Annotated in this window: 46 protein-coding genes, 1 tRNA gene and 1 pseudogene (1 of these 48 only partly in view); 23 read left to right on the top strand and 25 right to left on the bottom strand. The window is 66.7% G+C overall.

Translation table 11 applies throughout. From position 1 onward, the window contains the following. The 7 genes from secA to mtrA form a co-directional block, all read right to left on the bottom strand. Positions 1–359 carry the 5' end (the start) of a preprotein translocase subunit SecA gene (gene secA / locus NGB94_RS14910; RefSeq protein WP_325791473.1) on the bottom strand. Its footprint begins 2,380 nt before the window's first position, so only the first 359 of its 2,739 coding nucleotides appear in the window; its start codon is at positions 357–359; the stop codon falls past the left edge of the window. Positions 360–450: 91 nt separating this feature from the next. Then, entirely contained in the window at positions 451–1,659 is a 1,209-nt protein-coding gene (locus NGB94_RS14905; protein ID WP_325791472.1) for a winged helix-turn-helix domain-containing protein, read from the bottom strand. A 31-nt stretch (positions 1,660–1,690) separates the two neighbouring features. Next, positions 1,691–2,416, bottom strand: coding sequence for a ribosome hibernation-promoting factor, HPF/YfiA family (gene hpf, locus NGB94_RS14900; protein WP_325791471.1), 726 nt, complete (start codon positions 2,414–2,416; stop codon positions 1,691–1,693). A gap of 113 nt (positions 2,417–2,529) precedes the next feature. Then, positions 2,530–3,465, bottom strand: coding sequence for a ComF family protein (locus NGB94_RS14895; RefSeq protein ID WP_325791470.1), 936 nt, complete (start codon positions 3,463–3,465; stop codon positions 2,530–2,532). 111 nt (positions 3,466–3,576) lie between these two features. Next, positions 3,577–5,298 (bottom strand): LpqB family beta-propeller domain-containing protein, encoded by a 1,722-nt coding sequence (locus tag NGB94_RS14890; protein ID WP_325791469.1) that lies wholly within the window; start codon positions 5,296–5,298, stop codon positions 3,577–3,579. Beyond that, complete coding sequence (gene mtrB, locus NGB94_RS14885) at positions 5,282–7,012, bottom strand: MtrAB system histidine kinase MtrB (RefSeq protein WP_325791468.1); 1,731 nt, start codon at positions 7,010–7,012, stop codon at positions 5,282–5,284. The genes NGB94_RS14890 and mtrB overlap by 17 nt, the downstream gene beginning before the upstream one ends. Positions 7,013–7,016: 4 nt before the next feature. Continuing rightward, on the bottom strand, positions 7,017–7,694 hold the full coding sequence (mtrA, locus tag NGB94_RS14880; protein WP_055239539.1) for an MtrAB system response regulator MtrA: 678 nt from the start codon (positions 7,692–7,694) through the stop codon (positions 7,017–7,019). Positions 7,695–7,954: 260 nt separating this feature from the next. Between mtrA and NGB94_RS14875 the strand changes: the two genes are divergently transcribed. Genes NGB94_RS14875 through NGB94_RS14850 form a run of 6 tightly spaced genes read left to right on the top strand, consistent with a single transcriptional unit; the run spans position 7,955 to position 14,205 of the window. Next, positions 7,955–9,265: a glycerophosphoryl diester phosphodiesterase membrane domain-containing protein gene (locus NGB94_RS14875; RefSeq protein ID WP_325791467.1), complete on the top strand. Its 1,311-nt coding sequence runs from the start codon at positions 7,955–7,957 to the stop codon at positions 9,263–9,265. Between the two features lie 6 nt (positions 9,266–9,271). After that, on the top strand, positions 9,272–9,952 hold the full coding sequence (locus tag NGB94_RS14870) for a DUF4129 domain-containing protein (protein WP_325791466.1): 681 nt from the start codon (positions 9,272–9,274) through the stop codon (positions 9,950–9,952). Continuing rightward, a complete protein-coding gene (locus tag NGB94_RS14865) occupies positions 9,949–11,169 on the top strand; it encodes a DUF4350 domain-containing protein (RefSeq protein ID WP_325791465.1) in 1,221 nt (406 codons plus the stop codon). Before NGB94_RS14870 ends, NGB94_RS14865 begins: the two co-directional genes overlap by 4 nt. After that, on the top strand, positions 11,166–12,182 hold the full coding sequence (locus NGB94_RS14860) for a MoxR family ATPase (RefSeq protein WP_325791464.1): 1,017 nt from the start codon (positions 11,166–11,168) through the stop codon (positions 12,180–12,182). Before NGB94_RS14865 ends, NGB94_RS14860 begins: the two co-directional genes overlap by 4 nt. A gap of 3 nt (positions 12,183–12,185) precedes the next feature. Continuing rightward, positions 12,186–13,478, top strand: a complete 1,293-nt coding sequence (locus NGB94_RS14855; RefSeq protein WP_325791463.1) for a DUF58 domain-containing protein — start codon at positions 12,186–12,188, stop codon at positions 13,476–13,478. A 46-nt stretch (positions 13,479–13,524) separates the two neighbouring features. Then, on the top strand, positions 13,525–14,205 hold the full coding sequence (locus NGB94_RS14850; RefSeq protein ID WP_325791462.1) for a DUF4166 domain-containing protein: 681 nt from the start codon (positions 13,525–13,527) through the stop codon (positions 14,203–14,205). Positions 14,206–14,220: 15 nt separating this feature from the next. On the opposite strand, the gene NGB94_RS14845 is transcribed toward NGB94_RS14850, so the two are convergent. Genes NGB94_RS14845 through NGB94_RS14830 form a run of 4 tightly spaced genes read right to left on the bottom strand, consistent with a single transcriptional unit; the run spans position 14,221 to position 18,070 of the window. Continuing rightward, on the bottom strand, positions 14,221–15,249 hold the full coding sequence (locus NGB94_RS14845) for a hypothetical protein (protein WP_325791461.1): 1,029 nt from the start codon (positions 15,247–15,249) through the stop codon (positions 14,221–14,223). A 28-nt stretch (positions 15,250–15,277) separates the two neighbouring features. Continuing rightward, on the bottom strand, positions 15,278–15,655 hold the full coding sequence (locus NGB94_RS14840; protein ID WP_325791460.1) for a chorismate mutase: 378 nt from the start codon (positions 15,653–15,655) through the stop codon (positions 15,278–15,280). A gap of 55 nt (positions 15,656–15,710) precedes the next feature. Continuing rightward, entirely contained in the window at positions 15,711–16,847 is a 1,137-nt protein-coding gene (gene mnmA / locus NGB94_RS14835) for a tRNA 2-thiouridine(34) synthase MnmA (RefSeq protein ID WP_325791459.1), read from the bottom strand. Next, positions 16,847–18,070 (bottom strand): cysteine desulfurase family protein, encoded by a 1,224-nt coding sequence (locus NGB94_RS14830; RefSeq protein WP_325791458.1) that lies wholly within the window; start codon positions 18,068–18,070, stop codon positions 16,847–16,849. The genes mnmA and NGB94_RS14830 overlap by 1 nt, the downstream gene beginning before the upstream one ends. Positions 18,071–18,348: 278 nt before the next feature. Between NGB94_RS14830 and NGB94_RS14825 the strand changes: the two genes are divergently transcribed. From NGB94_RS14825 to NGB94_RS14815, 3 genes are read left to right on the top strand one after another with little or no spacing between them, the layout of a single operon-like run. Then, positions 18,349–19,323: a J domain-containing protein gene (locus NGB94_RS14825; protein WP_325791457.1), complete on the top strand. Its 975-nt coding sequence runs from the start codon at positions 18,349–18,351 to the stop codon at positions 19,321–19,323. 35 nt (positions 19,324–19,358) lie between these two features. Next, complete coding sequence (locus NGB94_RS14820; RefSeq protein ID WP_325791456.1) at positions 19,359–19,826, top strand: tRNA (cytidine(34)-2'-O)-methyltransferase; 468 nt, start codon at positions 19,359–19,361, stop codon at positions 19,824–19,826. Between the two features lie 15 nt (positions 19,827–19,841). Beyond that, complete coding sequence (locus NGB94_RS14815) at positions 19,842–20,645, top strand: class I SAM-dependent methyltransferase (protein WP_325791455.1); 804 nt, start codon at positions 19,842–19,844, stop codon at positions 20,643–20,645. Here NGB94_RS14815 and NGB94_RS14810 read toward each other — a convergent pair. The 4 genes from NGB94_RS14810 to NGB94_RS14795 form a co-directional block, all read right to left on the bottom strand. Beyond that, positions 20,642–21,391 (bottom strand): PIG-L deacetylase family protein, encoded by a 750-nt coding sequence (locus tag NGB94_RS14810; protein ID WP_325791454.1) that lies wholly within the window; start codon positions 21,389–21,391, stop codon positions 20,642–20,644. The genes NGB94_RS14815 and NGB94_RS14810 overlap by 4 nt on opposite strands. Further along, positions 21,388–22,332 (bottom strand): electron transfer flavoprotein subunit alpha/FixB family protein, encoded by a 945-nt coding sequence (locus NGB94_RS14805; protein ID WP_325791453.1) that lies wholly within the window; start codon positions 22,330–22,332, stop codon positions 21,388–21,390. The genes NGB94_RS14810 and NGB94_RS14805 overlap by 4 nt, the downstream gene beginning before the upstream one ends. 48 nt (positions 22,333–22,380) lie before the next feature. Then, a complete protein-coding gene (locus tag NGB94_RS14800) occupies positions 22,381–23,220 on the bottom strand; it encodes an electron transfer flavoprotein subunit beta/FixA family protein (protein ID WP_325791452.1) in 840 nt (279 codons plus the stop codon). Positions 23,221–23,428: 208 nt separating this feature from the next. Further along, entirely contained in the window at positions 23,429–25,042 is a 1,614-nt protein-coding gene (locus tag NGB94_RS14795; RefSeq protein WP_325791451.1) for a S1C family serine protease, read from the bottom strand. 318 nt (positions 25,043–25,360) lie between these two features. Between NGB94_RS14795 and NGB94_RS14790 the strand changes: the two genes are divergently transcribed. Next, entirely contained in the window at positions 25,361–27,394 is a 2,034-nt protein-coding gene (locus NGB94_RS14790; protein WP_325791450.1) for a TPM domain-containing protein, read from the top strand. Positions 27,395–27,504: 110 nt separating this feature from the next. Next, positions 27,505–28,245 carry a PspA/IM30 family protein gene (locus NGB94_RS14785; RefSeq protein WP_325791449.1) on the top strand — a complete coding sequence of 247 codons (741 nt, stop codon included), beginning with the start codon at positions 27,505–27,507 and terminating at the stop codon, positions 28,243–28,245. A 142-nt stretch (positions 28,246–28,387) separates the two neighbouring features. Here NGB94_RS14785 and NGB94_RS14780 read toward each other — a convergent pair. The 3 genes from NGB94_RS14780 to NGB94_RS14770 all read right to left on the bottom strand — a co-directional run bounded on the left by NGB94_RS14780 (position 28,388) and on the right by NGB94_RS14770 (position 32,889). Further along, positions 28,388–28,464 (bottom strand) — tRNA-Met (locus NGB94_RS14780). 49 nt (positions 28,465–28,513) lie between these two features. Next, entirely contained in the window at positions 28,514–31,504 is a 2,991-nt protein-coding gene (locus NGB94_RS14775) for a UPF0182 family protein (protein ID WP_418910660.1), read from the bottom strand. A 242-nt stretch (positions 31,505–31,746) separates the two neighbouring features. After that, complete coding sequence (locus tag NGB94_RS14770; RefSeq protein ID WP_325791447.1) at positions 31,747–32,889, bottom strand: PDZ domain-containing protein; 1,143 nt, start codon at positions 32,887–32,889, stop codon at positions 31,747–31,749. 266 nt (positions 32,890–33,155) lie between these two features. Between NGB94_RS14770 and NGB94_RS14765 the strand changes: the two genes are divergently transcribed. Further along, positions 33,156–34,637 carry a zinc-dependent metalloprotease gene (locus tag NGB94_RS14765; RefSeq protein WP_325791446.1) on the top strand — a complete coding sequence of 494 codons (1,482 nt, stop codon included), beginning with the start codon at positions 33,156–33,158 and terminating at the stop codon, positions 34,635–34,637. Here NGB94_RS14765 and NGB94_RS14760 read toward each other — a convergent pair. Beyond that, a complete protein-coding gene (locus NGB94_RS14760) occupies positions 34,634–35,206 on the bottom strand; it encodes a M48 family metallopeptidase (protein ID WP_325791445.1) in 573 nt (190 codons plus the stop codon). The two genes, NGB94_RS14765 and NGB94_RS14760, sit on opposite strands and share 4 nt — an antisense overlap. A 121-nt stretch (positions 35,207–35,327) precedes the next feature. On the opposite strand from NGB94_RS14760, the gene NGB94_RS14755 reads away from it, so the two are divergent. After that, positions 35,328–36,386 carry a ThiF family adenylyltransferase gene (locus tag NGB94_RS14755; protein WP_325791444.1) on the top strand — a complete coding sequence of 353 codons (1,059 nt, stop codon included), beginning with the start codon at positions 35,328–35,330 and terminating at the stop codon, positions 36,384–36,386. A gap of 66 nt (positions 36,387–36,452) precedes the next feature. Here NGB94_RS14755 and NGB94_RS14750 read toward each other — a convergent pair whose 3' ends face one another. Continuing rightward, complete coding sequence (locus tag NGB94_RS14750; protein WP_325791443.1) at positions 36,453–38,576, bottom strand: ATP-dependent DNA helicase UvrD2; 2,124 nt, start codon at positions 38,574–38,576, stop codon at positions 36,453–36,455. Then, entirely contained in the window at positions 38,573–39,529 is a 957-nt protein-coding gene (gene nudC / locus NGB94_RS14745; RefSeq protein ID WP_325791442.1) for an NAD(+) diphosphatase, read from the bottom strand. Before nudC ends, NGB94_RS14750 begins: the two co-directional genes overlap by 4 nt. Before the next feature lie 153 nt (positions 39,530–39,682). Between nudC and NGB94_RS14740 the strand changes: the two genes are divergently transcribed. The 4 genes from NGB94_RS14740 (at position 39,683) to NGB94_RS14725 (ending at position 43,161) form a co-directional block, all read left to right on the top strand. Beyond that, on the top strand, positions 39,683–41,002 hold the full coding sequence (locus NGB94_RS14740) for a macrolide 2'-phosphotransferase (protein WP_325791441.1): 1,320 nt from the start codon (positions 39,683–39,685) through the stop codon (positions 41,000–41,002). A gap of 166 nt (positions 41,003–41,168) precedes the next feature. Beyond that, positions 41,169–41,549 (top strand): GntR family transcriptional regulator, encoded by a 381-nt coding sequence (locus tag NGB94_RS14735; RefSeq protein WP_325791440.1) that lies wholly within the window; start codon positions 41,169–41,171, stop codon positions 41,547–41,549. After that, the gene (locus NGB94_RS14730) at positions 41,546–42,469 is read left to right on the top strand and encodes an ABC transporter ATP-binding protein (protein ID WP_325791439.1); all 924 of its coding nucleotides are present in this window, start codon (positions 41,546–41,548) and stop codon (positions 42,467–42,469) included. Before NGB94_RS14735 ends, NGB94_RS14730 begins: the two co-directional genes overlap by 4 nt. Further along, positions 42,469–43,161 (top strand): hypothetical protein, encoded by a 693-nt coding sequence (locus NGB94_RS14725; RefSeq protein ID WP_325791438.1) that lies wholly within the window; start codon positions 42,469–42,471, stop codon positions 43,159–43,161. Before NGB94_RS14730 ends, NGB94_RS14725 begins: the two co-directional genes overlap by 1 nt. A gap of 58 nt (positions 43,162–43,219) precedes the next feature. Here the strand turns inward: NGB94_RS14725 and NGB94_RS14720 are convergent, their stop codons facing one another. The 3 genes from NGB94_RS14720 to NGB94_RS14710 are packed head-to-tail and all read right to left on the bottom strand — an operon-like array spanning position 43,220 to position 50,336. Next, positions 43,220–46,684, bottom strand: coding sequence for an ATP-dependent DNA helicase (locus tag NGB94_RS14720; protein ID WP_325791437.1), 3,465 nt, complete (start codon positions 46,682–46,684; stop codon positions 43,220–43,222). Continuing rightward, the gene (locus NGB94_RS14715) at positions 46,681–49,923 is read right to left on the bottom strand and encodes an ATP-dependent DNA helicase (RefSeq protein ID WP_325791436.1); all 3,243 of its coding nucleotides are present in this window, start codon (positions 49,921–49,923) and stop codon (positions 46,681–46,683) included. Before NGB94_RS14715 ends, NGB94_RS14720 begins: the two co-directional genes overlap by 4 nt. Beyond that, entirely contained in the window at positions 49,920–50,336 is a 417-nt protein-coding gene (locus NGB94_RS14710; protein ID WP_325791435.1) for an MGMT family protein, read from the bottom strand. Before NGB94_RS14710 ends, NGB94_RS14715 begins: the two co-directional genes overlap by 4 nt. Before the next feature lie 71 nt (positions 50,337–50,407). On the opposite strand from NGB94_RS14710, the gene NGB94_RS14705 reads away from it, so the two are divergent. The 4 genes and pseudogenes from NGB94_RS14705 to NGB94_RS14690 all read left to right on the top strand — a co-directional run bounded on the left by NGB94_RS14705 (position 50,408) and on the right by NGB94_RS14690 (position 54,186). Then, positions 50,408–51,217, top strand: coding sequence for a 3'-5' exonuclease (locus NGB94_RS14705; protein ID WP_325791434.1), 810 nt, complete (start codon positions 50,408–50,410; stop codon positions 51,215–51,217). A 222-nt stretch (positions 51,218–51,439) separates the two neighbouring features. Continuing rightward, positions 51,440–52,420 (top strand): methionine ABC transporter ATP-binding protein, encoded by a 981-nt coding sequence (locus NGB94_RS14700; RefSeq protein WP_325791433.1) that lies wholly within the window; start codon positions 51,440–51,442, stop codon positions 52,418–52,420. Then, positions 52,417–53,094: pseudogene (locus NGB94_RS14695) on the top strand (methionine ABC transporter permease); the annotation flags it as partial. The gene NGB94_RS14700 and the pseudogene NGB94_RS14695, both read left to right, overlap by 4 nt. A gap of 252 nt (positions 53,095–53,346) precedes the next feature. After that, entirely contained in the window at positions 53,347–54,186 is an 840-nt protein-coding gene (locus NGB94_RS14690; RefSeq protein WP_325791432.1) for a MetQ/NlpA family ABC transporter substrate-binding protein, read from the top strand. A 49-nt stretch (positions 54,187–54,235) separates the two neighbouring features. On the opposite strand, the gene NGB94_RS14685 is transcribed toward NGB94_RS14690, so the two are convergent. Next, on the bottom strand, positions 54,236–55,198 hold the full coding sequence (locus NGB94_RS14685; RefSeq protein ID WP_325791430.1) for an FUSC family protein: 963 nt from the start codon (positions 55,196–55,198) through the stop codon (positions 54,236–54,238). Positions 55,199–55,421: 223 nt separating this feature from the next. Between NGB94_RS14685 and NGB94_RS14680 the strand changes: the two genes are divergently transcribed. Beyond that, positions 55,422–56,360 (top strand): ABC transporter ATP-binding protein, encoded by a 939-nt coding sequence (locus NGB94_RS14680; RefSeq protein ID WP_325791429.1) that lies wholly within the window; start codon positions 55,422–55,424, stop codon positions 56,358–56,360. After that, positions 56,357–57,175, top strand: coding sequence for an ABC transporter permease subunit (locus NGB94_RS14675; protein ID WP_325791428.1), 819 nt, complete (start codon positions 56,357–56,359; stop codon positions 57,173–57,175). Before NGB94_RS14680 ends, NGB94_RS14675 begins: the two co-directional genes overlap by 4 nt. Positions 57,176–57,336: the final 161 nt, after the last annotated feature.

Raw genomic sequence — 57,336 nt, 5'->3', positions numbered from 1 at the left:
AGCGCGTTAAGGAAGGCCGGGGCCGTGGCCACCAGGGTCTTTCCTTCACCGGTCTTCATTTCGGCGATGTTGCCCAGGTGCAGGGCGGCGCCGCCCATCATCTGTACGTCGAAGTGCCGCATGCCCAGGGTGCGGCTGGCCGCTTCCCGGACGAGCGCGAAGGCCTCCGGCAGCAGGTCATCCAGGCTCTCGCCGTCGGCGTGGCGTTCCTTGAGGTTGTCTGTCTCGGCGCGCAGTTCGGCATCGCTCATGCCCTTGAACTCGTCCTCGAGCACGTTGATCGCGTCGGCGTAGTTACGCAGTGTTTTCAGCGTCTTCTTATCGCCTGTGCGAAGAACTCGTTCGAGAAGTGATGCCACTGATTTGCTCCCAATCTAGTGTTGCCGAAATCTGGCGTCCCCAGTCTACGTGAGAGACGTCCGGCAGGCCGCCAAGGTTCCCGCTTGGGCGTCATCCACGGTCTACTGCCAGTTTCAGGGCGGGCGCAAGGTTGCCCACAGGACTTACCATAACCTCTGCGAGGCCCAGCCACTGCGCCATGAGCCGTAATTCTGCGGCGAGCTCAACGGCAGTATCCGGCGGTGAACCGGGTTCGGCGTGGGCAGCCTGAACGAGCAGTGCCCCGCCCGCCCGGTCCGCTTTCAGGTCCACCCGCGCCACTATTGCCTCCCGCAGCAAGAACGGCAGGACGTAGTACCCGTACTGGCGTTTGTGCGCGGGCGTGTAGATCTCGATCCGGTAATGGATCCCGAAGACTGCCTGCAGCCTGCGCCGGTCAAAGACCAGTGAGTCGAAAGGGCTCAGCAGGCCGCGTCCGTGGCACCGGCGCGGTGCCGTCACCTCCGGATGGAGGAAGACCGGACCTTTCCAGCCCTCGACGGTGATTTCCTCGAGTCTGCCCCGGTCGGCAAGGGTTTTGGCGGCACCGAGGGTGTCGCGCAGCGGCAGGCGGAAGTAGTCGGCCAGCATGGGGGCCGTCCCCAGCCCAAGCGCGCGGGCTGCAGCCTCCGTAAGCCGGAGCAGCGCTTCCCGGCGGTCAGCCGGCTGGAGTGCAGCCTCCCCGTCAGGATGCACCGAGGCAGCGGGCGCGTAGAGCCGTTCGAAGGCCGTTCCCCGTCCGGCGGATGAGATGAGTCCCTGTTCAAAAAGGTCTTCCAGCACCCGTTTGGATGCGGTCCAGTTCCACCCCCATGACTTCGTTCCGGGAACGGCGGCCTGGCCGAGGGCTGCTTCCACTTCACGGGCCGTGAGGGGGTGCTTCCGGTCCAGCAGCCCGAGAATGGCCTGGCTCAGTTCGCTGCGCTGTCCGTCCGGCATGGACGTGGCACGCATCCAGCTCCTGCGCTGCCACTGGCGCAGGTCAGCGAAGAGATCCGGACGGACAAAGCTGGCTTCGTGCGCCCAGTACTCCACCATCCGCCGGGGATGCCGGGTAGCCATGCGGTCCAGGACGTCCCGGTCGTAGGAGCCCAGCCGGGTGAACAGCGGCAGATAGTGGCTGCGGGCCGGGACGTTCACCGAATCGATCTGCAGCAGTCCCAGGGCATCAAAAACGCGGCCCGCCTGCCCGGGAGTCGGGCGGACGGGCCGCGGTTTGGCTAGCTGCTGGGCGCCGAGGATGGTGCGGCGTGCCCGGTCAAGGGAGAAGGCTGCTGGCATGCACCCATCCTAGGACCGGGCTGCCGGCAATCTACGACGCGGCGTCCACGTCCTGCGCCGGTGCGGCGTCTCGGTAGCCGCGCATTTCCTCTCGGATTTCCTCAGATCCCTCTGCGCACTTGGAATCCAGGGTAATGACGCCGTAGGTCCAGCCCTTGCGGCGGTAGACCACGGACGGCGCTCCGGTGGCGGCATCGACAAAGAGGTAGAAATCGTGGCCAACCAGTTCCATGTTGTCGACAGCGTCGTCAAGGCTCATGGGGGCACCCGGGAAGACCTTGCGGCGGATCAGGACCGGGCTGTCGCCGGTCTGCATGTCCTGGTTGTCGGCTTCGTTGCTCTCTGCCGGGACAGCCTCTGCCGCTGCGAACTGGGAAGACAAAGGTTCGGAAGTGCTGACCGGCTCCAGCCCGGCGGTGGCCACCCGTACAGGGACGGGGGTATGACGCCCACGGTGTACCTTGCGCCGGTCGCTTGCGCGGCGCAGGCGCTCCATGAGCTTTCCGTAGGCGAGGTCGAAGGCCGCGAACTTATCTGCGGAAGATGCCTCGGCGCGGACCACGGGGCCCCTGCCCAGGACGGTCAATTCCACGGTGAGGGAGCTGTCGGCTTCACGGACGTTCTCGTGCTTGGTGACCCGGGCATCGACCCGCTGCACCTTGTCTCCGAGGTTCTCCACCTTGCCGATCTTTTCGGCGGCGTACTGACGGAACCGATCGGATACTGCAACGTTGCGTCCGCTGATCATGAATTCCATGGTGCCCTCCAATATTCTTCGGTGACACAACAACGGCCGCTGCCAGTTTCCTTCGCGACCGTTGCCGCAGGATCACTCCTTTTCTTGAAGTGATCCATACTCAACACGTTAGATCACCCGGGAGCTTTATTCACCTTCTGACCTTGGCCGCTGTTCGCGTGCCACTCCCCGGCCGGTGGAATTCCAGGACTGTTCCGGAGCTCCCCGGCCGGCGTTTCCCGCACCGGCGCGGGCGCCCGGACCGCAGCTATCACCGCTGCTCCGGCAACCTGTGCCCCGGCAGCGCGCAGGGCACGGACCGCCTCGGCCAGCGTCGCACCCGTGGTCAGGACATCATCTGCGAGGACGACGGTCATGCCCCGCAGTTTTCCCGGCGGCCCGGCGGTCATGGTTCCCTGGACATTACGCCGCCGCGCTCCTGCTCCGAGGCTCTTCTGCGCTCCGGATCCAGCGGACTTGAGGGCAGTGCCCGGCCGGTATTTCAGTACGGGGCGAATACACGTGCCAGCGGGCAGCAGGCCCCTCCGGCGCACTTTCGCGAGGATCAGCTCCAGCGGATCGTAGCCGCGGCGCAGCCTGCCGCGGAAGCTGCCCGGAACCGGAACCACTGCCAGCTTTCCAGGGCAGCCGCAAGACGCGACTGCCTGGTGCAGCGCCCGCGCCATGGCTTCGGCAAGGACGCCCAGCACGTCGGTATGCCCGTGGTTCTTGCAGGCAAGGATTACCCTTGCCAGCCCCGCTCCGTACCGTCCTGCCGCGGTTACAGACAATGGTGGCTGCCCCGCCGGATCGGGGATACCGGCATCCGGGCGCTCCGCCGCCCGGCCTGCGGCTGCCGGAAGCATGCCCGCGCCCTCCGATGCGTAGAAGGGACGCAGCGTAGCCTGCCGCACGGCGGTCAGGCATGCCGGACAGAGTGAATCGTCCGGAACACCGCAGACCACGCATTCTGCAGGCAGGAGAACCGAACGCAGTTCCAGGCAGGCAGCCAGGACAGCTGCCGGCCCTGGAGCTGCCAGCCAGTCCTCCAGGGCACTGAGTCGGGTCATGGACTCCATGCTGCGCCCGTTCAAGCCTCAGCGCTGCCCGGACATATCCGGGCTGGGGATACACCGCGGGTGCTCGGGGCAGGAACCGGTTCTGTGGAGGCCGGGAAGGCGCTATCCGGGGAACGCCGGGTCGCGGATGCCGTCGATTTCACGGATCCAGCCATTGCCCAGCTTCTTGTAGACAGCATCGGAGGTCTGCAGGAACAGGTCTTCGGGTCCGTCTCCTCCGCTGATGCTGAAGCTTCCCTCCCAGCCGGCCAGTTCCTGGTTGTCTTCCGCCGGGTCGAGGATCACCGGGGTCAAGGTCTCGTCCTGGCCCCTCAGCAGCGCTGCCACTTGCGTTTCACCTACCCACACCGCCGTGGTGACGGGCGCGTTCGTCCACAGTTCCAGCGGCGTGGTCAGGGTCTGCGGCGCACCGTTGGAAGAGCGCACGACGCCGGCGATCAGGACACGGGAGGCACCGTCCTGTTCCACCACCAGCAGCGCCCGGGCCCCGTCACGGGAGAGCCGCAGATCGCGCACTTTCATGTCTCCAAGCCAGGACGGCGTGAGGCCGGTTTGCGTGGAGGCGGAAAGGTCCGGTCCCACCGCAATGAGCCGGCTGCCCTGGCCCTGGGCGGAGGCAGACCAGATCCAGCCCTCCGGATCGATGCTTGGGCCGGAAAGCGAGTTGCCGGTCGCCACCGTGGCGACGTCCTTGTCCGGCCCGGTGACCAGAAGGGTGCTGCGGTCTCCGGAGAGGAACGCAATGGTGTCCAGTTCCCCAACGGATACGGCCGGGTCCCGGGGGTCGTATTCGGAGACATCGGGAAGGTTGCCGATCTCCTGCGCCTGCCGGTCGCGGAAGAAGACTATGTCCTGGCCCTGGATTCCTACCTGCGTGTCCCCCACCCGGGGATCATGCTCGGCAGGAATCAGCTCACTGCTGGGCGGGCCCAGGTCCACCTGGCGCTGGTTGACGGTCATCTCCACGGAGTTGACGTTGTTCAGCTGGCGCAGGTTCTGTTCCAGCTGCAGCTTCATCTGCTGGCGGTTGAGGTCCGTTGAGTCCTCCAGGACTTCGGCGGAGAAATCCACCGAAGCCACCCCGGAGACAACCGGAACAGCGTCCCGTGCAAGCTTCGTTTCAACCGGGAAGGCGCTGGTCACGGCTCCTTCGAGATAGGGCGCCGGACCGGCCAGCATGGCATTCACCACGGAGGCCGCCATACCGGAACGCTGGACGAACCAGCGGGTATCCGGGACCCAGTACCGGTAAGTGCTGGAGTAGAAGTACAGGTTGTGTGCGCGGAAGACGATGGGGAACGTTACATCCGAGATCATGACGCCGTTGGGGATGCCGCTGATCCGCCACTGGCCGTCCTGCTCCACCAGCCGGACCTGGATGGTTTCCGTGGTGCCGGGAGCCGATTCAGTGCGGATGCCTTGGGCATTCACCGAGGCAACAACTTCGAGCTGGATCTGGAAGGTATCCGGCTCCGGCAGCGGCACCACGTTTGGATCTGCGCCGTAGATGACCACGCGCTCGTTCGGCACCCAGGAAGCAGCCAGGTCGGCCGTCAGGAATTCCCGCGCGGCGGTGTAGTCCTCTCCTGCTCCCACCCCCGCGCTGATGAAACCGTCGATGATCTCCTGGGGTCCGGCGTCCTCCGCAGGGCCGGGCGGGCTATAGCTGAGCTGTTTGGTCAGTGAGGAGCTTCCGGCGCTGGCCGTGGCCGTCCCCACTGGCCCCACGGTGGGAATGGAGGAACATCCGGCAAGGAAAAGCAGGGCGGACAGGAAGGCAACCGCCTGCGCCGTCCGTTTGAAGGCCCTAGGCATTGAAGTCATCCCCTTCTGCATCGGCAGCTGTCAGCGCCTTGGGCGGTGACGGCAGCGGGGTGTCCTGCGGCGAGAGTGGAACCGGCGAAGCAGCAAAGCCTTCGCCGTGCCTGCGCGGCAGGGTGAGCCGGAAGCAGGCGCCGTTGCCGGGGCTGCCCCACGCTTCGAGCCAGCCGCCGTGCAGCCTGGCGTCTTCCGCGGCAATGGCCAGGCCCAGCCCGCTTCCGCCGGTGGTACGCGCACGTGCAGGGTCTGCCCGCCAGAACCGGTCGAAAACCCGGGCCGCGTCGTCCTCGCTCATACCGATTCCGTAGTCGCGGACCGCCACGCCAACGGCGCCGGCGTTTGTCGCCACGGCGATTTCCACCGGTTTGCCTTCTCCGTGTTCAAGCGCATTCACCACGAGGTTCCGCACGATCCGCTCGATTCGGCGCGGATCAGCATCGACTACCACCCGCTCCTCCCGGCAGACAATGCGGACCTCCGACCCGTTGTTCAGGGCCAGCGGTTCGGTGGCTTCAACGACGTCCCTGACGATGCCCAGGATGTCCGCTGCTTCAAGGTCCGGTTCGGCTGCGCCTGCGTCGAACCGGCTGATTTCCAGGAGGTCCGCCAGCAGCGCCTGGAAGCGCTCAACCTGGTGATAAAGGAGCTCTGTGGACCGCTTGGAAATGGGATCGAATCCTTCCCTCGCGTCGTAAAGCACCTCGGCGGCCATCCGCACGGTCGTGAGCGGAGTACGCAGCTCGTGCGATACATCCGAGACGAACCCCTGCTGCATCCTCGAGAGCTGTGCCAGCTGCGTGATCTGGTCCTGGAGGGTCGCAGCCATGTGGTTGAAGGAGGCTGCCAGACGGGCGACTTCGTCCTCGCCCTTGACCTCCATGCGCTCCTGGAGTTCGCCGGCAGCGAGTTTTTCCGAGACGGATGCCGCGGCACTCACGGCACCCACACCGGCCTTGGTCACCACCCAGGCAATAGTTCCGATGATGGCCAGGAGCAGGCCGCCGGCAATCCACAGGATGCGGTGGATGTCATCGAGGGTCTGCTGCATGGTGTCCAGGTCATAGACCAGGTACAGCGCATATTCGGACCGGTCCGGAGGCAGGGTCACCTTGGTGCCGAAAGCAAGCCCGGGTTCACCGTGTTCCAGTGCCAGGGCGGACCAGTGCACAACGTCTTCTCCGTCAGGGTCCAGCCCCTCCACGGCATCACTGAGCGGTGCGGGAATGCTGCCGGCAGTGATCCGGTCCCCCAGCGTCGAGACGAAGAGGTTCTCCTGGTCTGGAAGAGGGGAGAGCAGGTAGCGGCGCGGCGTCTCCGCCCCCCGTCCCTCGAGCAGGGAAAGGGTGTTGGAGACCAGGCGCTCGGTTCCCTCGCGGTCCGCAGCGGCCGTCGTCCGGAAATTCTCCTTGACGCTGCTCAGGCCGGCTGTGGCTTCCGCCTTGAACTGGGTCAGCCGCTCTTCATACAGGGCTCCGGCGATCTGGTGGGACAGGAACGCCCCGATGCCGCCCGCGGCCACGATCACCAGGAGCAGGGTCGCCAGGACCGTCTTGAACTGGAGCGACCGGCGCCAGCGGACGGCGATCTTGGCGACGGTGGCGCGGTGGACCCGCTCGGCTGTGCGGCGCAGTACCGCGCCGGCGCGGAGCATCCGCGCCCTGGCCCGGGCCGTCGGGCTCTCCGGCGCACCGTGCTCCTCCGCGCCGGCGGAGGGCACGGAACTAGTTTTGGCCGGCTTTGTAACCGACACCGCGGACCGTCAGGACAATTTCGGGTGCTTCAGGGTCCCGCTCGATCTTGGAGCGCAGCCGCTGGACGTGCACGTTCACCAGGCGCGTGTCCGCTGCGTGACGGTAGCCCCAAACCTGTTCGAGCAGCATTTCCCGGGTGAAGACCTGCCAGGGCTTTCGGGCAAGTGCTACCAGGAGATCGAATTCAAGGGGGGTGAGGGCAATTCGTTCAGCCCCGCGGGATACGGAGTGCCCGGCGACGTCAATGGAGATCTCCCCGATGGAAAGGGTCTCCGGCGCCTTCGAGTCGACGGGACGCAGGCGGGCACGGACGCGCGCCACCAGTTCGGCCGGCTTGAACGGTTTGGGAACGTAGTCATCGGCACCGGATTCGAGACCGCGGACGACGTCGGCGGTGTCGGATTTGGCGGTCAGCATCACGATGGGCAGGTCGGACTCAGCACGGATCTGCCGGCACACTTCGATGCCGTCCATTCCGGGAAGCATCAGGTCCAGCAGGACGAGGTCCGGCTTGGAGCTTCGGAAGACTTCCAGCGCCTGTGCGCCGTCGGCACAGAAAACGGGGTCGAACCCGTCGTTGCGGAGCACAATGCCGATCATTTCGGCCAGCGCTTCGTCGTCGTCTACGACCAGTATCCGTGCCTTCATGCTTTCCTGTTCCCCGTTACTTCCCGCCCGCCAGGGCATTCGACGTCCTGGGCTGTTCGGCACCCACGCCATGGATGTGCGCTCTCACCGGACATGCGGCAGTCGCATCTGGAACGAGGCATGCCGGAGTAGCCCATGTTATCCCTATCATCCCTAACGTCATATTTTTGCTCCGGCCCGCCGGGTCCCGGTCACGGCGTCCAGAAACTATAGTCGGACTAGGACAAATGAGACTGAGGACCTAGGGGCGGGGCGCAACGATGAGTCAGGACAATCACAACGAACCAGAATCCGGCGGCGCAGGCCGCCCCGGATCGGGTTCAGAGCCCTCACCGCCGCCGCAGGCACCCTGGGCCCAGCAGCCTCAGTGGGGCCAGCAGCCTCAGTGGGGACAGCAGCAGCAATGGGGCCAGCAGCCTCAGTGGGGACAGCAGCCCGACCCGTCCCAGGCGCCCTATGGACAGCCCGGGTGGAACAGCAGCCCATACGGTGCACCCGGCTATGCGCAGGGGCCCTATCCCCCCGGCCAGTACACCGCCCCGCCTAAGCCGGGAGTGATCCCGCTGCGTCCGCTTGGCCTGGGCGAAATCATGGACGGCGCTTTCCAGGCCTGCCGGCGCAACCCTGCCGCAACGTTCGGCATCGCGGTACTCATCCAGGCCGTGATCTCTGTCCTTACAGTCATCTTTGGGCAGTCCCTGCTGGCCCCGATCAGCGACATTGGCCTGGAGTCGGAGCTGACCGATGAACAGGCAATCTCCCTGGGCACCACTGCGATCACCGGTGGAACCGCACTGACGATCGTCTCTGCCATCGGAATCCTGATGATGCAGGGCCTGCTGGTCATCCCCGTTGCCCGCGCCATCCTTAACCTCAAGACCGGTTTCGGCCAGACCTGGCGCCTGGCCAAGGGATCGGCCCTTCGCCTCGCCGGACTGGGCCTGCTGCTCTTCGCCGCAGCCGCCGTCGGAATCGTGGCCTTTATCTTCTTCCTTGTACTTGTCATTGAGTTCCTGGGTCCGTTCGGAGTGTTCCTGACCGTGGTTGGGGTACTGGCCGTCGTTGCTGTCTTCGCATGGCTCTCCGTGAAGCTTGCCCTTGCTCCGGCTGCCCTGGTTGCCGAACCCCGCGGAGTCTTTGCCGCGATTGCACGTTCCTGGAACCTCACCAGGGGGAACTGGTGGCGCACTTTCGGGATCCTGCTGCTCACCAGCGTGATTGTCTCGATCATCGTTTCGGTGATCAGCACTCCCATCACAATGCTGATCACGCTCTTCGCCTCCTTCGGCACACAGGAAGCCGCCGCGGACGACCTCTCCGCCGTGCTCCCGGTCCTGATCCTGACGACGGCGGTGTCCGCCTTCTTCGGTGCCATCGGCTATGCCTTCCAGGCCGCCGTCACCTCACTGCTCTATATAGACCTGCGGATGCGCCGTGAAGGCTTCGACGTGGCCCTCATGAAGGACCAGGAAATCGCGGCGGCTTCCGGACCGGAGTTCGTTCCGGGCCGGAACATGCCTCCTGCCGGCTCGGGCCAGTGGCCGCAGGGCCCTTACCCCGGCTCTGCCTAGGGCTGCATGAGGACAGCAGGATTTTACCGGCAGGCCCCGGCGGTGCCGGTCGAGCCCGACGCCGACCAGGCCCGCAACTGGCTGGAGGATGAGCTTTCAAAAGCCGAGTACCAGGACGCGCAGCCCGGCCTGCTCGAACGCGCGGTTGCGAAGATTCTCGAATTCCTGGACGAACTGCTTTCCGGGATCCAGGGCGTGGGCGCCCCCACGGGGATCCTGCTCCTGGCGCTCGGTGCCCTGGTGCTTCTGGCGCTTGCCGTTCTGGTAGTCCGGCCGCGCCTGAACGCCCGGAAAAAACCCGCCGGGCTGTTCGACGAGACGGGCGCGGACCAGGACGCTGCCTCGCACCGGGCACTCGCGGAGGAAGCGGCACGGTCCGGGGACTGGGACACAGCCCTGACCGAACGGCTCCGGGCGATCCTGCGCTCGGCTGAAGAACGGGTCATCCTCGACCCGCGCCCGGGCCGCACCGCCCGCGAGGCGGGGTCCTCCCTGTCCGCTGTGTTCCCCGGCGCTGCCGCAGAAATTCTCTGGCTCAGCCGGTGCTTTGACGAAATCCGTTACGGCGGCAGCCGCGCCGCGGAACCGGATGCGCGGCGTGCCGCGGAGCTGGATGCGCAGCTGCTGCGTTCCCAGCCGGCCGCGGCAGGGATGCCCGTACCGGAGACCCTGGCGGTGCCGAAATGAGCGCCCAGGCTCCCCCGGGGGAAAGCCAGGTCCGGGACCACCGGCCCGAGGCATCCTCCGCCGCCCCGGGATCGGCGATTCCGGGCAGGCTTCGTGCCTGGCGGCTGTGGATCATTCTCTCCCTCGTCCTCATTGGCGGGGTGGTGCTGAGCCTGCTCACTTCGTCCGGTGCCGACCGCACTGCACTGTCCGCGTCCAACGCCGCTCCGGAAGGAGCCCAGGCCGTGGTCCGGGTCCTTCAGGAACAGGGTGTGGACGTAGTCCAGGCAGAAGACTACGGAAGCGCCTTGGACCTGCTTGGAGCGGGTGATGCTTCCCTGCTGTTCTTCGACCCCAACGAATACCTTTCGGGTTCTCAGCTCAGCGAACTGGATCAAGCGGCCGGACAGCGGATCCTCGTTGAACCAACCTTCGCGCAGCTGCGGGCCCTGGCCCCCGATGTTTCCCAGGCCGGGCTTGTTCCGCAGGAATCCATCGAAGCCGGGACCGTCAGCGGTGCCGGCTGCTCCAGCCCCGCGGCGGAGGCCGCTGAGTCGGTGACCGCAGGCGGCCTGGCGTACCGCGGGCCCCTGACCTGTTTCACGGTGACCGGGAGCAGCGAACCGCCGGCAGGGTTGTTCGCGGCGTCCGAAGACGGTTCGGCCGCGGTGCTGGGATTCACCGGCCTGCTCGCGAACGACAGCATTGCCGAGAACGGAAATGCTGCCCTGGCGCTGTGGGCTCTTGGCAGCACGGACACCCTGGTCTGGTATCTGCCGGTTCCGGCGGACATTCCGGCCGGCGACGCGCCGGTGAACCCGTTCAGCCTGCTGCCGGACTGGGTCAACCCCCTGCTCGTCTGGACCCTGGTGGTTGCAGCCCTCGCAGCGTTTTGGCGCGGCCGCCGGCTCGGCCCGCTGGCCCTGGAACCAATGCCGGTTGTGGTGCGGGCCGCCGAGACCGCAGACGGCCGCGCCCGGCTCTATCAGGACAGCAAGGCACTGGACCGCGCAGCCGCCAGCCTCCGGGCCGGCACGATGGTCCGTTTGGCCTCCCGGCTGCGGCTTGGTCCCGGAAGCACCGCCGCCGACGTAGTCCAGGCAGCAGCACGCAGCACCGGGCGCTCCGCCGCTGATGTGGACACACTGCTCAACCGGCACGTACCTGCAAACGACAGCGATCTGGTGGCCTGGTCACACGAGCTGCTGTACCTAGAGGAAGAGATAACCGAATCATGACCCAGCACTACCCGTCGGTGTCCGGCCAGGCCGGCAGCGTCCAGACCAATGCCGCCGATGCCGGGGAGAGCGCGCGGCGCGCGCTGCACAGCGTCCGCCAGGAAGTAGCCAAGGCAGTGGTAGGGCAGGATGCGGCCGTCACGGGCCTGATCATCGCACTGCTGGCACGCGGGCACGTTCTCCTCGAAGGAGTTCCCGGCGTGGCCAAAACGCTGCTGGTCCGCACCCTTGCCGCAGCCCTGTCCCTGGACACCAAGCGCGTCCAGTTCACGCCGGACCTTATGCCCGGCGACGTGACCGGTTCCCTGATCTACGACGGGCGAACCTCCGAGTTCAGTTTCCGGGAGGGACCGGTCTTCACGAACATCATGCTGGCGGATGAAATCAACCGGACTCCCCCGAAGACGCAGGCATCGCTGCTGGAAGCCATGGAAGAACGCCAGGTCACCGTGGACGGCGTCTCCCGGCAGCTGCCGGACCCGTTCCTGGTGGCCGCCACACAGAACCCGGTGGAATACGAAGGCACGTATCCCCTGCCAGAGGCACAGCTGGACCGCTTCCTCCTGAAGATGACGCTCGACCTGCCCTCCCGGGAGGACGAGATTGAGGTGATCCGCAGGCATGGCAGCGGGTTTGATCCGCGTGACCTTACCGCTGCCGGGGTACGTCCCGTAGCCGGCGAAGCGGACCTCCTGGCAGCCCGCGAGGCAGTCGCCCGGGTGGATGCCTCGCCGGAGGTGCTGGGCTACATCGTGGACCTGGTGCGGGCTACCCGCTCCGCGCCGTCGTTCCAGCTTGGCGTATCTCCGCGCGGTGCCACGGCCCTGCTCAACACTGCACGGGCCTGGGCATGGCTGTCCGGCCGGAGGTTCATCACTCCCGACGACGTGAAGGCACTGACGCTGCCCGCTTTGCGCCACCGGGTAGCCCTGCGCCCCGAAGCCCAAATGGACGGTGTCAGCGTGGACGATGTGCTCGGCAGCATCCTCGCCACCGTTCCGGTCCCCCGCTAGCTGATGGCAATTTCCCGCCGACTGGTCACCCTGGCAGCATTGGGCGCTGCCGCCGTGGTGCTCTTTCCGGGCACGGGCACCATCCTGGCCTGGCTGGGCGTGGTGGCTGCCGCCGCTGCCCTGGACCTTGCACTGGCTGTGCCGCCGCAGAAGATCCGGGTGGAACGCGAGCTGCCCGAGAGCGCCCGGCTGGATGAAGACGTACCGGCAGCACTGGTGGTCCGCAACGATTCCGGGCGGACCCTGCACGCCGTCCTCCGGGACGCCTGGCAGCCATCGGCCGGGCAGATCCGATCCGAGCGGCACGTCACGGTCCCGCCCGCCGAGGCACGCCGGGCCGCGGGTGTACTGCGGCCCGAGCGCCGCGGCGACCTGCACACCGCTTCGGTGACCATCCGTTCCTTCGGTCCCCTGGGCCTGGCAGCCAGGCAGCGCACCATCACCTATCCGGGCACCCTGCGGGTACTGCCCCCGTTCAGGTCCAAGCGCCACCTTCCGGCGAAGCTGCGCCGCCTGCGCGAACTCGACGGCAACGCCTCGGTTCAGCTGCGCGGTGCAGGCACCGAGTTCGATTCCCTCCGCGACTACGTCCGCGGTGACGACGTCCGTTCCATCGACTGGCGGGCGACGGCGCGGCGCCGCGACACCGTGGTGCGGACCTGGCGGCCGGAACGCGACCGGCGGGTCATCCTGCTGCTGGACACATCACGGACCGCCGCGGCGCGGATCCTCGATGAACCGCGGCTGGACACCGGAATCGAGGCAGCACTGCTGCTGGGAATGCTCGCCCAGGGCGGCGGAGACCGGGTGGATTTTGCGGCGTTTGACCGCCGCATCCGTGCCCGGGTGGATTCAGCAGCGAAAGCGAACCTGCTCAGCAGGCTTGCCGGAGCCATGGCGCCGCTGGACGCGGAACTCATCGAGGCGGACTTTTCCCTGCTTCCCGGCGTCGTCGCCTCCGTGTCCTCGCGGCGGTCGCTGGTGGTGCTGATAACTTCGCTGGACGCAGGGGCGGTGGAAGAGGGCCTGCTTCCGGTTCTTCCGGCGCTGCTGGCCAAGCACGTGGTGGTCGTGGCTTCGGTGCGTGATCCTGCCCTGGATGAGCTGCGGGCAGACCGCTCATCCGCGTCGGCTGTCTTCCGCGCCGCAGCAGCCGAACGCGCCCTGCTGGACCGGGCAGCGGTGACTGCCCAGCTCAAGTCGATGGGCGCCGAAGTAGTCGATGAGCTGCCGTATGAACTGCCGCCGAAACTGGCGGACATGTACATCCGGCTCAAGGCTTCAGGCCGGCTCTAGCGGCTCCGGCCGCTGCTCCCGTCCGCAGGCGGCGTAGGCTGAATGAATGAGTGATGGGTCCGTCTACGAGCGGGCGCTGGGCGCCGCGTTCGGCCGCCTGCAGCCGCAGCTCCAGGAGTATTTCTCGATGCAGCCCGGTGAGGGCCGGTACGGTCACGGCACCGGAGTTTTCGACGTCGCCGGTTGTCCCCGTCCGGCGCTGCGTCCGCTGCTCCCGGTGCTGCCGGTTTCCAATGCCTTCTTCCCCGACTTCGGGCGCGGGGTCCCGTTCACAATCAGCAACTACGCCCACCTTGATCCGTTTGGCCGGTCGTCGCTGACCGCGGTGCGCATGTTCAAGTTCGACCGGGGCGAGCGGATCTTCGAGGACACCACCTCGCTCACCTCCCCCACCGGGCTCACCGATTATGTGGGACGGAGGCGCAACCTGGCCACGGATCTGGACCTTTCCGTCTCCACGGACGGAAGGCTGCACATGCACTCCCCGCACACCCGGCTGTTCCTGGGCCGGCTGCGCATCCCGGTTCCGGTGCTGGCCGGAGCCGATGCCCACGCCGAGCAGTGGTGGGATGAAGAATCCGGGCGCTACCGGATCCGGACCATCGTCCGCCAGCGGCAGCTGGGAACCGTTTTCGTCTACGACGGCAGCTTCACCTACGAATACCGGACGTTCGACGGCGTGCTGCCGCCGGATGCCGAACCGGAGAAATGGGAGCGCCGGCTCTAGGCGCCGGGGTGCCTTTCAGCTCTCGGCAGCCAGCTGGTCCAGCGCAGAAGCTGTCTGGGTCAGGCGTTCGAGCACCCGCCGTGCACTGGAGGGAGTGAGGTCAGCGAGATCACCGGCGGGCAGAATCCCCAGCGCCGGCAGCTCCCGCAGGGGAAGCCCAATCCGCATCCACGGCGCAGTGATGTCCTGCACCAGCGCCGTGACCTGCCGTGGAGACTCCCCTGCCGCGGGCAGCGGCAGTGCGCCGAGCCATACCTGTTTTCCGGCTTCAACTGCCTCAGCGATGCCTTCCCAGTCGCCGTTGCCCAGCACGCCCAGGGGCAGCGCCACGCCGTCGGCTCCTGCGCCCAGCGCAAGGTCCAGACCGGACCCGGACTGGCGGTGGCGGGCTGAGGGCAGGTTCAGGACGACGGCGGCAGCCCCTGCGGCAAGCATCGATTCCCGCAGCAGGTTCCAGGCGAGGGATGCTTCCTGCGGCGGGACCGAGCGAAGGGTCCGGTACCCGCTGGCAGTGGGGATACGGCCGTCCAGGATCCGGTCCAGGAGAGGTTCATCGACCTGCACGGTGAGCGCGGCCCCGCGGGCAACGGCCTTCACCCGGGAAACATATTCTGCCGCGCCGGCGGCCAGTGACTCGGTCAGTTCCCGGCGGGCGCCGGCGTCGGCCAGGGCACGTTCACCGTTGTGCAGGTACAGCCCGGCGGCAAGGGACAGCGGTCCCTGAAGGGAAATCTTGAGTCCGGAACCCGGAGCTTCCTCTTCTCCGATGACGTCAGCGAGCGTATTGATGTCCCGGGAAAGCAGGGAGACCGCCCGCCGCTGGTCGATGCCGGGTCGGTCCACGAGGCGCCAGCCGTGCGGCTGCAGGTCTACCGGCAGGTCCACCAGCAGGGCTGCGGTCCGGCCCACGGCATCGGCGCCGACGCCGCGCAGGGGCAGTTCAACCAGGAAGGGCAGGTGGGGATCGCCCAGTTCGCCGCGGATGGTTTTCGCAGCTTCCAGCGGGTCCGTCCCCGGCCAGGTGCCCGGGGCCGTTGCAGTCACGCCGGCCGGCCTGGGCGCAGCAGGCTGCTCAGGCTCCTTCTGCATTGCTACCGCCGTTGCGGGTCTCGGAAATGGCCTGGTGGTGCCGGATGACTTCGCTGATGATGAAGTTCAGGAACTTTTCAGCAAAGGCCGGATCAAGGTTGGCGTCTTCGGCCAGGCGCCGCAGCCGGGCGATCTGGGCGACTTCACGGCCCGGATCCGCCGGCGGCAGGTGGTGTTCAGCCTTCAGGTGCCCTACGCGCTGGGTCGCCTTGAAGCGCTCTGCCAGGAGATAGACCAGCGTCGCGTCGATGTTGTCGATGCTGCTGCGCATGGCGAGCAGTTCGGCCATGACCTCGTCGGCCACCTTCCCGGCAAGGGAACTGGCTGTGGGGTCGAAATCGTCAGCTGGTGCAGTACTCATGACTCCAGTTTAGGGTCCTGCCGAGTCCGCTTCGGTGCAGGTTACGGCCGCAGCGCTAGGAGACGGCTGCCGGATCCCACTGCAGGGAACGCGCGGAGTCGATAGTGGCCTGCCCCAGCACACGGGTGCCCTGGTAGATCACCACGGTCTGTCCGGGGGCGACACCGCGCATGGGGTCCTTGAGCCGGACGACCAGTTCGGTGCGGCCTTCTTCCCCGGTCTCCATCCACGCGGTGGCCGGGACGGGGTCTCCGTGCGCGCGGACCTGGGCGGTGCACTCGAAGGTTTGGCCCGTGGCCACCTCACGGATGGGCAGCCCTGCCCAGGAGACCTTGATCCCGCGCATCTGGTCGATTTCAAGCAGCTTTTCAGGTCCCACGATGACCTTGTTTTCCTTCGGCCGGATCTCCAGCACAAAGCGCGGCTTGCCGTCCGCTGCGGGCCGGCCGAGCTTTAGGCCCTTGCGCTGGCCGACCGTAAAGGCGTTGGCGCCCGGGTGCGTGCCGAGCGTCTCACCGGTGGGGTCCACAATCTCGCCCTCGGTCATCTCGATGCGTTCTTCGAGCCATCCGCGGGTATCGCCGTCGGGAATGAAGCAGATGTCGTGGCTGTCCGGCTTGTTCGCGACCGAGAGGCCGCGGCGCTCGGCCTCGGCCCGCACCTCGGCCTTGGACAGGGTATCTGCCAGCGGGAACATCGCGTGCTGGAGCTGTTCGTGCGTCAGCACACCGAGCACGTAGGACTGGTCCTTTGCCCAGTCCGCGGCACGGTGCAGTTCCGGGTTGCCGTCGGCGTCGGTAATCACCTTCGCGTAGTGGCCGGTGCAGACTGCGTCGAAGCCCAGGGCCAGTGCCTTCTCCAGCAGCGCGGCGAACTTGATCCGCTCGTTGCAGCGCATGCAGGGGTTCGGCGTGCGGCCGGCGGCGTACTCGGCGACAAAGTCGTCAACCACGTCTTCCTTGAACCGCTCCGAGAAGTCCCAGACGTAGTACGGGATGCCCAGGATGTCGCACGCCCGCCAGGCGTCGCGGGAATCCTCGATGGTGCAGCAGCCGCGGCTGCCGGTGCGCAGGGTGCCCGGCATGCGGGACAGCGCCAGGTGGACCCCGACGACGTCGTGTCCTGCCTCCACTGCCCGTGCTGCGGCTACGGCGGAGTCGACTCCGCCGCTCATTGCTGCCAAAACCTTCATTAGCTAAAACCCGTTCCTGCTGTTCGTATGCTGCTTTCACTGCCCGCCATGCCGGCTTTTTTCGCCCGTTCGTATGCTTCGGGCAGGGCATCTATTAGTGCATCAACGTCTTCGGCGGTGGATGTATGCCCCAGGCTGAACCGCTGGGCGCCCCGTGCCTCCGTTTCGCTCAGCCCCATGGCGAGCAGCACATGGGACGGGCGCGGCACCCCGGCGGTGCAGGCGGAGCCGGTGGACGACTCTACCCCCGCAAGGTCCAGGAGGAAAAGCAGGGAGTCCCCCTCGCAGCCGGGGAAGGTGAAGTGCGCGTTGCCGGGAAGCCTCCGGGTGCCTTCCTCGTCGTCGCGGGGTCCGCGCAGCACGGCGTCCGGAACGGTGCGTTCGACGGCGGCGATCAGGTAGTTGCGCAGGGTGCGCAGGCGCGCACTTTCTTCGGCGAGGTTTTCGGTGGCTTCGCGTGCTGCTGCGGCAAACGCCGCGATGCCGGGCTTGTCCAGGGTGCCGGAGCGGATGTCCCGCTCCTGTCCGCCGCCGTGCAGGACCGGCGTGAGCTTGACGGCGCGTCCCACCACCAGGGCTCCGACCCCCACCGGACCGCCGATCTTGTGCCCGCTGACAGCCATGGTGTCCAGCCCGGATTCACGGAAGCTGACAGGCACGGCGCCGAAGGCCTGCACTGCGTCGGAATGAACCGGAACGCCGTAGGAGTGTGCCAGTTCGACCAGCGCCGGAATGTCCTGGAGGGTGCCCACCTCGTTGTTCGCCCACATGAGGGTGACCAGGGCCGTCTCCGCACCGTGTTCTTCCAGCTCGCTGCGCACCGTGTCAAGGCTGACGACGCCGTCGGAATCCACCGGAAGCCATGAGACTTCGGCTCCTTCGTGCTTCTGGAGCCACTCAACGGTGTCCAGCACAGCGTGGTGCTCAATCGGTGAGCACAGGATGCGGGTGCGGCGCGGATCAGCGTCGCGCCGGGACCAGTACAGTCCCTTGACCGCCAGGTTGTCCGCCTCGGTTCCTCCGGAGGTGAAGATGACCTCGGACGGGTGGCAGCCAAGCGCGGCGGCCAGGGCCTCGCGGGAGTCTTCCACCACCATCCGGGCGCGTCGGCCGGAGCCGTGCAGCGAAGAGGGATTGCCGCTGCGGCTCAGTTCAGTGGTGAGTGCGGCGAGGGCCGAAGCCGAAATCGGCGTGGTCGCCGCGTGGTCGAGGTACACGGGCACCAGACAATTCTAGCGCCCGGCTCCCCGGCTGCAGTCCGCTCCCGGCCCGGCAATGTGATGGGGCGGCACTCCGGGCACGCAGCCAGCCCCGTACCGGCGCACCGGGGCGCGGATTCCAGCCGCTAGAATTGGGGCTCCACCGGGAGCGAACAGGGCCCGGCCGGTGAACTAATCCGGGCCTTGCAGCGTTATACCGGTGCCTGTGCCGGTTAGTGCAGGCGCAAGTGTTCCTCCGTGCCGCGCCCGCCGGCGCCGTGGTGCTACCGAAAGGACCAGCAGTGACTCCCCCAGCCCAATCGCTTTATGAGGTTCTGGGGCTCACGCCGTCGGCCACTGTTGACGAAATCAAGTCCGCCTACCGGCGTGCTGCACGCCGGACCCACCCCGACCACGGGGGCAGCAGCGAACACTTCCATTTGATCTCCGAGGCCTACCAGGTCCTCTCCGACCCCGAGCAGCGCAGCGCCTACGACCGCAGGCTGGGCCGTTCCGGCACCGCCGGCCCGGTTTCCGGGGCCTCCCCCGCCCGCCCGGCCGGGACGTCAGGGTCCGCCGGGTCTGCTGCTTCAGCCCCGGGCAAACCTGTTCCCAATCCGGACTTCGGCAAGCCCCCGGTTTTCGAGCCGGACTTCACTCCCCAGCGGCCGCCGGCGATTCCGCTGGCCATGATCGGGCGCCAGGTCAATGGAGAACCGGAACGGCCCGGACTCTTCAAGCGCATGGGGTCCTCAGCAGGCTCGCGTTTCGACGCTGAAAACCTCACGATCGGACTGCTGGCCAATTCCCTGCTCCCGGATTACCCGGCGGGCAGGCTCGTCAACAGCCTGCGCATCCCGGACTCCGGCCCGCGCGGCGGGAACCTGGAGATTGGGCACGTGCTGCTCGGCGGGTACCGGATGGCCGTCATCGATTCGATCATGGCCTCTCCGGGAGCCTGGTACTGGGACGGCATGCAGCTGCGCCACCGAGGGCGGGCCGTGGGTTCGCTCCGCCTGGCCGACGCCGTCCACACCCTCCAGGAAAGGTTCCCGGACGTCCGGGTCTCGGGCTGGCTGGTCCTGCACAGCCCGAACCAGAACCCGTTCGAGCCGATTATCGACTCCCCGCCTAACCTGCCTGAATCAGCCCCGGTCGACGTCGTGAATCCTGGAACACTGGCCCGGGACCTCCGCCGCTTCTTCAGCACCGGCCCGCAGCCGAACACTGTCCTGCTGCCCGTGCTCGGTGCCCTGCTCGACGCGGCGCAGCAGTAGACACAGCAGCAGCGGCGCGGGCATAGGATAAAGACGTGTTCCGCATCCTCTTCTATACCCCTGAAATCCCGGGCAACACGGGCAACGCGATCCGGCTTGCCGCGATCACCGGCGCTGAACTGCACCTGGTGGAGCCCCTGGGCTTCGATTTTGAAGACTCCAAACTGCGCCGCGCCGGTCTGGACTACCATGACCTCGCCGTCATGCACGTGCATCCGAACCTCGAAGCCGCTTTTGAGGCACTGCAGCCGGAGCGCGTCTACGCCTTCACCTCCGACGGAGAGACCTCGTACACCGATGTGGCTTACCAGCCCGGCGACGTCCTGCTCTTCGGACCCGAATCCGTTGGCCTGCCGGAGGAAGTCAAACATGATCCCCGGGTCACGGCACGCCTGCGGCTGCCCATGCTGCCGTCCCTGCGGTCGCTGAACCTTGCGAATTCCGCTTCCATCGCCGTCTACGAAGCCTGGCGCCAGCACGGCTTCGCAGGTGCCCAGCTCTAAGCCGAAGGACAGACCATGCCCGAGCAGCAGCCCCTTGCCGAGATTTTCGACTCCGGCGCCGGCGATTTTGAACGCATGGCGCCCTCGCTGTGGAATCCCATGGGCAACGCCTTGGTAGCCGCTGCGGACGTCAAGCTGGACGAAAATGTGCTGGACGCGTGCTGCGGCGGCGGTTCCATCACCGTGCCGGCGGCCCAGAGCGCCGGGCCGGGAGCCGTTGTTGATGCGGTGGACCTCTCTGCGGAACTGCTGGAGGTGGCGGCGGCCAAAGCCAAGACACTGTCACTGGAGAACGTCGTCTTCACCCAGTCGGATGTGCTGGGCTTCCATCCGGGCACCGAGTACGACGTCGTGCTGTGCGGTTACGCCGTCTTCTTCCTCCCGGATATGGACTCGGGCGTCCGCCACCTGGCCTCGCTGCTGCGCAGCGGCGGCCGGTTTGCGTTCAGCACGTGGGCCGAGGGTGCACTGACCGAGTTTTCAACCACCCTGTTCCGGCACTGCGCGGCCGAAGGCGTGGAACTGCCGGCCACCAGCGAGTCATCCCGGGACAACATGCTGCGCATCAACACCCCGCAGAAGGCCACGGACTGGCTGCAGGAACTGGGTTTCAGCGACGTCAACGCCGTGCACACAGCCGTTCCGGTGCTGCTCAGCCAGGACCTGGCCTGGTCCCTGGTGATGGGCAGTCCGCTGCGCCTGCTGCTGCCTTCCGATGCCGCTGCCGCAGACCGCGTCCGTGCTGCCTTCCTGGCTGAACTGGGCGAAGAATACACCCTCAAGGCAGACACCCTGATCGTGACGGCAGTAAAACCCTAGAACCCGGCGATGGTGGCCGGAGTGTTGACTCCTACCACGTGGAAGACCTCCGCGCTGGTACCCTCCGGGAGCCCGTGCCGGCGTGCGTTCTCCTGCAGGAAGGAACGCACCGCGGACTCCATGCCGGCCAGGTCAGGGTGCTGGCTGGCATGCACCCTGATGGCTTCCAGCTTGGTCTGAACCTCTTCAGTAATGTCCACTGCGTGGTTTTCGCGTTCCCTGGGCGCGCCGTAGAACACCAGCCACGGAACCTTGTACGCGTGCAGCCCGGCTTCTTCGAGCTCGGGATAGGCGAAGGGATTCTCCACCGCCGGGTAGACCGCCCGGGTGACGATTTCCCCACACGCCAGATGGTCCGGGTGGCTGGCCTGGATCCGGGACCAGTTGCGTTCCGGATGCATTGAAAGCACGACGTCGGGTCGCACCCGGCGAATCAGCGCCACCGCCTTGCCCACCACCTCGTGGTTCACGGACAGGAACCCGTCCCGCTCCCCCAGGAAATGAATCTCACCGGCGCCCACAATGTCCGCTGCCTCGCGCTGCTCGGCGTTGCGGCGGGCAATGATGTCTTCCCGGCCGCCGGCTTCGAATCCGCCGGCATCCCCTGAAGTCAGAATGCAGTAGGAGATCTCAGTCCCCTGCGCGGCCCATGCGGCAAGGGTTCCGGCAGCACCGAAGTCGATGTCGTCAGGGTGCGCCGCGAACGCCAGGACGCGTCCGGGCGCTGAATCGGGGAAGCCGTTCACGCGCGCCGCTTCCGGATTTCCTCTGACGCCTGGGGAAGCACTGACGCAAGGTCGCCCACAATGCCAAAGTCTGCGATTTCGAAGACGGGTGCGTCCGGATCCTTGTTCACGGCCACGATCACCTTGGCGGTCTGCATTCCGGCCTTCTGCTGGATGGCACCGGAAATGCCTGCGGAGATGTACAGCTGCGGGGACACGGTCTTGCCGGTCTGTCCCACCTGCGCCGAATGCTCGATCCAGCCGGCGTCGGTGGCTGCACGGGACGCTCCAACGGCGCCGCCGAGGAGATCGGCGAGCTCTTCGACCGGGCTGAAGTCTCCGTCAACGCCACGGCCGCCGGCCACGATGACCCGTGCTTCGGAAAGCTCCGGACGACCGCTGACGCGCTTTTCCGAGCGCTCAGCGACGGTGGCGGCCGGCCCAATCTCCGGCACGCTGACCTGGCTGCGCTCCGGTGTTGCCCCGGTGCCGGGTTCCGCCGGCTCCACGGAGTTGGCCTTGACGGTGATGATGGGGATTCCGGTCTGGACCCGGCAGGTTGAGGTATAGGAACCGGCGAGCACGGACTTGGTCACGGACAGGTCCGGAGCCACTGCGACGGCGTCGGTGATGACCCCGGAGCCAAGCTTGATCCCGGCGCGGGCTGCTACCTCACGGTCCTCGAAGGAGTTCCCCAGCAGGACGGCGACGGGGTTGGCGGTGCGCACTGCTTCGGCCAGGAAGGCAGCCTTGGCGGCAACCAGGACGTCCGGCAGTTCCCGGTCGGGTTCGTAGATGCGGGCCACGCCGCAGGCCCCAAGTTCGGCTGCGGCGTCGGCCGGGACCGGGCGGGGCGCGGCCACCTCCGGGGTGCCGAGCATGCCGGCAATGGCCAGCAGCTCACGGGCTGCGCGGGGAAGGGGAAGGGAAGGAACGTCAATAAAAACCAGTACGGAGCCCATGGGGCGCTCTCCTAGGTGTGCGGGCGCGGCAGCGCCGTAAGGGACGTGCTAGATGAGTTTCTGGGAGGCGAGGTAATCCACCAGCTTGATGCCGGCGTCGCCGTCGTCGGTAATGACCGTGCCGGCCCCGCGGGCGGGCCGGGGCGCGGAAGCGGCCACGGACGTCCAGGAACCTTCCTTGCCAACCTGGGCCGGCTCCAGCCCCACGTCCTGCAGGGTAAGCACGGAGACCGGCTTCTTCTTGGCAGCCATGATGCCGCGGAAATTCGGGTAGCGCGGTTCGTTTGCCTGGTCCGTGACCGAGACGACGGCCGGCAGCGGGGCGTCGATGACCTCTGAGTACGAGTCGCCGTCGCGCCGGGCGCGCAGCACCACACCGGTGTCACCTGCCGCAGTGCCAAGTTCGGAGGCGAACGTCAGCTGTGCGAAGCCGAGGCGTTCCGCGAGCTGGGCCGGGACCAGGGAGGTTTCGCCGTCGGTCGACGCCATGCCCGTGATCACGAGGTCTACCGGACCAGACGTGGACTCGAGATGCCGGACGACTGCGGCCAGCGCCAGCGAAGTGGCCGCGGCGTCGGAGCCGTGCAGCGCGTCGTCGGAAAGGTGCACGCCCTTGTAGGCACCGATCTGGAGTGACTTCTTGACGGCGTTCAATGCCGCTGAGGGGCCCATGGTGACGGCGGTGACGGTGTTGCCGCCCTTCTCTCCCCCGCGTTCCTCCGCAAGCTGGAGGGCGGCCTCGAGGGCGTACTCGTCAAGTTCGGAGAGGATGCTCTCGGAGCGGTCCAGGGTGTGGTCCGGTCCGTCGAGGCGGCGGTCAAACTGGGTGTCCGGGACGTGCTTCACCAAAACAACAATGTTCAGCGGCCTGTTGGCTGACTCCTGCATTCCGGCCTTTCCTGTAGGAAGATTCCGCCGGTTTCTGTTCCGGCATCCCCCGCCCGTCGGCGGCGACAGTTTAAAGCTAATCACACGCCGCCCCCGGGCCCGAACGTACCGGGAGGGTTTTACCGTCCGGGCGGGTCTCCGATGAGCAAAAAGCTCCACCCCGCCGGCCGGCAGGCAGGCGGGGTGGAGCCGGGAGACTGCTGTGCAGTTACTGGTCTGCGGAGTTGCCAAGCGTCGCCTCGGTCTCCTCGCTCTGCCCGTCCCGCACGTAGTCGATCTTGACCTTGCTGCCCGCGGCCTGCATGCGGATGGCTGCGGTGAGGGACTGCGCGTCGGTGATCGGTATCCCGTCCACCGAGGTGACGATGTCCCCCTTCTGCAGCCCGGCACGGGCTGCCGGCGTGCCGCTGGCGGGGTTGTCCGCCACCTGCGCACCGATCGTGAAGGACGAGGACGAACCGGAACCGGTGGCGGGAGTGACCGAGACGCCAAGGAACCCGTGGGTAGCCGAGCCGTTCTCGATAATCTCGTCGGCAACACGCTGCGCATAGCTTGCGGGCACTGCGAACCCGACGCCGATGCTGCCGCTGTCCTCGCCGCTGCTGGTGGAGGACGCGGAGGCGATGGCCACGTTGACTCCGATGACCTCGCCGTCGGTGTTCACCAGTGCACCGCCGGAATTGCCGTGGTTGATCGCAGCGTCGGTCTGGATCACGTTCAGGTAGATCGAGTTCGCCGCCGAGCTCTGGTTCTGCGAAGAACCGTCCGGCGGGGCGAACCGGAAGCCGAACCCGTCATCCTCCGGGGCGGAATCCGAGTCGGATTCCGGCGCTGCGGAGGACTGGACGCTGATGGTGCGGTTCAGGGTTGAAACAATCCCGTCCGTCACGGTGCCCGACAGGCCAAGCGGAGCACCGATGGCCAGGACGGAGTCACCGACGTTCAGGTTCCCGGAATCACCCAGGGTTGCCGGCGTCAGGTTATCGGAGTCCACCTTGATAACCGCCAGGTCTGAAAGCGGATCGGTGCCGACCACCGTAGCCTGGAGCACCCTGCCGTCCTCCGTCTGCACCTCAATGCTCGGGTCTGCGACGGTGCCGCCCAGCGTCACCACATGGGTGTTGGTCAGGATGTGGCCCTGGTCGTCCAGGATGATGCCGGATCCGCTGCCGGAGGAACCGGAGCCGGAGACTTCAATAGTCACGACGCTCGGCGATGCCTTCACAGCCGCGGCGGTGATGGCATTGACGCTGTCCGTGTTGTTTACGACCACGGTGTTTGACTGGCCCGTGGTTCCAGCGGTGGCCGAGCCGTTGTCCAGGACTGCGTCTGCTGCGACGGCCACTCCGCCGCCCAGGAGTCCTGCGATCAGCATTGCGGTGACGATCGTTCCCGTTCCGTAGCGGCGGCGTCCTCCGGCCGCGGGCTGCTGGGGACCCGGGCTGCCGTAATTGCCGCCGTAGCCTCCGCCGTACGGTGCGGAATGCGGCTGGCCGGGCTGCCCGGAGGCGTAGGACCCGGCCGGCGGAGTCTGCGGAGCAGGACCGGCGGTGCCGCTGTTGTAGCCGGAGGTGTTGTAAGCACCGGCAGAAGCCTGTTCCCCGGCGTCTACGGCTGGCTCAGCCCGCTGGTCCTGCTGCGGTGCGCTCCGGGGTTCCCGGGCGTCAGGCGCGGGATGCGCACCGCCGGCCGGCAGGCGGGTGGTGGCGTCCGCAGCCTGGTCGGGGGTCTCCCCGTCCGGAGCGGAAGACGTCGGCGGGACCGGAGGGCGGGGAGGCAACGGCCGCTGCGGGCCTTCAGTGCCCCCGAAGTGCTCACTCATATGGGCCGTCCTTTCGAAAATTCGCTGTACCCACAAGTATCGACCTATCCACTATGGCAGGGGAGTCTGTGTCCGAGGCGCGAGCTTTCTGAATGTCCGCTGGGAATTTCCCGAATGGCGTGTTCGCCTTCCCTGTGCGATTCTCCCGCTCGTCTGCCCTAGTCAACGGCGGATCATCCGGGGAAACGCACAGACTCATGGGATACGGTTTCGTGGTGGACTGGCAGTCGGGCCGCCCATAGAATCAGAGCCATATCCGCCCGGCAGCCACGAACCCGTGACCCAAGTGCAGCGTACGGACAGACTAAGGATTCTTTTATGCGGTTGAGGACGAAGCGGTTTGCAGCCGTGCTGGCTCTGAGCGCCCTGGCGGTCTTCGCGCCGTCTGCTGCGCATGCCGATCCTCCGGTAACCATTCCTCCGGGCCAGTACCTGGTGGATACCAACGACTCGCTGGGCGCAGGCACCTCCGAAGTGCAGCAGGCCATCAGCCAGGTCCAGGAAAGCACCGGATACACGCTCTATGTTGTGTTCGTCGACAGCTTCACGGACCCCAGCGATCCCACGGCGTGGGCGCAGGACGTCGTGACCTCCAAGGACATGGGCTCCCGGGAGGCGCTCCTCAGCATCGCCACCGAGGAGCGCAAGATCGAAGTTGCCACCGGCGACCAGTCGGTCCTTAACGAAGAACGCCGCAACGCCATGATCGACGCTGCGACGGAGCCGCTGCTGGGCAACCAGAACATCACGTCAGAGGACTGGACCGCGGCCGCAGTCAACGCCGCCGAGTCCCTCGAGGACATCGCCGGCGGCGGCAGCGGAAAGGTCTCATCCGGCGGGGGCAGCCTGGTTCCCGCGTTCGTTGTCGCAGCCGTGGTGCTGGTCGGCGCGTTCGCTGTCTTCTACCTGGTCCGCAGCCGGCGGGGCAAGCAGCGCGCGGTTGCCAGCCGGGAACAGACTGCGCCCAAGGATCCGCTGGACGCCATGAGCGTTGCCGACCTGCGCAAGCGCGCAGGCAGCCTGCTGGTTGCCGCCGACGACGCCATCAAGTCCAGCGAACAGGAGCTCGCCTTCGCGGCGGCCCAGTACGGTGACGACGCCGTCTCCACCTTCACTGACGATCTTGCCGCGGCACGGGCGCACATGGGCGAATCCTTCAAGATGCAGCAGCAGCTGGACGACGAGATTCCGGACACCGAAGAGCAGCAGCGCACCTGGCTGAAGGACATCATCCGCCGCTGCGAGGCAGTCAACGACTCCCTCCAGGCACACAAGGAAGACTTCGATGCGCTCCGTGAGCTTGAGCGCAACGCACCCGCCGCCCTGGCCGCGGCCCAGGACTCCGCCCGTGCGGCTTCCGCCCGGCTGGACTCCGCCCGCGCTGCCCTGGACGGCCTTGAAACCCGGTACAGCGACACCGCGCTGGTGAAGGTGCGGGACAACATCGACCAGGCCCGTGAACGGCTGGCCTTCGTGGAGAACGCCGCAGACACCGCCCAGGAAAAGCTCCAGGCTTCTGACACGTCCGCGGCAGTCCTGGCCGTGCGTGCCGCCGAGGAAAGCGTGCACCAGGCGAACGTGCTCCTGGACGCCATCGACCGGACCGGGGCAGGACTGGACGCGGCGGCAGCCGAACTGGACCGGGCCGTCGCTGACGCCCGTCAGGACCTGGCACAGGCCCGTGCTTTCTCCCAGGGCGGCTCCCAGCCTGCGCTGGCAGGCCCGATCGCCGGCGTCGAACAGGCACTGGACGCGGTCGCCGCGGCCCGCGGCGGAAAGTACGACCCGGTTGATCTCCTCGGCCGGCTCGAATCAGCCAATGCCCAGCTCGATGCCTCGCTTGAGGGCCTGCGGGACCGGCAGGAACAGGAACGCCGTGCCCGCGATGCCCTCCAGCACACCATCATGTCCGCGCAGGCGCAGATTGCGGGAACTTCGGACTACATCCGTGCCCGCCGCGGCGGCGTCGGCAGCGAAGCCCGGACCCGGCTTGCTGAGGCGGAACGCAACCTCCAGCAGGCCATCGCGCTGCAGTCCTCGGACCCCGTCAGTGCCCTGGCCTATGCCCAGCAGGCGAACGCGCTCGCGGCACAGGCTTCCCAGATGGCCCAGCAGGACGTCGACGGGTTCGGCGGCATGGGCGGCTGGGGCGGCGGCGGAGGCATGTACGGCGGCCGCGGCGGCGGAAGCGGACTCGGCGGTGCGATCCTCGGCGGCATCCTCATTGACTCGATCCTGCGCGGCGGTTCCGGCGGCGGCGGAGGCTGGGGCGGCGGCGGCTTCGGCGGTTTCGGAGGCGGCGGCGGCTTTGGCGGAAGCGGCGGGTTTGGCTCGTCGGGAGGCAACTTCTAGCCTCGGGCCCACCATGGATTTACCGGGACGGGTTACTGCCGGAACGGGATTTTGACAGGCTGGCAACAGCACAATTACGGACAACGTGAACAAACGCGAAAGGCAGACAGATGGTAAAGCAGTCCATATTCGGGCGGATCGCCCAACTGGCCAAGGCCAACATCAACGCGCTTCTGGACCAGGCTGAAGACCCGCAGAAGATGCTTGACCAGATGGTCCGCGACTACAGCAACAACATTGCCGAGGCCGAGAGCGCCGTCGCCCAGACCATCGGCAACCTGCGCATGCTTCAGGACGATTACAACGAGGACCTAGAGAATGCCCGCAGCTGGGGCAACAAGGCGCTGGCTGCTTCCCGGAAGGCCGACGAATTCCGTGCCAGCGGCAACACCGCTGATGCGCAGAAGTTCGACAACCTGGCCAAGGTTGCCATCCAGCGCCAGATGGCCTCCGAAAACGAAGCACGCGGAGCCGAGCCGACCATCGCTTCCCAGGAGGAAATCGTCGAGCGGCTCAAGACCGGGCTGAACCAGATGAAGGACAAGCTCCAGCAGCTGCAGTCCAAGCGGAACGAACTCATTGCGCGTTCACGCAACGCGGCCGCTCAGAACCAGATGCACGATGCGATCAAGAGCATCGACGTCATGGATCCCACCTCGGAGGTCGGACGCTTCGAAGAGAAGATCCGCCGCGAAGAAGCCCGTGTGCGGGGCGCCAATGAGCTGGCCGCCTCGAGCCTTGACGCGCAGTTCGAGTCCTTGGAGGATCTCGGTGAGCAGACCGAGGTGGAAGCCCGCCTCGCCGCGCTCAAGGCCTCGGCAGCCAACCAGTCGGCCATCGAACAGAACTAAGGTCTTTCAGCTGCAGGCCGGCGTCCCCACGGGACGCCGGGCTGCAGTGTCTTCCGGGTAATCGGGTTCGCTGCCCCGGGCCGTAACTGTCCAGACACAAAAGAAGACCCCCGCCCGGGTTTCCGGGCGGGGGTCTTTCACATGGTTGCGGGGGCAAGATTTGAACTTGCGACCTCTGGGTTATGAGCCCAGCGAGCTACCGAACTGCTCCACCCCGCGGCGCGGTATCTACTCTACCGTCCGCGGGGTGGAGCCGCAACTCACGCAGTTACTCGCCGGAGTTCTCCTCGCCGGAACCGGTGCCCTCGCCGCCTGATCCGTCGGCTGCTCCCGCAGCTGCACCGGCCAAACGGTCCTGGGCCCCGATGGCCCGCTGAATTGCTGCGTTCAGCTTGTCCTGCGCTGCGCCGTAGGCCGCGAAGTCACCGTTGGCCAGGGCTTCCTGTCCTTCCTGGATGGCGGCACCGGCGTCAGACAGTGCCGTCTCCAGGTCGGCCTGGGCCGTGGTTTCCGAAGGCGCCGGCGTGGTGCCGTCGTCCGGGGTGTTGCCGACGTTTTCCTGATCGCCGGTCACGGCTCCCGAGTCGCCGCCGAACACCTGGTCGAGTGCTTCGTCCAGGGTCGGAGCGAATCCGACGCGTTCACCGAAGTTCACCAGGACGCGCTGCAGTGTCGGGTACGAGGACGCACCGGAGGACTGCACGTAGACGGGCTGCACGTAGAGCATGCCGCCGCCGACCGGCAGGCTGAGCAGGTTGCCGTTGATGACTTCAGAGGCACCCTGGCGCAGCAGGTTCAAGGCGTTTGAAACTGTCGGATCCGAGTTGAACCGGTTTTGTGCCTGGCCGGGGCCGGGCACCGCCGTATCGGTCGGGAGCTCGAGCAGACGCAGCGTTCCATACGATTCGGCCTTCTCGCCGTCATTGCCGGTCCCGGCGTCGGCATCCGCTGCCAGGAAGCCGTACAGGACGTTCCGGGCTTCGCCGCTCTGGTCAACGAACGGGATGAACGGCGTCGTCAGGGAGAATGCCGGGCTGTCCTGACCCGGCATCTGCAGCGAGAGGTAGTACGGGGGCTGCTTGACGTCGGAGTTCGTCCGGGTCGGATCGGAAGGAACAGACCAGGCGTCGTCGTTCTGGTAGAAGGACTCGGCATCGGTGACGTGGTAGCGGCCCATAAGCTCGCGCTGGACCTTGAACTGGTCCTCCGGGTAGCGGACGTGAGCCATGAGGTCTGCCGACATGTCGCTGTACGGCTTCAGCGTGGACGGGAAGACGTCCTGCCAGGCCTTCAGCAGCGGATCCTCGTCATCCCACGCGTACAGGGTGACAGAACCGTCGTAGGCATCCACCGTGGCCTTGACCGCGTTGCGGATGTAGTTCACCCGGTCGGCCGGCAGTGCAGCCGAGGCACCGCCGGTCAGGGAGTCAGTAGTGGCCGAGGCCAGCTCCTGCTGGGTGGAGTACGGGAAGTAACGGCTGGTGGTGTAGCCGTCCACAATCCACTTGACCCGGCCGTCAACAACGGCAGGGTAGGCGTTTCCGTCAACCGTCAGGTAGGGCGCAACCTTCTCGACGCGTTCGCGGGGATCGCGGTCGTAGAGGATCTGGGACTCTTCGTTGACGAAGTCCGAGAGCAGCAGTTCGGTGGACTGGAACTTGATGGCGTAGACCAGCTGGTTGAACAGGTTGCCGACGCTGGGTCCGCCGTCACCGGAGAAGGTGGTCTGGGTGTCGTCCTCGGCGTTGCCGGTCTGCGGCCGGTCGATCTCCACCGGTGCGGCGCCTTCAGGGGCACCGACCACTGAGTAGTCCGGGGAGGATTCGCCGAAGTAGACCCTCGGCTCGTAGTCGCCCAGCACGCCCGTGGAGGGAATGCCGGATTCCATGAAGCTGGGTTTGCCGTCAGCCTGGACGGTGGAGCCGCGGGCAGCGACCACGCCGTAGCCGTGGGTGTAGAGGATGTGCTCGTTCACCCAGCCGTCGGGAACGCCGTTGATGTTGAGCTCACGGACGGCGATGACGGTGTCCTGGATGTCGCCGTCAATGTCGTAGCGGTCAACGTTCAGCGTCTCCGGGAACTGGTAGTACTGGCGGAACTGCTGCAGCTGGCCGAAGGCGTCAGAGACGACGTTCGGGTCCAGCAGGCGGATGTTCGCGGTGGTGCCGGCATCTGCCGCGAGGGCACCGGCGTTGGCGTCCACGGTCGCGTCGTAGTCCATGACTTCTGTGTCCGCGAGCCCATAGGCCTCGCGGGTGAGGTCGATGTTGCGCTGGACGTACTCGCGTTCGAGGGTCTGCTCCGACGGAACAACCTGGTATCGCTGGACGATCCAGGGGTAAACGCTGCCGGCCACAATCGCAGTGATGACCAGCATGGCGGTGCCGATGATGGGCAGGCGCCAGCGGCCGATAATGGCGGACACAATGAAGAGCAGCGCCACGATGATGGATGCAACCGCAAGAATCGACTTCGTGGGAATGACCGCGTTGACGTCGGTGTACAGGGCACCCGTCCACTTTCCGGAGGTGCTCAGCAGGGTGTTGTAGCGGTCCAGCCAGAAGTTGGCGGCCTGCAGCAGCAGGAAGGATGCCGCAATGACGGCAATGTGGATGCGCGCCGGCCGGCTGACGAAGACTCCCTTTTCCTCCAGGCGGATACCGCCATAGAGGTAGTGGGTGAGCAGGCCGGCGATGCCGCTGATCACGACGACGGAGATCAGGAAACCGACAATGAAGCCAACGAACGGCAGCGTGTTCAGGTAGAAGCTGAAGTCCATGTTGAACTCGGGGTCTGTCTGCCCGAAGTCCTTGCGGTTGAAGAACAACAGTGCCTGTTCCCACATGGCCATTGCTGCCGTACCGGCGAAACCGCCGACGACGACGGGAATGCCGATCATGAGGAGCTTGCGGACCGGCTCAAGCTGGGCCTGGTAGCGGTTCAGGTTGTCCTGGAGTGAACTGTCCGGGGCGTAGATCGGCCGGGACGAGTAGGCAGCGCGGATGCTGAAGTAGACGCAGACGGCCATGATCACGAACGCCGCTGCGAACAGGGCGATACGGGTCAGGTTTTCCTTGACGAAGACCTCAAGGAAGCCAAGCTGGTTGTACCAGAGCACATCAGCGTACACCTGGGAGAAGTAGACGAACCCGATCACCAGTACGGCTACGACGATCAGGGTGGCAATCAGCGGGCTGCGCCGCCGACGGGTGGTGCTGGGGCTCGGTCGGGAGAATGGGCCATTAGGTCCGGAAGTCACAGTTACCTCATCGTTCGGTACGTCGGCTCACGGCACCTGCGGCAGCTCGGCGAGTTCGGATCCGTGCTGCCCCGGTATCGAAGCAACCTGCGACCCCTCTGTCCGACGGCCTGCCCGTTTCTTGCCGTGGTTCCTTATTCTGCCCTGTTAATCCCGCGCAGGGCCACTTCTGGGGCCCCGGCGCCCGAACCTTATTAGGATCGTGATTCGATCCGGACCATACCGGACGGGCTCACGGTACTTCAGTTGCCGTCCGGGCACCGTTCCAGCCCCCCGGCTCCGTTTCCGGCCGCAAGGGTTTCGACGGCGGCGAGCGCGTCGTCCAGCGTTTTCACGCTAACGACTTCCAAGCCTTCCGGGATGTTCCCCGAGACCTCGTCGCAGTTGGCTTCCGGCGCCAGGAAGAACTCCGCACCGGCAGCCGAGGCGCCGACCATCTTCTGCTCGATGCCGCCGATGGGCCCAACCTGCCCGTCGGCGTCGATGGTTCCAGTTCCGGCGAAGTTCCTGCCCTCTGTCAGTTCGCCGGGGGTCAGTTTGTCGATGATCCCCAGCGCGAACATCATCCCTGCGGACGCTCCCCCGACGTTCTCCAGGGCGATGGCGACCTCGAACGGGAAGGTGAAGTCGATGCTCAGGTAGGCGCCCATCTGGTAGGTGCCGTTGTCGCCGAGGACCGGAGTCACCTCAAGGATCTGCTCTTCACCGTCCCGGCGGACGGTGATGCGGGCAGGTGCCCCTTCGGTCTCGTTGAGGAACTCCCTTAGGGACTCAACGCCGGTCACTTCCCTGCCGTCCACCGACAGGAGGACGTCACCGGCCTCCAGGATGCCCTCGGCGGGCGCGTCCTCCATGATCCCGGCAACCGACAGCTCTTCCGTGAACGGGATGTCCAGCTGGTCCAGGGCTGCGGCCACCGCTGACTCCTGCGACGACGTCATTGCAGCCGCGTTGCCTTCCTGGACATCCCCGCGCGTGGTTCCGGGCGGGTACACGAAGTCCACCGGCAGCACTGCGTCCTCGGGATCCAGCCAGGCACCGACCACCTCGCCCATGTTCACGGCACCGTTGGGCCCTCCGGACACGAAAACGGTGGTGAGTGCCAGCTCTCCCGCGGTGGGATAGGTCTGCTCACCTTCAATGGTGATGAGCGGACTGTCACCGATCTCGCCGATGGTGTTGAAGGTGGGGCCGGGTGATTCCAGGACATAGGGAGCCGGAATCACCAATCCGGCCGCACCGAGTACCAGCGCGGTTCCTCCGGCAAACAGCAGCGCACGCCTGCGCGGCGAACGCCCGGCAGGCGTCTGCGCGGAAGCAGGCACGCCGGGGCGCTCACCCGCGGACTCGTTTCCAGCGGAGGATTCATCGTTCGGGGAACGCAATCGGCTGTCCTTTCCTGCGGCACCTGGCCGGGACCCGGCCAGGGCGGCCGGGATGTGGAAGTTGGTTTGACGCTGTGCAGCGCCCGGCTGAACCCGGGGCGCGCACGACGTCTCGGGCCATTCTCCCACGTGCTCCTTTGCCAACAGCGAACGGATCCTGCGAATGCGGGACAGTGCCCTGTCCATGCCGGTAACGTGGGAATCCACGCAGCCGGTGACCCACTGGCTGCCAATGCACTAGAACTTCCACAGGACCGGTGGTACCCATGAGCTCAAATCCCTCTGACCACGGGGACACTCCCCAGGATCCGCTGTCCGAGATGCTGGCCCGCCTCTTCGGCGGCGGGCAGGCCGGCGGCATCGATCCGCAGGAGCTGGCCAAGGCCGCCGGTCTGCCCTCGGACCCCAACGCCATGGCCATGATCTTCCAGCAGGTCCAGGCCATGTTCAGCGCCCCGTCCGAAGGACCGGTCAACTGGCAGCTGGCCAAGGACAACGCCCGGCGGGTCGCTGCAGCCGGCGGAGACCCCTCAGTCACGGCCGGGCAGTCGAAGGAAGTCGACGAAGCGCTCCATGTCGCGCAGATGTGGCTTGATCCGGTTACCGATTTCCCCTCAGCCACCTCCCTGGGCAAGGCATGGTCCCGTGCTGAGTGGGTGGAAGCCACGATGGACTCCTGGCGCCGCCTCACCGAGCCGGTGGCAGTGAGCATCTCCCAGGCACTGTCCAATGCCATCACCACCCAGATGCCCGAAGAGATGAAGTCCATGATGGGCGGAGCCTCTTCGATGCTGGCCAACATGGGCGGGGCAATGTTCGGCATCCAGCTGGGCCAGGCTGTCGGCGCGCTCTCCCGGGAAGTCCTGAGTTCCACCGATATTGGCCTGCCCCTCGCGGAGGGGACCATGGCGCTGCTTCCTTCCAACGTCGCGGCCTTCGGAGAGGGTCTGGACGTACCCGACGCCGAGGTCCGCCTCTACCTTGCGGTCCGCGAAGCGGCGCACGCACGGCTGTTCGCCCACGCCCCCTGGCTCGCACCGCATCTGTTCGGGATCATCGAAAGCTATGCTCGCGGGATCCACATCGATATGTCCAAGATCGAAGACGTGGCACGGAACATCGACCCCGCGAACCCGGAATCGATTCAGGAAGCCCTGGCCGGCGGTGTCTTCCAGCCGGAGCGCACTCCCGCCCAGGACGCTGCGCTCGAGCGCCTGGAAACAGCACTGGCCCTGGTGGAAGGCTGGGTGGACGAGGTCACCGCAGCGGCGACATCGAACCTTCCCTCCGCTGCGGCACTGCGCGAAATGATCCGGAGGCGCCGCGCCAGCGGCGGCCCGGCCGAGCACACCTTCGCTTCCCTGGTTGGCCTGGAGCTGCGCCCCCGCCGGCTCCGGGATGCCTCGGCGCTCTGGGCCATGCTGCGTGAGGAACGCGGCATCGACGGACGGGACGCCATCTGGCAGCACCCGGACCTGATGCCAACCTCCGAAGACCTCGATGATCCCGCCGGTTTCAGCAAGCGGCGTGAGCTGCTTGATGCTTCCGATTCCGACGTCGACGCTGCCCTGCGCCGCCTGCTCGAGGGCGGATTCAACGAACCTCCGGCAGATGAAGCACAGGGGAACGATGCTGCCGGTTCCAGCCCGGACCAGGATTCGGAGCCCGGTGACGACTCCGGCGAGGACGGAACGGACAATGAAGGGCCCGGCAGCGCGGGCCCCGGCAAGGGCGGGCCGGCCGCCTAGCCTTCGGCCATCTCGCCCTTGAGCCCGCGGGCACTGGCATAGGCAGCACCGGACAGGTAGGCCTTGGCAGTCTCCGTGTGCGGGTAAGACTCGAGCAGGCGCCAGAACCTGGGGCCGTGGGACGGCTCCAGCAGGTGCGCCAGCTCGTGCAGGAGGACGTAGTCCACTACCCACCCGGGCATGCCGATCAGCTTGTCAGAAAGCCGGATTGTCCCCCGTGCCGGTGTGGCCGAGCCCCAGCGTGAGTTCTGGTTGCTTACCCAGCGCACCGAGACGGGCCGTGCGGCGCCTTTGAGATAGCGCCGGGAGAGTTCGGCCGCGCGTTCTGCCAGACCTGAGTCGGCTTCGGCCGTGCCGGCGGCGGGCGGGGCAGCCGTGCGGGTCTCCAGCTTGTCCACCATCCGCTGCACCCATTCTGCTTCCTGCGCCTTGGTGAAGTGCGCCGGGATGGACACGACGGCGACGCCGTCCCGGAAGACTGCATTGACTGTCCGCTTCCGGCGTGCCGACCGCCGCACTTCGATGGGAAGACCGGCACGGGTGGTGGCTGGAACGGACACAGAAGGCATATGTCCACAATATTCTCCCCGGCTCCCGCATCGAAAACCTGTGGAAAACTCCTCCGGTCCCTTTCCGGGCGTGCTTACATGGTGCCCCGGCACGCGCACACCCAGACCAAAGGAGACCGGCATGCGGATCAACCCGGGCATTTATGTCCTGGACCTCGGTACTGACCGCCGGCAGTTTGGCCTGGGCGAGGGCGCTTTGCTTCTCGCCGGCCTCACCGGCGGGGACCTCGCTTTCATCAATGCCCTGCGGACCGGGGTTCCCGACGGCGAGGAAGCAGCCGCCGGAGCCGCGGCCGGCGTCGGTGAACGGCGGCAGGAACAGCTGCTCCAGGTGCTGGGTCCGGTCCTGCTGGCCCACCCCGGCAGCCGGCACCTGCTCCCGCCCCTGCGCGAGGAACGGCTCCGCCCCGACGTCGAAAGGCTCTCTGCGGTCTATGGACGGGATGCGCTGGATCCCCTGGCCCTGCGTGGTTCCGCTGTCGTGGAGGTCTTTGGACTGGGCCGGTGCGGTGCGCTGACGGCGCGGGTCCTCGCCGCAGCGGGCGTGGGAACCATACTGCTGGGCGATGACGCCGTCGTCTCCCCCAGCGACGTCGGACCCGCGTATGCCCTCACTGACATCGGGATGCCGCGCTACCAGGCTGTGAAACGCCAGCTGTACCGGATTGATCCCACCGTGCGTGTGCTGCAGGTGCCCTGGCCGGAGGGCGGCACGCGTTCCGCCGTGGACCTGGCCGTCCTGGCGTCCGACCAGCCCGCTCCTGCGCTGCATGCCCTGCCCGGCGGCGGGCTGGAGCAGCCTCACCTGGCGGTATCCGTTCAGCAGTACGGCTACCAGGTGGGGCCGCTCGTGGTTCCCGGAAGAACGCCGTGCCTCGGTTGCCTGGACAGACACCGCGGAGACGCCGATCCTGGCTGGTATGCCTCTGCCGCGGTGCTGGAACCGGGCGCCGCGGAACCGGTGCGGCATGCCGCTCCCGGAGGCGAGGAAACTGCCTCAGCGACGCTGGCCGCTGCCGCCGCAGCCGGTCAGGTCCTGTGTTTCATCGACGGCGTGGCCCAGCCCGTCACCTGGTCCGGAGTTCTCCAGCTGCGTGCCGCTGACGGGCATGTTGGGCTGGAGCCGCTCAGTTTCCATCAGGGCTGCGGATGCCGGCTGCAGTCGGCAGAGGCCGCCTGACCGGGGCCTGGCCGAGCGGAACCTCCTGAGCTGAGACGGGCCAGAAACACCGAAACCTGCCTTCTCTTAGAGTTCCGGGCTCTGGGCCAGCACCTGCAGGACTGCCTCGCCGTAGCGTTCCAGCTTGGACGGGCCCACCCCCGGAAGCGTGGCCAGCCGGTTCAGCGTCGGCGGCTTGTCCTCGGCGATGGCAACCAGCGTGGCATCTGTGAACACAACGAAAGCCGGGACACCTGCTTCATTGGCTGCTTCGCGCCGCCATTCGCGCAGGGCTTCGAACGTCGCTTCGTCATAGGTCGCAGGGCAGTCCCCGCAGCGGCCCATCTTCCGTTCTGCCCCGGAGGTAAGCAGGGAGCCGCAGACGCGGCATTTGGCGGGCCCGGTCACTTTCTTCCGGGTTGGCCTTGCCTGGCGGGGCGAACCGGCGTCGCGGGCAGTGTTCGGACGCAGGCCGTCCAGGAACCGGGAGGGCTTGCGGTTGGCACGGCCGCCGGGGGTGCGTGCCGTGGACCAGGAGAGGGACAGGTGCACGCGTGCGCGGGTGATGCCCACGTAGAGCAGGCGCCGTTCCTCATCGACGGCTTCGGGAGTGTCCGCGAACGAAATCGGCATCAGGCCCTCGCTCAGGCCGACCAGGAACACGGCATCCCATTCAAGGCCCTTTGCCGAGTGCAGGCTGGCCAGGGTCACGCCCTGGACTTTGGGCGCGTGCTGGGCAGCGGCCCGCTCTTCAAGCTCCGCCGTGAAGTCTGCCAGCGTGAAGATGCTGTCCGGGTCAAGCGTGCGGTTCGCGTGCAGTTCGTCGGCGAGCGCAACCAGCGCCGCCAGTGACTCCCATTTCTCCCGCGTTGCGCCTCCCCCTGCGGGCGGGTCGGCGGTGTAGCCAAGGTTGGCCAGGATGTCCCGTACCAGCTGCGGCACCGGCTCGTTACCCACGGAACGGGCGGCGGCACGCAGCTGCAGCATGGCGTCACGCACTTCACGGCGGGCGAAGAACCGTTCCCCGCCGCGGAGCTGGTAGCCGATTCCTGCGCTGGCCAGCGCCTGCTCATAGGCCTCCGACTGGCCGTTCGTCCGGAACAGGACCGCTATCTGGCTCGCCTCGACGCCGTCGTCGAGCAGTTTTCGGATACGTGCGGCAACGTGGGCCGCCTCGGCCTCGTCGTCGGAGCACTCGGTGAAGACCGGTTCCGGGCCTGCAGGGCGCTGGGCGATGAGCTCCAGCGGTTCAGGCCACGGCGGGGCGTTCCGCGAGCGCGCGCCTTCTGCGGTACGTGCTGCCAGGATACGGTTGGCGAGGTTCACCACCTGCGGAGTGGAGCGGTAATCGCGAACGAGTTTCACGACCTCAGCGCCGGGGAAGCGGTGGGTGAACTCCAGCAGGTGCCTCGACGTGGCGCCGGTAAATGAATAGATGGTCTGGCTCGCGTCGCCAACCACACACAGTTCGTCCCGCTCCCCCAGCCACAGGTCAAGCAGGCGCTGCTGGAGCGGAGAAACATCCTGGTACTCGTCCACCACAAAGTGGCGGTACTGGTCGCGGACGGTGGCCGCCACCCGCTGGTCCTCCTGCAGGATGCCGACAATGATGAGCAGGACGTCCTCGAAGTCGATGACGTTGCGGTCCACCTTCACGTCTTCATAGGACTGGAAGATGCGCGACACAGTGGTGAGGTCGAATCCGGCCGGCGCGTCACGCCCGGCTGCGGCACGCACGTAGCTGTCCGGGGTCAGCATCGAGACTTTGGCCCACTCAATCTCGGCAGCGACGTCCCGGATGGCTGCCCGGTCGGTGGAGAGCCGGAGCCTGCGCGCGGCCTCGGCGATGAGCTGGGCCTTGTGGTCCAGCAGGCCGGGCAGCGGCCCGCCGACGGTCTGCGGCCAGAAGTACTGCAGCTGCTTCAGGGCCGCCGCGTGGAAAGTCTTGGCCTGCACTCCCCCGGCGCCAAGGTCCCGCAGCCGGGTCCGCATTTCAGCAGCGGCGCGCGCCGTGAAGGTTACGGCCAGGACCTGCTGCGGTTTGTACAGCCCGGAGTGGACTCCATAGGCCATCCGGTGCGTGATGGCACGGGTCTTGCCCGTGCCGGCTCCGGCCAGGACACAGAGCGGCCCGGTCAGTGTGGTGGCTACCTCCCGCTGCTCGTCGTCGAGCCCCGCAAGGATGCGCGCTTCGAGGGTGTCCGCCGTCATTCACCGGCCTCCGGTTCCGGAATGGGTCCGCCGTACCAGCGGTCGATTAGGTTCCGGGCTATCGAAATGGAAGAGGGAATGCCGATTTCCCCGGCCGCGACCGCGTCGGTGAGTTCCTTACGGGTGAACCAGCGTACGTCAGCCATTTCGACGCCGTCGGCCTGCGGTTCGGTGCCGTCAGCTTCAGCGAAAAAGCCGAGCATCAGGGAACAGGGGAAAGGCCAGGGCTGGGAGCCGAGGTACTGCGGATTCCGGACAACGACGGCGGATTCCTCAGCGACCTCACGGATCACCGCTGCTTCCAGGGACTCTCCGGGTTCGACGAAACCGGCGAGCGTCGAGTACCGGTTGCCCGGCCAGGCTGCCGCCCGGCCCAGCAGGATCCGGTCCGAGGGATCCGTCACGGCCACGATGATGGCGGGGTCCGTGCGCGGGAAGTGCTGGCTGCCGTCTTCGGTGCAGCGGCAGACCCAGCCGCCCTGCTCCATCCGGGTTGGGGCGCCGCACCGTGGGCAGTGGGTATGAGTGGCGTGCCAGTTCGCGACTGCGCAGGCCTCGACAAACAGTCCCGCGTCCAGTGAACCAAGCGTGACGGCGACGTCGCGCAGGCTTGCCCAGGCGGCGCCGCCGCGTTCCATTTCAGGGTCAGGCTCGGGCAGGGTCACCATGACGATGTCCGCGCCGGCGGGAACCGAGCCGTCCTCCAGCGTGCGGCCGAGGTACACCGGTTCCTCGCCAAAGCCGTCCGGCCCCACAGGATCCAGGACCAGCGAGTCCTGGCGGACGAGGGCTTTACCCTTGGCGAAGTACATGACGCGGGTGGTTTCAAGGGCCTGAACGGTCTCGAAGAGGTCGCCGGCCGTCCTGCGCTCACTGCCGCGGTCGATGGCGCCGCGGGCAAGCGGAAGCCGTCCAAGCTGCGGGGAGTCTGGCGTGCGTAACGGACTGCTCATACCCCTACCGTACTTACTTCGGGACCCCAACCAGAAAGCCGGTCCGTGCCGGTGGATACCGGCCGTGCCATCCCTGAGTTTTTCCTCACGCTCTTCCGACTCGCCGGGTGCCTAAGGGTTACTCCCGACACATCAGCCCCTACGGTTGAAGGTGTGAAACGCACACCCATGGAATTGGCAGCCCTGGCCAGCGCCGCCGTACCGGCGCTGGCGCTTACCGGCGTCGCCGGTTCGCCCGACGACGCCGCGGATTTCGATTCCGCGCTCCTGGTCGACGACGCCGGAAAACAATGGCGGGTGCGTTCCCCCAAGCATGTGGAAGCCAGCATGCGCCTGGAAACCGAGCTGCTGGTGCTGCGTGCCTTCGTTCCCGGGGTCCGCGCCGAGCTGCCGTTCGCCCTCCCATACGTCGCCGGCACTGTCCGCCAGGGCCAGCTGTGCACCTTTGTGTATTCCCACCTGCCCGGATCCACCCGGGACATCGACGAGCTCGCGGGAGCCGGGGCCGAGCTGGCAGCCGACATCGGCCGCACGATGGCTGCCATCCACGCGCTTCCGCAGTCCCTGGTGAACAACGCAGACCTGCCCAGCTACACCGCCAACGAATTCCGCCAGCGCAAGCTCAACGAGCTGGACCAGGCCGCCACTACCGGGAAGATCCCGGCCACCCTTCTTCGCCGCTGGGAACATGCGCTGGAGGACGTGGCACTGTGGCGCTTTAGCCCCACGGTGGTCCACGGGGACCTGCATGAGGACAATCTGCTGGTTTCGGGCGGGCGGATCAGTGCAGTGAACGGCTGGACGGATCTGAGGATCGGCGATCCGGCGGATGACTTTGCCTGGCTCATCGCCGCCAACAACTCCAACTTCACGGACACCGTCCACCAGGCATACGTCGAGGCAAGGCCCGACGCCGTCGACCCCCACCTGATTCGGCGGGCGGCTCTGTCCGCCGAGTTTGCCCTGGCCCAGTGGCTGGTGCGCGGCCTCGCTGCCGAGAACCCGTCCATGGTTGAAGAAGCCGAAGAGATGCTGGCCACCCTGGAAGCGGACATCCTGGAACAGGAAGCGGCTGATGCTGCCCAGGCTGCTGCCGCAGAGCCCGCCGCTGCGCCGGCCGCTGCGCCTGCTGCTGCTCCGGCCCCCGCCGCTGACCCGGCTCCCACCGGCAGCACTGGTCCCGGCAAGGTTAGTGTCGCTCCGATCCCGGCAGCCGACCCGGAGCCCCCTGCCGCGTCTGCCTCCGAGGCTGGCCCCGAAGGCAAGGGCGAACCCGATGGGGACGTCGGCAAAGGGGCTGCATCCGGCCCCGGCGCCCCCGGGATTTCTACAGCGCCTGCCCCGGAAACGGAAGCCGAACCCGCCACGTCTGCCATGCCCCTGGTCGCCGCTGACTCCGACGGCCCGGAACCGGGGCCGGGGCCGGATCTGGAAACCAGGTCGCCCCGCGCCACCGACGCCAAGACGCCGTAGCTGTCCAACTCACCCGGAAACCCGCACGCGAAAGCCCGTCTGCTCCTGCAGGCGGGCTTTTTCGTGCCCGGCACGGCTGAATCCTCTTGAAACAGTCCCTTGACTGATGCGATGGTTCCATGGTTAGTTAGTCCAGTAATGAACCAGACAAGGTGAGCAGGAACCAGTGATCGATGACAGCAAGCCGATCTTCCAGCAGATCGCCGAACGAATCGAAGGGGACATCCTTGACGGCGTCCTCCCCGAGGAGGGCCAGGTGCCCTCGACCAATGAGTTCGCTGCGTTCTACCGGATCAACCCGGCAACAGCTGCCAAGGGAGTGAACCTTCTGGTTGACGAAGGGCTGCTCTATAAGCGCCGCGGCATTGGAATGTTCGTCTCGCCCGGCGCCCGGGAAACCGTCCTGGCCAAACGCCGGAACCAGTTCTACCGCCAATATGTCCAGCCCCTCCAGCGTGAAGCCCTGAAGCTCGGGATCGGGCCGGAGGAACTCACCACCCTTATCCAACGCAGTGCCGCTGAACACGAAGGGACCCCGGCACCATGAACGTCATTGAAACCCGCGGACTTACGCGCCGCTACAAGGACCAGACCGCACTGGACAATGTCACCCTGGACATTGCACCCAACCGCATCTACGGACTCCTCGGCCGTAACGGGGCAGGGAAGACAACGCTGATGTCCATCCTGACCGCGCAGGGCTTCGCTACCTCCGGCGAAGTCCGCGTGTTCGGCGGGAACCCGTTCGAAAACGAACACATCCTCTCCCGCCTCTGCTTCGTCCGCGAATCACAGAAATACCCTGACGACTTCACGGTCCGGAACGCGCTGGATGCAGCAGCCCTGTTCTTCCCCAACTGGGACCGGGGGTTGGCGGACCGGCTGCTGGAGGACTTCCAGCTGCCCAATCCGCGGAAACACCGGATCAAGAAACTCTCCCGGGGGCAGCTCTCCGCCGTGGGTGTCATCATCGGGCTGGCATCGCGGGCCGAACTGACCTTCTTCGATGAGCCTTACCTGGGCCTGGACGCTGTGGCCCGGCAGCTCTTCTACGACCGGCTGCTGACGGATTTCGCCGACCATCCGCGGACCATCATCCTGTCCTCCCACCTGATCGATGAAGTCGCGAACCTGCTGGAACACGTGATTGTCATCGACCGCGGCCGCATCGTGATGGATGACGAGGTGGAAGCCATCACCGGGTCCGCCTTCGCCGTGGCCGGCAAATCCTCGGCGGTGGAGGAGTTCGTGGCCGGGCGGCCGGTGCTGCACCGCGAAGGACTCGGAGCTCTGGCCTCAGTCACCGTCGATACACCGCTGGCGCCCGGGGACAGGGAACGTGCAGCGCGGATGGGTCTGGAACTGGCACCTGTGTCGCTTCAGCAGCTGATTATCCGCAGGACCCTCAAAGCAAACGAACACTACGGCTCTCCGGCCGAATCCAATCAGAACGTGGAGGTGGCGTGATGAACCGCGCCTTGGCAGTCGCCCGTATGCAGATGGTGAACAAGTGGGTCTACCTGGGCGTCCCGGGCATCGTCCTCGGCGCCTCAACCCTGCTCGCGCTGGCCATCCTCGCCCTCATTCCCAACAACGACGGCGCCACCCGCCTGGCATTCTCCGGCCAGGCGCTCATGTGGTACTTCCTGGCGGTCGGAGTGCAGTCCATGATGCTTACCTTCCCGTTCTCCCAGGCGATGAGCGTGAGCCGGCGTTCCTTCTACCTGGGAACGCTGGGCCTGTACTCGGCACTGTCGCTCGGCGTCGGCGTGGTGTACTGGCTGCTCGGACTGGTCGAACAGGCCACTGACGGCTGGGGCGTAGACGGACACATTTTCGCCCTGCCATGGATCGCCGAGGCTGCCTGGTACGCGCAGATCCTGCTCTACTCCGCCCTGACGATCCTGCTGTTTATGTTCGGTTTCTGGTTCGCGACCGTCTACCAGCGGTGGCGGATGCTCGGCCTTGTGTCAGCCCTGACCGGCTTCGGGCTGGTGATTCTTGCAGCAGTCGCGGCGGCTACGTGGACCGAGTCCTGGCCGGACGTCTGGGCCTGGCTCCTCAGACTCACCCCGCTCTCGCTGGCCGGCTGGCTCCTGCTTGGCGGTGCAGTCCTGGCGGCCGGGTCCTACGGGACGCTGCGGCGGGCCACCCCCTAGGCCTCCCCCGGAAACACAACAGTGCCGCCGTCCCTCCGGGCGGCGGCACTGGTGTGTTCTAGGGTTTTCCCTGTCCCGCAGAGCCGATGATAATCCGTTCAAGTTCAGCTTCCCCGAGCAGGTTGTGGGGACGGATCACCTTGTCCGCGGCGACGTAGTAGAACGCGGCCCGAACCTTCTCCAAGGGAACGTTCTTGAGCCGGGACCAGGCCAGCCGGTAGACCGCAAGCTGGACTGCGCGCACTGCAAGCTTGTCCTTGGAAGGCGGCGCCCCGGTCTTCCAGTCGATCAGGTCCCAGCCGCCGTCCTCGTCCTGGAAAACGGCGTCGATCCGTCCCCGGACCACCACGGAATCCACCCGGGTTTCTACAGGCACTTCGATGTAGGCCGGTGTCCGGGACGCCCACTCCGAGGCTTCAAACGTAGCGACCATGTCTTCGAGCTGATAGGCCTCGTCAACGTAGGCGTCCGCTGCACCGGGATACTCGTCGATGTCGAGCATTCCGCTGCGGCCGAAGTACTCCTCGATCCACGCGTGGAACGCCGTTCCCTTCCGTGCCGCCATGCCCGGCTCGCGCGGAACCGGGCGGCGCAGCTGCCTGGTCACTGCCTCAGGATCGTCCTGCAGGTCCACCAGCATTGAGGCCGAAATGTGGGCAGGCAGCTCCACCTCCATGACCTCATCCGGGGCCCGGTGCCGGGCCAGGACGAGTTCAACGTCCCTGCCCCAGCGGCCGGGTTCAAAGACACCGGCATCCCCGGCGCCGGGCCGTCCGTCGGCGCCGGTGCGATTCGGGACCAGCTCGGTCTGTGCAGGGCCGGCGGCCGCGGCCAGGACGGCGGAAGCTGCGGCTTCCATGTCTTGCCGCCGCTGGGCCGGCAGCGGGTCCTTGGGCCAGCTGGCCCGCTCGGCTACGGCGTTGGCCGGGTTTTCGTCGCCCTGGTCTTCCGGTTCCAGCCAGGAGAGCAGGTGGAAGCCGGGGGTGCCTGCCTTGCCCAGTTCGTAAAGTTCAAGCTGGTAGCGCGAAGCCTCGGTGGGTTTGCTCCGTCCCCCTCCCCAGGCGCTGGAGGTGCAGAAAAGAATGTCCTTCGCACGGGTGAACGCCACGTAGGCGAGGCGCCGTTCCTCGCGCTCCGCATGGGCACGGGCGTCGTCCGCAAAGAGTTTCTCTGCGTCCAGCCAGGATTTCTGGTCCGGCTGCTCCCAGTCCCACTGGGGCAGGTCGGGTCCGTCACCGCGCAGATGCCAGGGGACCGCGGAGTTGCCGCTGCTCCAGCGTGAGTCCTTGTCATTCGGGAACTGGCCTTCGGAGAGGCCCGGCACCGCCACCACGTCCCATTCCAGGCCTTTCGAGGCGTGTACGGTCAGCAGCTGGACAGCTTCCCTCGAGGTTTCAAGGGCCGTTACCGGCAGTCCGTTCTCTTCCTCGTCTGCCACTTCCAGCCATGCCAGGAAGGCGGCGAGATCCACGCGGTCCGCGGAGGCACTGAACGTTGCTGCGGCGTCGATGAACGCGTCGAGGTTCCGCCGGGATTCGTGGATGCTGATGCCCGGTTTCGCGGCTACCTCGATGTCCAGCAGAATACGCCGCTCAACTTCGCCGATGAGTGTTGTGAGGTCTTCCCCCACATATGCGCGCAGTTCACGCAGCTCATCCCGCAGCTCTTCCAGGCGGGCGAGGCCAACCGGTGTGAGCGAGCGCCCGGCGCTGGAGGTCCAGCCCGGTTTGGGCAGGTAGTCCACCGCTTCGACCAGGCTCCCGGCCTCCGCAAGGTCGGTTTCGACGACGGCGGCACCGCTTTCATCCGGTCCGTGCACGTCGGCGATCTCCCTGACGTTCATCGCGCGTTCGCGCACCCGGACCAGGTGCCGGGACCAGTCTGCCAGTGCCATCAGGTCTGCCGGACCGATGCGCCAGCGGGCGCCGGCGAGGATGCGGAGCATTGAGTCGGATCGTCCCGGATCGCTCAGGACGCGCAGCACCGCGAGCAGGTCAACGATCTCCGGAGTCGAAAGCAGGCCGCCCAGACCCACGATCTGCACGGGAATTCCTAGGTCTTCGAGTGCACGGCGAATCGGGTCGAACTGTTTTTTGCCCCGGCACAGGACCGCCACCGTGGGCGGCAGCGTATTGCCCCGGCTGTCCGTTTCGTGGCTGGGGTGCCTGAACCACTGGGAGCGGATGTTTGCGATCTGTGCGGCGAGGGCCTCGGCTTCACCCATGCTCACGGTTCCGTCCGGAAGGGTCACGGTTTTCTCGCTCAGGTACCGGCCCAGGTACACGTCCCCCACTGGAGGCTTCGGCTTTGCCTGCAGTTCCGGGACGTCCAGGGGCGTTCTGGCACCGGGCCACGGGGCAGGTTTGTTCAGGGGTCCGGAGACAGCGTTGGCGGCGGCCAGGATCGAGGTCGAGTTCCGCCAGGCCACGGAAAGGTTTGCCACTCCGGCCGGTGTCCGCCCGCCCTCGGGCAGAAGGCGGGGGAAGTGTTCCCGGAACGTCCCCAGCTGCCCGGCCGAGGCACCGCGGAATCCGTAGATGGACTGGTGCGGATCGCCTACTGCCGTGACCGGCGTCCCGTTCCCAAACAGGGTGGAGAACAGCACCATCTGGGCGTGGGAGGTGTCCTGGAACTCGTCCAGCAGCACCACCTTGTACTTGGCGCGCTCCATCTCCCCGGCTTCTGGGATTTCCTTGGCGATCCGGGCCGCGAGAGCCACCAGGTCGCCGAAGTCCAGCTGCCGGCGTTCAGCCTTGGCCCGCTGGTAGGCCTCCACGAGTTCCGTCACGGACATACGTGTCTGCAGTTTGGCCACCAGGTCCCGGACTCCCTTGGCAGCTGCTTTGGTTTTGCCCGCCTGATAAGGAAGCGCCAGCACCTCCTCCAGGTGGTGCTGGATCTCGGCACGCACCCGGACGGGGGTCAGCAGGTGTTCTGAACACTCCGAAGCCATCTGCAGCACGGAGTTCACCAGCGTGGACTTGGCGGCTGTGAAATGTTCGTAGTCTCCGGTGTAGGCCTCCACCACTTCGTTGGCCAGCTGCCAGGACTGGGCGCCGCCCAGCATCACTGAATCCCGTTCGACTCCGATCCGCAGGCCGTAATCGTTCACGATTCCGTTGGCATAGGAGTGGTAAGTCGAAACCGCCGCTTCCAGCTGCGCGTCCGCAGCGTCCTCTTCGAGCTTCCGTTCCAGCAGCCGCAGCCTGCCGCGGATACGGCTAGCCAGCTCGCCGGCCGCCTTCCGGGTAAAGGTGACACCCAGTATCTGCTCCGGGGCCACCAGTTTGTTCGCGACGAGCCAGACCACGCGGTCGGCCATGGTCTTAGTCTTGCCGGACCCTGCGCCCGCAACCACCAGCAGCGGCTCCAGCGGCCCCTCGATGATCTCCTGCTGCGCAGCAGTGGGGTACTGCACTTCATCCGGCGGGCCGTCATGCAGCAGCTCCGCCAGCTGACGTGCCGAGAACTTCGGCAGGGCGGGCGTTCCGGCTTCTACGCCTCCGCTCACGTCCAGCGTCATTCGGTGACCTGCTTTCCTTCAGTGCACAGCGGGCAGATTTCCGGCAATCGGCAGCCGTGGCCCCCGTAGCCGCTCCGGGCCGGATCGTGAACGGTGTCGAACGTGTCAGCGGACATCAGGGCCGCTGCCTCTTCGATCATGGCCAGGGCGCTCTTGTCTTCAGCGCCGAGCGGAGGCTGTTCCTGCACGGAGACCCCCTTGGAGGTGGTTCCCAGCTGCACCAGGGCGGCCCCGCCGGGAACAGCAGGAACATCCTCAAGTGCGCCCTGCCGGACAGCTTCCTGGTAGGCGGCCAGCTGCGGATGTGCTTCCAAATCCGCTTTTTTGGGAGCAGACTTTCCGGTCTTGAGGTCCACGATGTAAGCCCTCCCGGCAGCATCCTGTTCCAGCCGGTCGATCTGTCCGCGCAGCAGAGCTGTCCGGACGGCACCGCGCACCTCCACCGGAATCGAGGCTTCGAAGTCCTTCTCCACGGCGATCAGGCTCCGGCCTGCCCTGCGCATGTCGATGACGTACTCCGCCAGCTTGCCCACCATTGCCTCGGCACGTTTGAGGTCCACTTTGCCTTCCCAGGAATCCTTCATGCCCAGGGACGGCCACCGCCGCCGCAGTTCCTCCGCGTATTCGCTGCCGGTGGCATCGGGCATTTCCTGCGCGATCGAATGCACCAGGGTTCCCAGGGAACGGGCAAAGTCAGTGGCCTGTTCCCCGCCCACGGCCGAAACAAACCAGCTCAGCGGCGACTTGGTCACGGCATCGACCTTTGAGGGCGATACCGGGATCGGAGCATCGGGCGGAAGTACCGGCCCGGTACTGGAAAGCGGCAGCAGGCCCCACCACTGACGCGGGTGCGCGCCGGGGACCGGGACCGGGTGGCGGAGCATCCGTCCGAGGTGCTGCGCCGCTTCGCCGGCGTCCTGCGGATGGGTCTCTGCCTGCTGGGCATGGGCCCGCAGTTCCGCCACGAGGGAGCGGAGCGTCAGCGGGCGCAGGACCTCGGTGCGGGGACGCACGGCCACGCCGTCGGGCAGTGGATCAACGAGGTCCAGGAACTGCGAGGGCTGCTCGTCTTCCGATGACACGGCGGTGCAGACCAGTACGTCCCGGGCACGGGAGAGCGCCGTGGAGAAGCTGCGCAGTTCGTCATAACGGGTGCCCTGCATCAGCGTCTGCGGACTGCGGGTGCTGCGGTAGTCCGTGTCCGGGAATTCGACGGCGGCCACCAGGTCCCCGCTGCCCAGCAGCTCGCCGCGGAGCCGGAGGTTGGGCCAGACTCCCTCCTGGATACCCGCGACGATCACTACCGGCCATTCCCGGCCGGCCGCGCTGGCAGGTGTGAGGAGTTCAACGGCGTCGCGCTGCTGTGCCCGCGCTGCCAGGGTGTCCATGGGCAGTTCGGAACTGGTCAGGTAGTCGAGGAACTGCTCCGGTGTGGAACCGGGCAGCTGGTCGACGTAGCGTTCAGCTGTTTGGAACAGTGCCATGATCGCGTCCAGGTCCCGGTCTGCCCTGAGCCCGGTGGATCCTCCCGAGAGTGCGGCTTCGGCCCATTTCTTCGACCATCCGGAGGTGGACCACAGTGCCCAGAGCACCGTCTCGGCGCTGGCACCGGGCTGCGCAGCTGCGTCCCGACCGGCGCGCAGCATTGCCGCCAGGCGCTTGGCTGAACTGGCTTCCCAGCCCAGTCCGGCGAGCGCCAGTCCGGCGTCGGACAGCGGGTCCACCAGCGCTTCGACCAGCAGGGCATCGGAGCTGCGCCCGCCCCCGGCCCGCAGTTCTTCCCGCCGCAGTGCCTGCCGCAGCCGGCGCAGGTCCAGTGAGCCGGCTCCGCCGATCCGTGAGGTAAGCAGCGAGACGGCCAGTTCAGGGGTGAGGAGTTCGGGATTGAGGACGACGGCGAAGGCGTCCAGCAGGGGCCGCACAGCTGCCTCATCCCGCACCGCTTTCTCAGCTACCGGGACCCGCACTTCGATGCCCTGGCTGATGAGGTAACGCTGGATCCGGGCCAGCTGGCCGCCGGTCCGAACGATCACGGCGATGTCTTCCAGGCGCCTGCCGTGGAGCAGCTGTTCCTCAAGGATGCGCTGGGCAACGTAGCGCTGCTCGTGCATGGGTGAGTCGACTACATGCGCTGCGGCGGAGGGGGCAGGACTGCTGGCAGCCGAAGAACCGGCTTCTGCCGGGACGCGTCCCGACGCAGTACGGGCCGGCGGGAGCCCCGGGACGACCGAAACCCGTGAGGCGGTCCGGTGCCAGGCCGCGGCAACGGGACCGGCAAGCCGGTGCTGGGTCCCGAGCACCGCGGTTTCCAGATCCGGGCCAAGCACCGTCCGGAGCTCTCCGAGCAGGTCGGGGCGGGCACCGCGGAATCCCTGGACAACCGTGTCCGGGCTTGCCGTGACCACTGCCTCGCGCCCGTGAGCCAGGATTCCCAGCAGCCGGTGGATGGATCCGTTGGCTTCCTGCAGGTCGTCTGCCAGGACCAGCTGCAGACGCTCATGCTCGGCTGCCAGGAACTGCGGCTCCGAGACCAGGATGTCCGTCGCAGTGGTGATAATTCCGGCCGGGTCAAAGGACTCAGGCATGCGCAGGTCAAGGACGTCCCGGTACTCGGCGTACAGGGCAGCAGCGGCAACCCAGTCCTGCCGGTCATACCGGTGTCCAAGGTCTTCGAGGTCCGCCGGCGCCAGGCCAAGTTCGATCACGCGGTCAAACAGCTGCCGGATTTCCTGGCGGAAACCGCGGGTGCCGAGTGCCAGGGAAAGGGATTCCGGCCACGGCAGCTGCGGCACACCGTTCTGGCCGTGTCCTGCCAGCAGTTCCTTGATGATCACGTCCTGTTCCGCACCGGACAGGAGCTTGGGCGCACGGGTCACATGCGGCAGCAGGCCTTCAGCCTTGGCCCTGCGGATCACGTCGAAGGCGTACGAGGCCCAGGTTCGAGCCGGCGCGGCGCTGATGGTGCGTTCCAGCCGGGCGGAAAGGGCGTCCCTCAGTGCGGCGGCGGCCAGCCGGGACGGTGCCAGCAGCAGGACACCGGCGGGGTCGAGTCCGCCGCGCTCAATGCGTTCCACCGCAGTTTCCACCAGGACCGTCGATTTGCCGGTTCCCGGTGCTCCCAGGACAAGCAGGGGCCCGCTCCCGGCAGGACGCTCGACGGCGGAACGCTGGTCAGGGCTCAGCTGCGGTGCGGGGAGGCCGGCTGCCGCGGGCGGGACCAGACGCAGGTTGATGCTCATGCCTCCACTTCACCATGCCCCGGTGACATTCCCGGGTTAGCGGGCGCGGCGGCGTCACCGAGCTGGCTCCGCAGGGTGTCCAGCACAGCCCACTCGGAGTCCTCCGGCTGCCAGCGGGCATCTCCGATACGCACGCGGTACCCGGACCCGTCCGGCTCAACCCGGCCGTTGAGGGGCGTTCCTTCCTGCAGGTAATGCGCCCAGGCCCGGTGCTCGTGGCATGCCGGCGGCTGGCCCGAGGAGCGGATGACCCGCCACCACGGAACGGAGCCGCCGGAGCGGGCCATTACCGTCCCCACCTGCCGCGGGCCTCCCGCCCCCAGGAGCTCGGCGATGTCGCCGTAGGCCAGTACCCGGCCGGGCGGAATGAGCGCGGCTACGGCCAGCACTGCTTCCTGAAAGTCCTCGCGCATGCTTCCAGCTTAGCCATGCCCCGGCGCGCTGATTCGGGGCAATGTCGGTGCCCGCCGGTAGGTTTGACTACATGTTGAGCTGGCACGAACTTCCCCGAGCATCCTTCGACCTGGAAACCACGGGACGCGATCCCCAGCTCGCGCGCATCGTCACGGCGTCGATCATCCTGGTCGACGGATCAGGGGATGTCCTTGCCCATCACGAGTGGCTGGTGGACCCCGGCGTTGAAATCCCGGCGGAGGCGGCTGCCATTCATGGCGTCAGCACTGAGAAGGCGCGCAGTGAAGGCATCAGCGCAGCCGAGGCCGTCCGGCAGATCAGTTCCGTCCTGGCCGAAACATTCGCCGCCGGCATCCCGGTCCTGGCCTTCAATGCCTGCTATGACTTCACTGTCCTGGCCCGCGAAGCCGAGCGACACGGCTGCACCGCTCCGGTCCCGTTCCCGGTGATCGATCCCTACATCATGGACAAGCAGGCGGACCGTTTCCGGCGCGGCAAGCGCACCCTGACCGCCATGGCCGAACACTACGGCGCGGCCTTCGACAACGCGCACACCTCCGCAGCAGACGTCATGGCCACCCTTGCCGTCGGAACCGCGGTGGCGGCTGCCTTCCCTGCCATGGCGCAGGACGCCGGAACCATGCACACGCTGCAGGTGCAGTGGGCCGCGGAGCAGGCTGCCAGTTTCCAGGCCTACCTGCGCCGCCGTGATCCTGAAGCCGTCATTGACGGCAGCTGGCCGCTAAAGCCCGCGCCGGTGGATGCGCCCGTCCCGCTTGTGCCCGCGGCGGCGCAGCTCCCGACGGCGGCGGCCGCAGCCGCTCCCGCCCTCGTGGAGGAAGCGGGAGGCCAGCTGGTGCTGGAACTCGCACCGCAGTAGTCCGGCTGCACGTCCGGCGGATTTCAGGTACGCGGGCCCGCCCGCGTAACATTGACATATTCACGACAGTGTCAGGCGCTGATGGCGCCCGGGCGTCTACTGAGCGCCCTGTGTCACGCGATTGGCAGGCACTTCCCGCACAGCCGGGCCATTGGCGTCCCCTCCCCCCGGACTGTTTCCTGCACGCACACCCCCATCGACGTACGCAGACATTGAGGATGAATGATCACAGTTACCGACCTGCGCAAGGTCTACCGCCAGGGTTCCCGCGATGTGGTGGCCCTGGACGGCGTCAGCATGAGCGTTCCCAAAGGTTCGATTCACGGCATCATCGGCCATTCCGGTGCCGGCAAGTCCACCCTGGTCCGCTGCCTGACGCTGCTTGACCGCCCGACGTCGGGAACTGTCACCATTGACGGCCGGGAACTGACCAACGTCAAGGATTCCGAGATCCGCCTGGCCCGCCGGCGCATCGGCATGGTGTTCCAGCACGCCAACCTGATGGACTCACGCACGACGGCGGCGAACGTCGCCCATCCGCTGGAGCTCGTCGGCACCCCCAAGCGGGAGATCGAAAAGCGCGTCACCGAGCTGCTGGCCCTGGTGGGCCTGCAGGATTTCGCCGGTGCCTACCCGGCACAGCTCTCGGGCGGACAGAAGCAGCGTGTCGGCATCGCCCGTGCCCTCGCCGCCCATCCTGACGTCCTGCTCTGCGATGAACCGACGTCGGCGCTGGACCCCCGGACAACCGATGAGATCCTGGACCTCATTTCGGAACTCACGAACCGGCTGGAGCTGACGGTCCTGATCATCACGCACGAGATGAACGTAGTGAAGCGCATCTGCGACTCGGTCTCCCTGCTTGAAGCCGGACGGGTTGTGGAACACGGAGCGCTGCAGGAAGTCGCCTCGCATCTTGGCGGCCGCCTGGCCAAGGCCCTCATTCCGCTGCCCGCCACTCCCCCGGTGCCCGGCGGTCCGGTGGTGGAGCTGCTGATGGTCGGCGAGCACGCAACCGAACCGGTTCTCTCCGGACTCACCCGCCGCTTCGACACGGACGTGAACGTCCTGGCCGGCAGCGTGGAAACCCTCGCCGGACAGCGGTTCGGCAGACTGCGCGTACAGCTTGATGAACGGATCGATATGGATGCAGTCCAGGCCTATCTGGCAGACCAGGGCGTCTCCGTGGAGGTGGCAGCATGAACCTTTTCGAAGAACTCGCAAACAATCCCGGCATCACCAAGGCCCTGCCCGAGGCAATTACCGACACCCTCCTGATGGTTGGAGTCTCCGGATTCTTCACCGTGCTGATCGGCCTGCCGCTGGGCATCTTCCTGCATACCTCCGCTCCCGGCGGACTGCGGCCCATGCCGGTGACCAACCGGATCCTCTCCGACATCATCGTCAACATCACCCGGTCCATCCCCTTCGCCATCCTGATGGTGATCCTGATTCCCTTCTCCCGGATCGTGACGGGATCATCCATCGGCCCGCTGGCCGCGTGTGTGCCGCTGAGCATCGGCACCATCCCGTTCTTCGCGCGCCTGGTGGAAACCTCCCTGCGTGACGTCGCCGGAGGCAAGATCGACGCCGCGCTGGTCATGGGATCCACCCGCATGCAGGTGATCCGCAAGGTCCTGATGCCCGAGGCACTGCCGGGCCTGGTTGCTGCACTGACCACCACCCTGGTCACCCTGGTGGGTTACTCCGCCATGGCCGGCATCATCGGCGGCGGCGGGCTGGGCCGGTTGGCCTACAACTATGGCGTGCAGCGCTTCGACACGGCCGTCATGGTGGTCACGATCGTGATCATCGTGGCAATCGTCCAGATCATCCAGCTCGCCGGAGACTTCGCGGCCCGCCGCGTGGACCACCGCTCCGCAGCAGGAGCCGGCCGCCGCCGTCGTCGTTCCTCCCGTGCTGCCGTGACCGCCGCACCTGCCATGCCGGCAGGCGGCCCGGACGCCGGCCGGACAGCCGGGGACTCCCGGACCCGGGTCTGATCCCGGCGCCCTCAAGTTTTCCGTACGGCGCCTCGTCGCCGTACGGAACCTGCAGCCAGTAGCCGCTAGCTGCACAACAGCCTTCCCGGGGCTCCCGGGCAGGTCTTTCGAAAGGAAACGCATCCGATGCGGAAAGCATTTTCACTCGTGGCCACCGGCGTGGCCGCGGCTCTGGCGCTGACGGCTTGCGGGGGTTCTGAATCCTCCTCCAGCGCTGTTGAGAGCCTCGATCCCGCCAACCCGGTCACACTGACCGTGGGCGCCAGCCCGCAGCCGCACGCCGTCATCCTGGAATACGTGGCGGACAACCTCGCCGCTGACGCCGGACTGGAACTCGAAGTAGTTCCCTTCGACGACTACGTGACCCCGAACATTTCGCTGGACGACGGCTCGATCGACGCCAACTACTTCCAACACCTTTCCTACCTCGAAGCCCAGATCGCTGACCAGGGCTACGACTTCGAGCACGGTGAAGGCATCCACATTGAGCCCTACGCCGTGTTCAGTGACAAGCACAAGGACATCGCCGACGTCGAAGACGGCGCCCGCGTTGCCATCACCAACGACCCGTCCAACCAGGCCCGGGCGCTGGCCCTGCTTGAGGACGCCGGCCTGCTGAAGGACGTCCCCGAAGACGCCTCGGTGATCTCGCTGACCGACGAGCAGAACCCCATGAACCTGGACTTCGTGGAGAACCAGGCCGAACTGCTGGTCAACGATCTCTCCGATCCCACCGTGGACCTGGCCATCATCAACGGCAACTACATTCTTGACGCCGGCCTGAACACTGATGATGCCCTGCTGGTGGAGTCCCTCGAGAACAACCCGTACGCCAACCTGCTGGCCTGGAAGGCCGGCAGCAAGGACGCACGGATCGACAAGCTCGAAGAGCTCCTGCACTCCCCGGAGGTCAAGGCCTTCATTGAAGAGCAGTGGCCGAACGGTGACGTCACCCCGGCTTTCTAAGTCCGGTTAGAGCAGGCCCCGCATCCCTGAGGATGCGGGGCCTGCCTGGTTAACGGTCTGTGTCCCGCGAGCCTCCGGCAGTCCCGCGCCCGGCTTCCCGGCGCCGCAGCAGAATGGCGAGCAGCACCGCCGCGCCAAATCCGATGGCCGTGAAGGTGACCCGTTCCAACGTCAGCTCAAAGCCGCGCTCCGTGTCTCCCAGCGAGGCGAAGATCAGCAGCATCGGCGTCAGGGCCAGCATCTGCATCAGGTATGCCCCTCCCATGGAGTACCAAATCAGGAGGAACAGGCACAGGACGGCGACGAGGAGGGCTCCCCAGAACGGGAGGAACAGTACTGCCAGCAGGGCAACGACGGCGCCGAGGAAAGTGCCGACGAGGCGGCCGTTCAGTGTCTCGCGGCGCTGGTTGGGAAGCGGCCGCAGGGCCATCAGCACAGTCACGGCGATCCAGTAACCGTGGGGAATCCCGTTGGACAGGCTCCAGTACATCACTGCGGCGCACAGGAGACCGACGGCGGTGCCGTGCTCCCAGGCAGTGCGCCTGTCCACCGGGATGGCGGGCGCCTGGAATTTCAGCGCCCGGGTGATCAGGGCGCCGGCTGCCCCGCCTGCCAGGATCCACAGGACCGCGGACCACCAGCTGAGGTCGATGGGACCCGGGCCGAAGAGGATCACCATGATCGGAGCCAGTGAAAGCAGCCCGGCCGAGCGCTGGTTGGAGACCGCGGACAGTATGGCCGAGATGAAGATCAGCGCCGCGACGGCCCAGGGTGCTGAACCGGCCAGTGACGCCAGCGCGCCGAGCGCTGCCCCCAGGACCACCAGAAGCGCTGTCTGGCGGGGCCGGCTCACCGGCGTGACGGACATGCCGAGGCCCACTGCCAGTCCAAATCCCATACTGGCCGAGGCACCCCAGAGGACGCTCACGATCCCGGATGGAATCAGGATTGCCACCAGGAGCTTGAGGGCTGTGGGCAGGGTTCCCGGTTGTGGGCGGCTGAAGATCGCCATAGTGTCCTGACCTTTGTATCCACCGGCCGGGCTGGAAAGCCGGGCTGCTAACGGATGCGGCGGGGAGCGATACCACCGTGCGGGAAGGGAAGGCCTCGATTTCCTCTCTGACCGGCATTATCCTCAGGGCACGATTCGCTCCCGGGTCTCCGCCCAATTGGCTGTCTCGCAGGAACAGCAGTCTAACCGGCACCCAGCCGCCCGGCCTCCGAAGGGACCTTTTATGCCGCCAGCAATCGAGACCCGGGCGCTGGCCAAGCGCTACGGCCGCACCACGGCTGTGGCGTCTTTGGACCTCGTGGTGGAACCGGGAACCGTATTCGGGCTGATTGGCCCCAACGGGTCCGGAAAGACTACGACCCTGCGGATGCTGCTGGACATCATCCGGCCCACGTCCGGGCAGGCCCTCGTCCTTGGAGTTGCCCCTCGCGCCGGAGGTGCCCCACTGCGCCGCCGCATCGGCTATTTGCCCGGGGATTTCCGGCTTAGCGGCCGGGCCCGGGGCCGGACGCTGCTGGAGCACTTCGCCCAGATCAGCGGCCCGGTTCCCGCCGGCCGCGTGGATGCACTCGCAGAGCGGCTTGGTTTGGACCTGTCGCGGCCCGTCCGCTCCCTGTCCAAGGGCAACCGGCAGAAGCTGGGCCTGGTGCAGGCCTTCATGCATGACCCTGATCTGCTCGTCCTCGACGAACCCACCAGCGGTCTTGATCCCCTGGTGCAGCGGGAGTTCCTGGAACTGGTGACCGAGGCCAGGGCCGCGGGACGCACCGTGCTGCTCAGTTCCCACGTGCTGAGTGAAATCCAGCAGAGCGCAGACCAGGTTGCCGTCCTGTCGTTCGGCCAAGTGGTGGCGCAGGGGGACGTGGCGTCCCTGCGCCTGAACCGTCTGCGCCACGTCCGGGCCACCGTCGCGGCTGCCCGGGAATCCGGTCCGCCGCTGGAGGACGAACTGGCTGCTGCCGGGATGCAGGGAACAGTGACCCGGCAGAACGGAACGGCCCACGTCCGGGGCACCGTGGAAGGCGGCGTCGATCCATTTATCAAGGTGCTGGCACGGTACCAGGTCCTGGACCTGGCGGTGGAAGAACCCGACCTCGAGGAGTCTGTCCTGCGGCTCTACGGAGAACCGTCCCCCGGTGGGCAGGAAGGGGAATCGGCGTGAGCCGGCAGCGCGTCACCCAACCAGCCGTCCTGCCCGTTTTCCGCCGGGCGGTAGTGGACTCCTGGCGCTCAACTCTGATCTGGACCCTTGCCCTGGCGGCCGTACTGCTGCTCTACCTGCCGCTGTATCCGTCCATGAACGGGGCGGACATGCGGAACCTGATCAGTTCCCTCCCATCGGAGCTGGTCAACGCCCTCGGCTACGAGGACATTCTGTCCGGGCCGGGCTACGTCCAGGCGACGTTTTTTGGGCTGCTGGGATTTGTCCTCCTCACCGCTGCAGCGGCGTCCTGGGGAAGCGCTGAGATTGCCGGAGCCGAAGAATCCGGGCGGCTGGAACTCGTCCTCTCCCACGGTGTCGGCCGGGTCCGGTATTCGCTGGAGACCGCCCTGGGCATTTTGGTGCGGCTGGTCTGGTTCGCGGCCTTCACCGGCGTGCTGATACTGGCGCTCAGCGGTCCCGCGGAGCTGGGACTGGAGACCGCCCATGTCGCCGCAGCAGAGTTGGCCTGGCTGGGCCTGGGCTGTCTCACCGGCAGCATAGCCCTCGCGGTGGGCGCCCTCACGGGCCGCAGGGCCGCAGCGCTGGGCGCCGCTGCGGGTGTTGCCGCAGCCGGCTACGTGCTCAATGCCCTCGCGAACCAGAATGCGGACCTGGAATGGCTGCGGAACCTCTCCCCCTATTCCTGGGCCTACCGGAACGATCCGCTGGCCCAAGGCATCGACCTTGCGGGACTGGGACTCCTTGCCGCTGCCTGCGTGGCCTTCATGGCCCTGGCAGTATGGGCGCTGAGCCGCAGGGACATCCTGGGATGAGTTCACCGAGATAGCAGAAACTGCCCGTATCAGTGGGCGGATTCTGGGGGTGGTTGCAACACCTTGGGTTGTTAGGTGCTTAGAAGTAGATCACGTAAACGCTCGGCTGGGCTGTCCCAGTCGAGCGTTTTACGTGGGCGTCCGTTGAGCTTCTGGGCCAC

The sequence above is a fragment of the Arthrobacter koreensis genome, assembly GCF_035792275.1.
GTDB classification, from domain to species: Bacteria; Actinomycetota; Actinomycetes; order Actinomycetales; family Micrococcaceae; genus Arthrobacter_B; species Arthrobacter_B koreensis_A.
This window is presented reverse-complemented; position numbering and strand designations above follow the sequence as displayed.

Bases quoted from the DNA above. Each gene is read 5' to 3' on its own strand.
- NGB94_RS14850 (WP_325791462.1), top strand. From the start codon at position 13,525: ATGAGTGATGGGTCCGTCTACGAGCGGGCGCTGGGCGCCGCGTTCGGC.
- NGB94_RS14725 (WP_325791438.1), top strand. From the start codon at position 42,469: ATGAACCGCGCCTTGGCAGTCGCCCGTATGCAGATGGTGAACAAGTGG.
- NGB94_RS14750 (WP_325791443.1), bottom strand. From the start codon at position 38,576: ATGACGGCGGACACCCTCGAAGCGCGCATCCTTGCGGGGCTCGACGAC.
- NGB94_RS14840 (WP_325791460.1), bottom strand. From the start codon at position 15,655: ATGAGTACTGCACCAGCTGACGATTTCGACCCCACAGCCAGTTCCCTT.
- NGB94_RS14705 (WP_325791434.1), top strand. From the start codon at position 50,408: ATGTTGAGCTGGCACGAACTTCCCCGAGCATCCTTCGACCTGGAAACC.
- NGB94_RS14685 (WP_325791430.1), bottom strand. From the start codon at position 55,198: ATGGCGATCTTCAGCCGCCCACAACCGGGAACCCTGCCCACAGCCCTC.
- hpf (WP_325791471.1), bottom strand. From the start codon at position 2,416: ATGGAATTCATGATCAGCGGACGCAACGTTGCAGTATCCGATCGGTTC.
- NGB94_RS14710 (WP_325791435.1), bottom strand. From the start codon at position 50,336: ATGCGCGAGGACTTTCAGGAAGCAGTGCTGGCCGTAGCCGCGCTCATT.
- nudC (WP_325791442.1), bottom strand. From the start codon at position 39,529: ATGAGCAGTCCGTTACGCACGCCAGACTCCCCGCAGCTTGGACGGCTT.
- NGB94_RS14815 (WP_325791455.1), top strand. From the start codon at position 19,842: ATGCCCGAGCAGCAGCCCCTTGCCGAGATTTTCGACTCCGGCGCCGGC.
- NGB94_RS14890 (WP_325791469.1), bottom strand. From the start codon at position 5,298: ATGACTTCAATGCCTAGGGCCTTCAAACGGACGGCGCAGGCGGTTGCC.
- NGB94_RS14680 (WP_325791429.1), top strand. From the start codon at position 55,422: ATGCCGCCAGCAATCGAGACCCGGGCGCTGGCCAAGCGCTACGGCCGC.
- NGB94_RS14805 (WP_325791453.1), bottom strand. From the start codon at position 22,332: ATGGGCTCCGTACTGGTTTTTATTGACGTTCCTTCCCTTCCCCTTCCC.
- NGB94_RS14790 (WP_325791450.1), top strand. From the start codon at position 25,361: ATGCGGTTGAGGACGAAGCGGTTTGCAGCCGTGCTGGCTCTGAGCGCC.
- NGB94_RS14865 (WP_325791465.1), top strand. From the start codon at position 9,949: ATGAGCGCCCAGGCTCCCCCGGGGGAAAGCCAGGTCCGGGACCACCGG.
- NGB94_RS14895 (WP_325791470.1), bottom strand. From the start codon at position 3,465: ATGACCCGACTCAGTGCCCTGGAGGACTGGCTGGCAGCTCCAGGGCCG.
- NGB94_RS14870 (WP_325791466.1), top strand. From the start codon at position 9,272: ATGAGGACAGCAGGATTTTACCGGCAGGCCCCGGCGGTGCCGGTCGAG.
- NGB94_RS14700 (WP_325791433.1), top strand. From the start codon at position 51,440: ATGATCACAGTTACCGACCTGCGCAAGGTCTACCGCCAGGGTTCCCGC.
- NGB94_RS14755 (WP_325791444.1), top strand. From the start codon at position 35,328: ATGCGGATCAACCCGGGCATTTATGTCCTGGACCTCGGTACTGACCGC.
- NGB94_RS14795 (WP_325791451.1), bottom strand. From the start codon at position 25,042: ATGAGTGAGCACTTCGGGGGCACTGAAGGCCCGCAGCGGCCGTTGCCT.
- mtrA (WP_055239539.1), bottom strand. From the start codon at position 7,694: ATGAAGGCACGGATACTGGTCGTAGACGACGACGAAGCGCTGGCCGAA.
- NGB94_RS14875 (WP_325791467.1), top strand. From the start codon at position 7,955: ATGAGTCAGGACAATCACAACGAACCAGAATCCGGCGGCGCAGGCCGC.
- NGB94_RS14715 (WP_325791436.1), bottom strand. From the start codon at position 49,923: ATGAGCATCAACCTGCGTCTGGTCCCGCCCGCGGCAGCCGGCCTCCCC.
- NGB94_RS14905 (WP_325791472.1), bottom strand. From the start codon at position 1,659: ATGCCAGCAGCCTTCTCCCTTGACCGGGCACGCCGCACCATCCTCGGC.
- NGB94_RS14760 (WP_325791445.1), bottom strand. From the start codon at position 35,206: ATGCCTTCTGTGTCCGTTCCAGCCACCACCCGTGCCGGTCTTCCCATC.
- NGB94_RS14785 (WP_325791449.1), top strand. From the start codon at position 27,505: ATGGTAAAGCAGTCCATATTCGGGCGGATCGCCCAACTGGCCAAGGCC.
- NGB94_RS14720 (WP_325791437.1), bottom strand. From the start codon at position 46,684: ATGACGCTGGACGTGAGCGGAGGCGTAGAAGCCGGAACGCCCGCCCTG.
- NGB94_RS14860 (WP_325791464.1), top strand. From the start codon at position 11,166: ATGACCCAGCACTACCCGTCGGTGTCCGGCCAGGCCGGCAGCGTCCAG.
- NGB94_RS14765 (WP_325791446.1), top strand. From the start codon at position 33,156: ATGAGCTCAAATCCCTCTGACCACGGGGACACTCCCCAGGATCCGCTG.
- mnmA (WP_325791459.1), bottom strand. From the start codon at position 16,847: ATGAAGGTTTTGGCAGCAATGAGCGGCGGAGTCGACTCCGCCGTAGCC.
- NGB94_RS14800 (WP_325791452.1), bottom strand. From the start codon at position 23,220: ATGCAGGAGTCAGCCAACAGGCCGCTGAACATTGTTGTTTTGGTGAAG.
- NGB94_RS14855 (WP_325791463.1), top strand. From the start codon at position 12,186: ATGGCAATTTCCCGCCGACTGGTCACCCTGGCAGCATTGGGCGCTGCC.
- NGB94_RS14690 (WP_325791432.1), top strand. From the start codon at position 53,347: ATGCGGAAAGCATTTTCACTCGTGGCCACCGGCGTGGCCGCGGCTCTG.
- NGB94_RS14730 (WP_325791439.1), top strand. From the start codon at position 41,546: ATGAACGTCATTGAAACCCGCGGACTTACGCGCCGCTACAAGGACCAG.